Source organism: Mesorhizobium sp. B2-4-14 (genome assembly GCF_006442155.1).
Classification (GTDB): Bacteria; Pseudomonadota; Alphaproteobacteria; order Rhizobiales; family Rhizobiaceae; genus Mesorhizobium.
The window spans coordinates 1-53,829 of sequence record NZ_VFVA01000036.1 but is presented as its reverse complement, the minus strand read 5'-3'; the positions used below and the strand labels follow the sequence as shown (position 1 = coordinate 53,829).

Here is a 53,829-nt window from a genome sequence, read left to right as displayed (position 1 = left end):
GGCCTGGGGGCCTCAGATCCCTGATCGCCAACGGCAAAGATTGGCTCCCACATGACGACATCCATTGCACATAGTTGTATAGGTGACTTAGATATCTTTCACTTGCCCTGCAACTGTCAAGACGGGTGAGCGTCGCCTCCGAGAGCACTAACTAGCGACCAAAGGACATGCGCGCGGCAAGACTGAAGCGAGAGCCCGGATGCAGGAAGCGTGCGCTGGATGCAATCATACCGCGCGACCATGTGCGGCGGCGCAGCAGAAGCAAGGGCTCTCCCTGCTTCATTTCGAGCAACTCACAGTTGAACTCGTCAACCAGGACGGCCTGGATGATATGCTCGACCTCCTCCAGGGGAGCAACGGCCATCAGATGAACATAGGGCGTTATTTTTGTGAAGTCTTGCTCCAGATAGTCCGGAGAAAACTGCGGGTTTACGTATCTGTCTTCAATCTGCAGCGGCCTTCCATTCTCTCTATGAACCAACAGCGAATGAAATACCGTGGTGCCTGGCACCACATTCAGTTCCGTCGCGATATTAAGGTCGCTATCGACCTCCTCCATCTTGATGACATCAGTCGTATGGCGATTGCCGCGCGCTTCGATCTCGGACTGTATGTTGCGCAATTCCATGAGCGTGGATTGACCCTGGCGGGCGGCGACGAAAGTGCCGGCACCCTGTCGGCGCACAAGAATGCCTTCGGCGGAGAGATCTCGCATGGCAATATGGATTGTCATGCGGGAGGCGCCCAACTGCTCTGAAAGACGCGATTCAGACGGGATTCGATAGCCTTCCTGCCATTCCCCCGAATTAACTTTCTCCAAAACATGGTTGCGCACCCGCTGCCCCAGCGAAACTCCGATCTCGCCATTGCCGTGGGTCAATTCCTTCTCGGTCCTAGTCGTCGTCTTGCTCATGTCGCCACTTGCCGATGCGTTTGAGATCGAATGTGTCCACATATTAGTACAAGTTGGTCATCTGTGTCAGAATAAAACGGCGTCCCGCTACGATCGCGCTTGACAAGGCTGATTCTGGAAAGTTGTATATATTACTATAGGTGTCTTGCCTCTGACGTGCGGCCGGAGTGAAGGATTCGATGGAAAGATCGATAGGCAAACTTTGTCTTCGCCTGCGGCACAAGGGCAAACGCCTGGAACCAGAGAGCTTGAGGCCGGGAACATCGTGCGCCTACCGAAGAGTGAGGCGTTAGCGACGGTCAGCCGGCTTCACCGGTCAAAAACTGCGAGCTTCAAGACAGCATCAACAGGGGAGATAAACGCATGCGCAATGAACATTCTAGTCGAGCTCGGTTCGCCTCGAGCATCGCGGCGGCTTTGTTTTTGGCTGGATCGATACTTGCGGGCTCGGCTCACGCCGAAAGCGCTATCTCAACCAAAATGGATCCGAAGCTCAACGCCATGCTCCCGGCCAAGCTGAAAGACGCCGGAACGATCAGGGTCGCCAGCAACGTCGAATATCCACCATTCGAATATTACGACACGGACAACACCACCATCATCGGTCTCGACAAGGATCTGGCGGAAGCAATCGGCCAGAAGCTCGGGGTCAAGCTGGAATTCGAGAATATGAGCTTCGACGCCATTATTCCCGCGCTTGCGGCCAAGCGCTACGACATGGCGATGTCGGCGATGACCGACACCGACGAACGTCGCAAGAAGGTCGATTTCGTCGACTATTTCACCTCCGGTGGAGGCTTCCTGGTCAAGAAGGGCAATCCCAAGAACGTCCACAGCCTCGCCGATATCTGCGGCGTCACCGCCGCCATCGACAAGGGCACCACGGAAATCGAGGATGCCAAGAAGGCTTCCGAGGATTGCGTGAAGGCCGGCAAGGCGGAAGTCAACGCCAAGGTCCTGCCCGGCACCAGCAAGATCGTCCTGGCGTTGCAGTCGGGCCGGGCCGATGTTGCCATGATAGACACCTCCGCGGGCGCCTATATTTCGCAACAGCACAAGGGCGCCTTCGAGGTGCCAGGCACTTCCTATGCGCCGCGGCCCTACGGGCTGGTGTTGCCGAAGGAGTCCGACGAGCTGACCAAGGCATTGCAGGCCACCGTGCAGGCGCTGATCGATGAAGGCACCTACGGCAAGATCCTGGCGAAATGGGGCCAGGAGGTCGGTGCCATCAAGCAGGCCACGATAAACGACGGCAAGTAAGGAGCCACCCGACAGCCAAATCCTGGGAGTTCGCCATGTCCATCAAGGAGACCGGTTCTACGGAAATGAGCGGCGATCCCACGATCGACCTGGCAATCAGGCCGGCCCGGCACCCTTGGCGCTGGGTGGCCGTCGCCTTCGTAGCGCTGCTTGCGGCCATGACGGTGCACACGTTCTTCACCAATCCCCGCTTCGAATGGTCCGTGGTGGGGCAATACTTTACCTCCGACACGATCCTGCTGGGAGTGCGGCGCACGCTCGAGCTCACGGCCATCGCCATGGTGATGGGCGTCGTGCTCGGCGTGATGCTCGCCGTCATGCGGCTATCGCCCAACCCGGTCCTGTCGGGCTCCTCATGGCTGTTCGTGTGGTTCTTCCGTGGCTCGCCGCTGCTGGTGCAACTACTGTTGTGGTACAACCTCTCGGCGCTGTTTCCGAACATTTCGCTCGGCATTCCTTTCTTCGGTCCGGACTTCGTCCAGCTTGATGCCAACGCGCTCATCACCCCCTATATCGCGGCCATCCTTGGCCTCGGCTTGAACGAGGCCGCCTACAGCGCTGAGATCATCCGGGCGGGCATCATCTCCATCGACCATGGCCAGACTGAAGCGGCCCAGTCGATCGGCATGTCGCGTTGGCGGCTCTTGCGGCGTGTTGTGCTGCCGCAGGCGATGCGCGTCATCATCCCGCCGCTCGGCAACGACACCATCAACATGCTCAAGATGTCGGCGCTGGTCAGCATCATCGCGGTGCCGGAACTGCTCTTCGCGGCGCAGACAATCTATACGCGCACGTTCGAGACGATCCCCCTGCTGATGGTCGCGGTGATCTGGTACCTGATCATCGTCTCGGTGCTCAGCGTCATCCAATATTACATAGAGCGTCACTACGCCCGCGGCAGCAGCCGCAACCTCCCTGCCACGCCCTGGCAAAGCATCGGCTCCTTTCTCGGGCTATTACGCGCCCGTCCGCTCGCGGCCAGCGAGAAAAGGAGGCCGTCATGACCTTTCAGACAAGGCCACAGAGCAAGCTGATGGTGCAGGCGACAGGGGTAAGAAAATCCTTCGGCTCTCTAGAGGTTCTCAAGGGGATAAACCTGTCCGTTTCGAACGGTCAAGTGACATGTCTGCTCGGTCAGTCCGGTTCGGGTAAAAGCACCTTTCTGCGTTGCATCAACCACCTCGAGCGTATCGACCATGGCCGCATCCGAGTGGACGGCGAACTGATCGGCTATAGGGAGCACAATGGCTACCTGCAGGAAATGCACGAGCATGAGATAGTGCGCCAACGCATCCACATCGGCATGGTGTTTCAGCACTTCAACCTGTTCCCGCACATGACTGTTCTCCAAAACATCATGGAGGGACCAGTCGGAGTGAAGCGGCAAGCACGCGAGGAAGTGAAAGAACATGCGCATGCCATCCTGAAGCGGGTCGGTCTTGTTGAAAAGGCCAACGCTTATCCCCGCCAGCTTTCGGGCGGTCAGCAGCAACGCGTGGCGATCGCGCGCGCCCTCGCCATGCAGCCCAAACTCATCCTCTTCGACGAGCCGACCAGCGCACTAGATCCGGAACTGGTATCGGACGTGCTCGATGTGATGCGCGATCTGGCGGAGAGCGGCATGACGATGATCGTGGTGACCCACGAGATCGGCTTTGCTCGCGAGGTGGCTGATCGCATCGTCTTCATGGCGGGCGGCGAGATCATCGAGGAAGGAAAGCCAGCGGACGTGCTCGGCAACCCTTCTCATCCTCAGACGCAATCCTTTCTCGCCAAAGTGCTTGCTTAGGTAGAGGCTTGTAGCAGACCTTTGAGCAATTCACTCCGACACCGACCGTGGCACTCAGGATGGTGAGATAGCCATATCGGCTTCGCCACATAATCGGCTTCGAAACACAGAAACTTTCTTCAGGCGATAAGGTTGCTTCGGCCGTTTTGTTAGGATGTCTTGATGGCGCATATGGCGCACGAGCTCGTCCACGAATACGATATTCAAGTGGACGAGGCGCGTCGCGGGTCGTTGACAGTCCCGCCCGGCCGGGCCAGCACCATGGTCTGACGGCGAGATTCCGACTGGCTGCAAACAGGCGTCCCCACAGCTTGCGTCCAGGCAAAGAACAGGAGCAGGAGAGGAATCGCGCAGGTCGAGAATCTTGGTCGCAAGTGCCTTTTGCCGATCCCAGCGTGCTTGCGCTGCCGCAAGATGGTCTCGGTTTCCGCCAGCCCGGCTTCCACGCGGGTCTGTCTGTCGGCCACTTCGATGCCGATCGCTGCCTCGCGGCCAATGATGTCGTTCTCCACCTTGAACGCCTGGCGGCGGCGCAGGATGTCCTCGACCTCGGCCGGCTTGAGATCCGGACGCAGCTGGTCCAGTTGTTTGTGACAGGTTTATGACGCACTATGCGAAGCGACGCTGCGCCGAGGACACTATGCAGGAAACGGAACTGAAGCTCGAGCTTTCGCGGTCGGGAGCGGGATCGCTCCTCAAGAAAAATCCGTTCGGAGCCTCGCCCACCATTCTCCAGCAAAGATCGATCTATTTCGACACTCCGGGACGGGACCTGTCCAAGCGCGGCCTGTCGCTTCGCATTCGCAAATCGGGAAATGAACGGATACAAACCGTCAAGGCCAGCAATGACGCCGCGGCCGGATCGTTCGCACGCGAGGAATGGGAGCGGCCGGTCGCCGACGATATTCCGGTGCTTGACGATCCGCAGATCCGAGGCCTGCTTGCGGAGGCTGGCCCAAGGCTGGCGCCCGTGTTCGAGGTTCATGTCAAACGGCATCGTTGGAATGTGACGGACAGCGGCGCCACAGTCGAAGTCGCCTTGGATCTTGGCAAGGTCGTTGCAGCCGATCGCGAGGCGCCGGTCTGCGAGATCGAGTTGGAAAAGAAGGTAGGCTCGCCGAAGGCGCTGTTTGCGCTCGCCCGGAAAGTCGACCTGATCACGCCGGCGCATCTCGGGGTGCTGAGCAAAGCAGAACGGGGTTATCGTCTGCTTGACTCGGCGCCGGGTGCTGTGAAATCGGCGGCGACCCCGCTCTCGTCCGAGATGAGCGCGGCAACGGCTTTCGCGCGTATCGCCGCAGCCTGTCTCAGACAGTTTCGTCTGAATGAAACGGCGCTGGGCTGGTCCCACGATGCAGAGGCCCTGCACCAGGCTCGTGTGTCGCTGCGACGGCTGCGATCTCTGTTTTCGATCTCCAAGTCCCTGTTCGACGACAGCCGTTTCGACCACCTGCGAGAAGAATTTAAATGGCTTACCTCGGAACTTGGCGATGCGCGCAATATTGACGTGATGATCGACCGCGCTTCGAGCGAGGCTCTTTCAAGCCGTCTTCAAGATGCGCGCGACGACGCCTATGTGGCGGTCGAAGCATCGCTCTCCTCGGCGCGCGCCCGCTCGTTGATGATCGATGCCATCGAGTGGATTTCCATCAGAGACTGGCGAACCCAATCGGACGAGCAGTCGTTAAGCGATTTCGCCTCGAGTGTCTTTGATAAATTTTGGAAAAAGGTGGCGAAGGGCGGCAACAACCTCATTGATGCCGATGACGAGACCCGCCACAAAGTGCGCATTGCCGCAAAGAAACTGCGCTACGCGGCGGAGTTCTTTGAACCGCTTTACAACAGCAAGGCGGAAGTCAAACGCCATCGACGATTCATCGAGGCGATGAAGAGCCTGCAGGATCAGCTCGGCAACCTCAACGATATTGCCACCGCCCCCGATTTGCTGGCAGCGCTGGAGCTTTCGGACGTGGCCGGTGCGAAGGATCTCTTCAGCGCCGAGGAGAAATCCAAGCTTCTCGAGGATGCCGCGGAAGCACACGACACCTTTGTCAACACTAGGCGCTTCTGGCGTTGAGGCAGCATGCAGAGCGACGAAGCTGCAGCACCGGCTAGCCCGGACAACATGCTAGTTGGCGGATGTCAGCCAACCCACATCCTATGACCTCGTATGGTCTGGCGAACCTATGAGCGAAGCAGCTAGGGTTCGGAACGAAAGCGACCGTCGCGCCGCCTAGCACCGCACCTAAGTCACTGCGCTCGACAACATCAGAACGATGCCGACCGCTATCATTAGCAGGCCTGGCCAGTTGCGCGAAAAGCCGAGAAACCCGAACCCACGCCGTCGCGGCTCGAGAGTTGGGCCAGGCGTTGCCAGCCTTGAGGCCGACCGGTCGGCTGGAGTGCCGAGCGGTGCCAAATTGCTGAGCCGACCGTATGAGAGTGCCGCGCCTGCCATGTAGACAATGCCAGCGACGATGAGTAGCGCACCGATGAGAATGACAGTCAATTTTCATCCTCCTCTGTTTAGCTTTCCAAGCCTGGCCCGCATATGAATGAAAACGGTCGTGACGGCTGTCAGTTCCGGCAAGAGCGCCCTATCAGCTTGGACGTGTCGCCTGAATCGAACGGAACGGGCCCGGTGAACGCCGGAGGTCTGCCGTGGGGAACAAAGCTAGGCTGATCATTGAAGCCGTGTCGGAGGAACCATTGGCCGAGGCGGATTACTACGCCAGAAAGTGCGGCATCCCTCTTGAAGACGCGTTGGGGACCATTGAAGGTGCCTACAGTTCCAAGCCTGACAAGAGCAAGAAACCAAAGCGCGGTAAGCGCAGCAGGCACTGATCAGGGCCGGCCGTCCTTTTTGGGCAATCAGTAGTGCGCGACGCACCTGCTAAGCAGTTGTTACCGCTGTGCCCCAAGAAGCAGCCGACCAATGATCGGTCGTAGCCTCAAGGAGCAGACGCCAGCCCTGACCCGTTCGTGTCATCTGCGATCAGGCAAGTCCGTCCCTATCCGCAGACGCTCCATATAGGCTCGATAGGCAAAGCTGCGGTCACGCTTCTTGCCGGTCGTTTCGACGAGAATGCCAGCTTCAGCCAGCACTTCGATCGCGCGGGTTGCCGTTGACCTACTTGCATCAATCATCTTCGCCGCCCCCGCGTCTCTCACAATGCTGCTGTCAGTGCCAGAAATTTCGAACATGAACCTGTTTTCCGTAAAATGTCCGATTTCCGGCCCATTTCAGATCAAAACGCATATCTAAACTGAATGCAGTCGCTTTGTTAGCTGGGGTTCCGCTGCGCCTTCCGATCAAGAATATGATTGCGAAAGCAGTTCTGCGTTTCTTTGAAGGACCTGAAGCCAAGACGCGAAACGAGGCGAGACAGGGTTGTCGTTGAGACGTTGCACCGGCGTGCGATCGAGGCCGACTTCTCGAAGGCGACGTAGTCCGGCTCTGCAAACATCATGCGGGCGACAGTTTCCAATTTCGTCGGAAGGATGAGCTCCCGCTTGGCAATCAGCATTTTGAGTTCATCGAGCGTTGGCGCCCTGGTGTTGCGAACCACGACTTGTCCGGCATCCGCTCGTGATGAAATGGGTAGCTCCAAAGGCATTGTTTCACCGTTCTGCTGCTTGCATGAAGCTGTCGAACTCGGCATCCCCAATCGAAACGGTATGTTCGTAACCGGGGTACCGGCCGGAATCGACGTCGGCCTTGTATTCCCTGAAGGCCGCAACGCGCTCGTCCTGGATCTTTTGCAGCTCCGGGCTGAGGTTTCGGTATACCTTTCCGTGTCGCGGCTTGTGGTTCTTGCCGTAGCCGCAGACATCTTCGGTGAACAGGTACTGCGCATCCGCATATTTGCCGGCACCCATACCGAGCATGACCAGCGATGAGTTTTCGGTCAGGAATTTCGCAACGCGGTCGGGCACGACTTCCAACTCCGCCCCGAAGACGCCGATCTCCTCCAGTCTCTTCGTATGTCGCCAGAGGCGGAGCGCTTCGTCCGCCGTCTTGCCGACCGCTCGCCAACCCGTCCAGGTGATGTAGGAAGGGATCAGGCCGATATGGCCGACGACAGGGAGGTGGTTGTCGCAAAGCGCCTTCTGGATATCGTAGGACGCGGCACAGTAGAAGGCGTCGCCTCCGATGCCGGCAAAGTGGAAGGCCGCACGCAGATAATCCTCCGCCGTCGCGAGCGGACGGCCGGCAAAACTGCCCCAGCCGCCATAAGGCAGACCGACCTGCACGAAACAGTTGCCGGCTGCATCCCGCATTTCCTGATCGAAATACCGGCCTTCGATCGAAAGCATGTGAATGCCCGCTGCCGCTGCTGCCGCGGCTTCGTCGGGCGTGCTGACGAAGAGCATGGAGATCTTCTTTCCATTCCGCTTCATCTTTCGGATGTCCTCGACATGAGGACGGTTGTGATACATGCCCATGGTCAGCCTCCCCTATAGTTCATCGCTCACCGTGAACGCCCGCCGGAAAGCGTCCAGCGCCGCCTCGGGATCGTGTTGGGCAAACGCTTCCAGACCCACTGGCCCGCGGTACCCCATGTCGAACAGGGCTCTTGCGATGTAGGGCCAGTTCATCTCGCCCGTTCCCGGCTCGCAACGACCCGGGTTGTCGGCCACCTGCACCTCGCCGATGAACGGCAGGCACTTCTCGCACCAGCGCACGATGTCGCCTTCGCCGATCTGCGTGTGATAGAGGTCGAGATTGATCCGCAGTTGGGGTCTGTTGATCGACGACACCAATGCCAGCACCGATGCCGTCGAGCCAAACGGGCAGCCAGGGTGGTCGAGCAGGTTCAGATTTTCGAGCGTGAAGACGACACCTTCGGCCTCGGCCATGTCGCAGATGCGGTTCAACGTGTCCCGCGCCTTCAGCCACATCGGACCGGTCTCGACGTCGGTCTTGACGATGGGAATGCCACCCTCGCCGAGCCCGGTGCCGTGCAGGTTCAACCGGGCAATGCCGAGGCGCTTTCCAACCCTTGCGGTCTCGAGCACCGATTTCAGGAGAATGTCGGCGCCCTCTTCGTCGGCGAGCCGTCCTTCGAGATAGCCGTTCATGATCGTGAAGGTTGCGCCTGTCTTCTCGAGCGCCGCGAGGTCATGGTCCGGCCAATTCCACAATCCGACGCCGAAACCCATTTCATGCAGCCGCGCGACGCGCCAAGCCATCGGACGATCGCGCCAAAGCATTTCGGCGCAGGCAGCCAGTTGGAACGGTTGGCTCATGACAGTTCAAACCTCGACCATAACGCGGCCGTTCTCGACCTTCGTCTTGTAAATCCTGAGGTTCTCGCAGGCCGGTGGCGTCTCTACCTCGCCGGTCGTGAAATCGAAAACGGAAGCGTGCTTGGGGCACTCCACCGTGTTGCCCATGACCAGGCCGTCGGCAAGGTGGATCGCCTCGTGCGTGCACAGTCCGTCAGTGCAGTAATATTCATCGGCGTCGTTGCGGAAGATTGCGAAGGCCCGGCCGCCATTGTCGAAGCGCCTGGCTTCCTCGGCTTCGATGTCATCGGCGGCGCATGCGTCGACCCAGGGCATTGAGTGTCTCCTCAGATATCTTGTGGTTTGAAGTCCGCGGGGGCTGATGGCATCACGCCCTGGAGCAGCGCGACGGACTTCTCCAGCCCCTCGAGCGAATTGAGAAGTACGTCCTCGTGCTCGATGGAAAGCCAGCCGTCATAGCCAGCCATCTTGAGCCGATAGCAGAACTGCCGCCACCACTCCTGGCCATGGCCGAACCCAAGCGTGATGTAGCTCCAGGAGCGGGCCGGAATGTCCATGAGGCTGCCATTCTCAAGCAGCGAGGTCGTGGCCTGAACGGGCCGGTTGAGCATCGTATCCTTGGCGTGAACATGGTACACGGCCTCGCCCAGCGCCTCGGCGGCGGCGAGTGGGTCGGCGCCCATCCAGAACAGGTGCGAGGGGTCGAGATTGGCGCCCACGACAGGCCCGACCGCTTCTCGCAATTTCAGAAGCAAAGGCACGTTGTATACGCACTGATTGCCGTGCAGTTCGAGTGCGATGCGCTCGACACCGTTTTCCTTCGCCAGCGCCACGATCTCGGACCAGAACGGGATTAGCCTGTCTTCCCATTGATATTTGAGAATGGTCTGCGTTTCCGGCGGCCACGAGGAGACGACCCAGTTTGGCAGGCTGTCGCTGGCGCTGCCGGCCGGCAGACCGCTCATCGTGCAGACGGTGCGGATGCCCATTTCGCCGGCGACGCGGATCGTGTCTTTCAATCCCTCGCCCTGGGACGGATCGGTCGGATGCAGCGGATTGCCGTTCGCGTTCAGGCTGATGATCTCCAGCCCGCGTTCCTCGAACGCGCCGGCGAACCGCTTCTGGGCTTCCCTGTCGCCCAGCATGGACGACAGCCGGAAATGCGGGGCGGTCGACCAGCCACAGGTGTTCACCTCGATGCCGGATACCCCCATGCGCCGGGCATGATCGAGCACGGCGTCGAACGGCAGGTTGCCGAGACTGTCTGAAACGAAACCCAGCTTCACGCGTAGAACTCCGGCTTTGCAATCATCTGGATGGGTGTGTGACGGGCCTCCCTCAGCGCCACCACGCCAGCCTCGGCGACGACGGCGGCGCAATAGCCGTCCCAGCAATCCGAGGCGGTCGCGGGGAACTCGCCAGTCATCACGAAGCGAAGGAAGTCGCGGTTCTGGCGGCGATAGGCGTCGTAATAGCGGGTCCGCCAGTCTGCGTCGTAGCTTGTGCTTTGGGTGAGCTCGGACTCGGTGCGGGTGTACGCAACATTATTCGTCGCAACGGCTCCCCGCTCGCCGATCAGCTCGGCACGGACGTCATAGCCATAGGCTGCGTTGTTGTTGATCTCGATGTTGACGAGCTGGCCGTCCACCGTTTCCAGCACCATCACGACGGGCGCGACCCGCGCGTCCGAGCGTCTCGGCTGGAATGCGGAAATAGAGGCATATTCCGTCCCCAGCACGTAACGCACGACGTCGAATTCATGCGGGGCGGAATTGGTGATAGCCATCGCACCGGTGAAATCGGCTGCAGGCGTTTCAACATTGCGGTGGAAATTATGCATCACCAGCGCCCGGCCGAGGTGGCCATCATCCAGAGCCCGCTTCATCTCCTGGTAGGAACGATCGTAACGCCGCATGAAGCCGAGCTGGACGAACTTCGCCCCCGCCTTCTGTTCGGCTTCCATCACCGCGACGCAGTCAGCCGAGGCTTGTGACAGGGGCTTTTCGCACAGCACCCGCTTGCCGGCGGCGATGCAGGCCATCGCAAGCGGCGCATGCGTGAAATCGGGACTCGCAATGATGACGGCGTCGACGTCTTGCCGCGCGATGGCGTCCTTGGGGTCGGTCGCAATGTCGAAGGCCCCGCACGCATCGGCGACGCGGCGAGCGCGCTGCTCATCCATGTCGCAAACCAATTGAAGGGTTGCGCCGGGCAGTTCCTCCGCGACTATCTTGGCATGATCCGCGCCCATCAAGCCGGCGCCGATCACTGCAATACGAACTGTCATTTCTGTCCTGTTTTTTGCTTTCGAGTTTACGGGGCCGCGACAAGCGACGAGATGAAGCCGAGCCGGACTGGATAGCCTCCCGAGCAAGTCTAGTAAGCGGCTGGGACCTCCAGCACCTGCGGGGACGGCGGATGCCCCTCATGGGTCTCCATGTAACCCTCAACCTGCGCTTCGAGGTCAGCCATGGTCTCGCCGCCAGCCATCAGATCTGTGATCTCCTCGCGGGACTTTTCGCCCTTGCGGAAATCGGCGGCGATGGCGCCACGGATCAGCACTGCGAAATGATCACCGACGGCCATGGCGTGCATGACCTGGTGAGTTATGAAGACCACCGCCAGGCCGCGCCTCTTGGCCTCGTTGACGATACGCAGCACGTGCGAGGCCTGCTTGACGCCGAGCGCAGCGGTCGGCTCATCCAGGATCAGCACACGCGCTCCAAAATACACGGCGCGGGCAATGGCGAGCGACTGGCGCTCGCCGCCCGACAGGCCCCCAACCAAGCGGTCACCGTCATCAATACGGGTGATGCCGAAATCCCGCACCGCTTTCACCGCGATTTCGTTGGCGCGCTTGCGGTCGTAGATCCTGAACGGTCCCCAACCTTTGGTCGGCTCGACCCCAACAAAGAAAGACCGCCCGATGCTCATCAGCGGGAACGTGCCGCCGAACTGGTGCACCGTGGCAATACCCCGCCCCTGCGCGTCACTCGGTCCGACGAAAGTTACTGGCTGACCGTCCATCAGTATCTGCCCGCTGGTGGGCTTATGGACACCAGCCAAGGTCTTGATGAGGGTCGACTTGCCGGCGCCGTTGTCGCCGAGCAGACAAAGCACCTCGCCCGCACGCACCTTGAGCGAAATATCGTGCAGGACGTCGATTGGGCCGAAGGATTTGTTGACGTTCTTCAGTTCGAGAATGGCAGGTTTGTCGTTCATGGCGTGCTCAGCCCTTCCTATCGCGCCCGGTGGGATTGATGCTGCCGACTAGCCAGGCTGTTCATCGAAGCCCTATCCTTGGCCAACCATGTGACCGCGGGCTTGGACTGCTCTAACAACTCATTTCTCATGGATTTGCTGGCTCCCGCGGCAGGCTTCGCTTGCTCCGCGGCCTGAAGTACAGAGCCAGGTCACGGAACGACTGGTTCATCAGCACGGCTATCAGGAGCATCACGCCGATGATCAGGTTCGACCAGTTTCGGTCGATCTGCGTAAAGTAGATGCCCTGGCTGACAATGGCGAAGGTGATGGTGCCAACGAAAATGCCGAGGACGGACCCGAAGCCACCGGTCAGCAGGACGCCGCCCACCACCACGGAGACGATGGCGTTGAAGATGAAGTTCATGCCGCCGGAGACTTGGGCGGAATTGAACAGGATCGCCTGGCAGATGCCAACGAACGTTGCACTGACAGCGGACAACACAAAAAGCGCAATGGTCAAGCGATCAGTCGGAATGCCAGCATTACGGGCGCTGATGCGGTCGCCGCCCATTGCAAAGAGCCAGTTGCCGTAGCGGGTTTTGTGCAGAACGAATCCTATGATAGCGGCGAATGCTAGCCACCAGACGATGATGACTTGGTGACTGCCGCCGATCAGCTGGCCGAACAGGAATTTGGCCCAGTCCGGCGCGGTTACCGCAACGCTGGCATTGCCGGTCAGAAGTACCGACCCGCTGAGCACCACCCCTTGCATGGCGACCAGCGTGGCCAGGGTAATGATAAGCGAGGGCACGGAGGTACGTATCGTCAGCAGGCCGTTGACCAGGCCGACCGCCACGCCTATCGCCAGCGCTCCTGCTATTCCGACCGATATGGGCAGCCCGTAATAGCCAGTGAGGATGGCAGTGGTCATCGAACCCGCCGGGATCAGTGCGCCGATGGAGATGTCGAGCTCGCCTGAGATCATCAACAGGCCGACGGGAATGGCGACAATGCCGAGATTGGCCGCGAAATTGACCCAACTCGCCGCGCCAACGAGTGTGCCCAGATTGGCGCCGCCGAACAAAACGAAGAACAGCACCACGCCGATGAGACTGAGGATCGACCCGGCTTCCGGACGCCGCAACAAGGATCTGATTGCGTCCATCATGACCGCCCTCCCTTCTTCGACGAATAGCTGAGCGCGAGTTGCCGGAAGGTGTCGTTGGTCAGCACCGCAATCAGGAGGAGCACGCCGATGATGACGCTTCCAACATTGGGGTCCAAACTCGTGAAGTAGATGCCCTGGTTCACGATCGAGAAGGTGAGAGTGCCGAACACGATGCCAACGACCGAGCCGAAGCCACCGGTGAGCAAAACGCCGCCGATGACCACGCACATGATGGAATTGAAGATGAAGGACTGGCCCGCCAGAACCTGCGCACTCTGATAGACCATCACCTCGCTGACGCCGACGAAAGCGGCGCTGAAGCCGGACAGCATGAAAAGGCCGATGCTCAGGCGCTTGGTTGGGACGCCGACATTGCGCGCGCTCTCCTTGTCGCCGCCGAGCGCATAGATCCAGTTGCCTATCGGCGAGATGTGCAACAGCCAGAACAGGCCAACCACGAACACCACCCACCACAGGATCGTGACCTGGAACATGCCACCGAGATAATCACCTAGGATTTCCTTGGTGAACGGATCCGGCACAAGCGAGACCCCGGTGCTGCCAGCGATCTTGACGGTGAGACCCAGCGTCAGACCCATCGTGCCGAACATGGTGCCGATGGTGATTATCAGGGATGGGATGGACGTTCTCGTGACGAGCAGGCCGTTGAGGAGGCCGACGGCGAGACCGAGTCCGAGCGCGGCCGTTATGCCAAGCCAGTCGGGGAGCCCATAATGACCGGAGATGATGGCAGCGGTCAGCGATGCCGCCGGGATCACGGCGCCGACCGAGATATCTAATTCGCCAGCGATCATCAGCAACCCTATCGGCAGCGCGATGATGCCGATCTCGGAAGCGATGTTCAACCAACTCGCCGCGCCGGCTGCTGACATAAAGCCGCTTCCGCCGAACACGCCAAAGAAAAGAAGAACAGCGATCATGCCGAGAAACGACCCCGACTCTGGTCGTCGCGCCAGGCGGCCGAGTGCCAGTCCGGACTGCGGGCGGTCAATCGCCGGCGTTGATGTGGACGTCACGGGATGTGCCATTAGGGTAATCCGCGAGCTTACGGCCAGCCTTGATGTCGCCGCCGCAGAGAGAGAAAAAAGGGCCGCCGCCGCAAACGCGAAAGCGGCCCAGGCGGGAGGATTATCGCGTCCCGGCCTTCACGCCAGCGATGGTGGCGTCGACATTTGCCTTGTCGATGATGCCTGGTCCCGTAAGGATCTCGCGGGTGGGCACCGACAAACCATAGTTGACGTGGCCATTCAGGATCGCAACGGCCAGGTATCCCTGCAGGTAGCCTTGCTGATCGATCGCGCAGGCCTGCTTGCCATCCTTGATGTTGTTCAGGATGGTTTCGTCAAAGTTCATGCCGCAGAGTTGCACTTTCCCGACCTTGCCGGCCTGCGTAAGACCGTTCATGGCGGAGTTGGCGTCGACGTTGCCGATCGTAAAGACAGCGTTCACATCCTGGTGCTGCAGCAGATAGGCTTTCACCGCCTGCGCGACGGCCGTGGCCGAGCCGAAGGATGTAGCAGGCAATGGCAGGACGTCGGCTTCGCCGCCGCCGTTCTTCATCCCCTCCTTGAAGCCGCCGCAGAAGGCCTCGATATTGGCGGCGCCTGGCAGCGTGTTGATGCAGACGCCCTTCTTGTTGCCGCCCTTGGCAAGGTACTCGCCAGCCGCGACACCGCCCTTGTAATCGTCCGAGCCGACATAGTTCATGGCGCCAAGACGATCGGCCGCTTTCAGCCCGCCGGCATTGTAGATGAGCAGCGGAATGCCCGCATCCCTGACAGCCTTGAACGCAGGGTCCATCGCTTCCGGCACCCAGTCCGGGCCGACAATGGCGTCCGCCTTCTGGTCGATGGCTTGGCGGATCAGTTCGGCGGCGTCCACGCCCAGATTGTCGTAGTTCTGCGGCCCGAGCCAAGTGACCTTGCCACCCTGAGCCTCGACCACCTTGCCGGCGTCTTCGGCGCCGCGCTTGACGATCGACCAGAACGGATCGTCGGGCTTGCCGCCGACGACGAAGATGTTGGCGGCAAGCGTCGCGCCGGTGCTGAAGCCGACCAGCACCGCTGTCGACACAAGCATCTTGAAAAGCTTCATAGTTTTTCCTCCCAGATTGCCCCGTAGGGTTTCGACAAAAGTCTTCCTGTTCCAGGCCCGCTCCTCACGGACTCAGCCGAAAACAGCGCTTGGTTTCGCTATTCGGCCGGCATTCCAGACGCTGGATCGCCGCGGCCTTCCTGTCGGCTCCGTACCTTTTCCTTTTTCTTACGAAAGCGGGTCTTCATGACTTCGTCGGCTTCCTTACTGCCGTCGTGCCAAGTGCCGAACAGCTTATCGAGGGGCACAAGCCCGTCGCCGCCGTAATTCACCTCGAAGTATTTGTGGTGCAGGTAATGCACGTAAGAATGGCTATCGAGATTGATCTTGTCGGTGATTTCAAACGTCTCGAAGCCGAGGTGGCCGTTGACCGCGCCGAAGCCCGCTCCATGCAGCGTGAAATAGGCGCAGACCGGGTTGGACGGGATCAACAGGTGCAGCCAGGCTTCGGCATGATAGAGGAAGCCCTCAACCGGATGCATCGACAGCGACGACCACGGGCTCGGATTGATCGAATTGTGGTGGACCGAGTGCACCCATTTGTAGAGCGGAGCCCAATGGATCGCCCGGTGCAGGAAGAAGAAATAGACCTCATGCACGGCAGGCGCGATAAGCACCAGGAACGACAGGTAAAGCCAGTTCGTGGTCCATGGCAGCCAGACCGCCCAGCTGTTGGCATAGACCCACAACATCACGATCTCGACTACCGTCCACAGTGGTATGGTGACGAAAAACGAGCGGGCGAAATTGTCGATGTTCTGGCTTTGAAACCAGAACACGTCGGACGGCGCGTCCGAGGGAAACTTTGGATTGTACTTGAAGCGGTTCTGTTGTTTGCGCTGGACATAGTAGCGCAGCTCGAAGAAGCCGTAGAAAAGAAAAATCCCAGCGGCGTTGAGGCCGTATAGCCAAAGGTAGTTTAGCAGCGAAAGGCTCGCGAGGCTCTGCCAGCTCGGGATCAGCAGGTTGACCCAAATGAGCGACGTGGCGAGGTGGAAGGTATTCCACGGCCAGAAGAATTCAGGAATCCAGGCCAAGACCTTTTTCGCATTGAACGGACGGTGCCAGATCGGTGCCGGCTCTGCCCGGCGATGGGGAGCCCAGCTGCCGCGCTTGTCGCGTGTTCCATACTGAAGGTCATCCATCGTAACAGCGCCTCCTCACCCTGATCCGTCTGGTGACTGCGGGGTTCAGACCCCGCCCTGGGGCTCAGCCGGCCGAGCCCTCGTTCGGCGCAATTCATATCGGAGGGTTGATATTCGGAGAAGGCAGAAATAATATCAAAATTGCATTTGTATCATTTAGTTTCAATCATGATGATACAGAAGAGGAATGGGCGTTCAATGAAGCGGCCGACAATCCACGATCTCGCCACTGCGGCAGGCGTATCAGTCGCGACTGTGAACAGAATTTTGGGTGGCACCGTTTCCGTGCGGCCGAAAACAGTCCAACGCGTCCAAGGTGCTGCAGAAGAAATTGGCTTTTACGGTATCGGGGCGATCGACGATCGTGCTCGTAAAATATCGCCACATTACCGATTGGGTTTCCTGCTCCAGCAGTCGACCCGTGACCTCTACCAGTTGTTCGGGAAGAAGATCGTTACCGCCTGTCGCGAGCGTCGGGACGAGGTCATCGACCCTGTCGTCGACTTCGTCGATATTTTGACGCCGGATACTATTTCGAACCGCCTTATCGCGCTCGGCGAGAAATGCGACGCCGTCGCGGTTGTCGCGGCGGATCACCCGATCATTGGCCAAGCCATCCGTTCCCTGAAGGAGATGGGAAAACCAGTTGTTTCCTACATCACGGATCAGTCGGCGCCTGAAAGGGCGGCCTATGTGGGCACGGACAACTGGAAGCTGGGGCGTACAGCTGCATTTTTGATTGCCCAAACCACCCACGGTCCTGGTCGAATTGCGGTTTTCATTGGCAACCATCGATATCAGTGCCAGGACGTCTCAGACGCCAGCTTCCGTTCGTATTTGCGCGAACACGCTCCACGGCTCACGGTGGAGGAAAGCCGCCCAACCCACGAGGAATCGCATGAGGCTTACCGAATGGTCGCCGAGTTGCTTAAGACAACCGCCGATCTCGTGGGAATTCTGATCGTCGGCGGCGGAATTACCGGTGTCCTTCGTGCATTGAGAGAGGTCCCTTCGGAAAGGCGTTCGGGCATCAGGGTAGTATGCCGCGACATTGGTCCTGAGACTCGCAGGGGATTGTCGGAAGGGTTAATCACTGCAGCTCTCTGTCACCCGCTTGAGGCGACCTCCGCCCTTCTCGTGCAGACCATGATCGATGTCAGCGGACCACAAGCACCGCTCGCAACTCTTCAACGGTCCATACCGTTCGAAATAGTCACGCCGGAGAATATCTGAGGGTGGCTGCTAGGTCACACTCGGACATCTGATTAGGAGTCTGCTTTCAGGTGACATGCGAGCTGAGCTCAACGACCGAGATTGATGCCCCCAAAGCAGCCATGTCATCTTGCTCCGAAACCGGACTGGCGGCTTCTGGCCTGAGAGGTCCATGTCCGGACGTTCAGATCTTAAGGCTTGATATACATAGGGAACAACCGTGCAATGGTTGAATTGTCGACGAAAGCACCGGACTATCCGAGAGTTTGGCTCGCCAGAGCATAGGTCTTCGGCGTAGCCGAGCCGCCGACAGAGAAATCGGCGAGGCGTTTGCCCAGCGACATGGTCAGCACCGTATCGAAGACCGGCATTCCGGCGTTCGAGAGAAAGGCGGCGAACTCGCGGCTGTCCATGTGGGTGTCGACCCGAAGGAAAGACCCCGAATGGTCGGCGACGTGCGGCCGCACGATAGCTATGGCGTCGGTATCGCTTTCGGCCACGACCGGTCCCACCACATAGCCGCGCCCGAACGGCCGGCAGAGCGCGAAGGCGCTCAGCCTGTCGCCCTTGAAAAGCCCATAGCCGGCCGAATGCGCGAAGAGCATTTCAATAAGCCGCGTCCGCTTCACGCCAAAGCCGGCCGCGTCGAGCGCGATCCCTGCCGGAATATCGCTTGCCGCCAAAGCCCGGATGTCGCCGCGCGCGCCCGGCTGACTATCCGTTGTTGGTATGCGGGCTATGCCCTGGTATTGATAGACGGTCTTCTCAGGCTGGAAGTCGAGCGAAAGGTAGAGCCGCCTTGCCGCCCGGGTTGCATTGAGGCGCAGGTCGCGCCCGGCGACCTTCTCGAAGACCCGCTGCATCAGCCATTGCCCCGCACCGAGCGTCTGCAGTCGCGGCGAGGTGATGACCATTCCAACGGTCGCGAAATCGGCGCCATGCGCGAACCACATGGCCGAGCCCAGAACACGGCCGATCTCATCAAGCGCCACGAGCCCTTGCCCCACCTCGCGCAGGAACTGCCAGTCTTCGGCTCGGTGCGGCCATCCCACGGATAGGGAGTGCGCGTGCAACCGGTCGAGTTCGATGCCCTCGATGTCGCCGATGCGCATCAAGAAGGCATCGATTTTGAAACTTCCGGACGGCTTCAATTTCATGCCTCAGAACGATTGCATAACGGGTGACACACAATGGCCGCCCGCCCCTGCCAACGCTAGACAACCAGGTCGATACGATTTGCTCGAAAGGCGCGCGCCAACGCAAGATTCGACTGAAACATTTCCGCTTTCAGCACGCAATCGCGAAAGAAGCCGCACATGCTGTTCCAAGTTGTTGCAGCATACGGTCGACGGTACACATCCGGCGACCCGAAATCCGTTGAGGGCTGGAATGGACGTCTTTGATATCCTCGACCGTCTCGTCGCCTTTCCATCGATCGCTGGCAAACCCAACGGTCGTATCGCCGGCTGGATCGAGACCTATCTCATGGAACATGGGACGCAGGTCACCGTCCTCCCCGGACCGGAAGGCGATCGTTCCAATCTTTTCGCGACGATCGGCCCTGCTGATATCCCCGGCTACGTACTGTCCGGCCACATGGACGTCGTCCCCGCCGCCGAGCCGCAATGGACCTCGGCCCCTTTCGCGCTGCGTCAGCAGGGCGAAAGGCTCTACGGACGTGGCACCACCGACATGAAAGGGTTTCTGGCCGCGGTGCTCGCGGCCGTACCTGCACTGAGGGGACTGCGCCTCGCTAGGCCGATCCATCTCGCCTTCTCCTATGACGAGGAGGTGGGGTGCCGCGGCGTTCCGCATCTGATTGCCCGCCTGCCTACCCTTTGCGCGAAACCGCTCGGCGTCATCGTCGGCGAGCCGAGCGCCATGCGCGCCGTGTGCGCCCACAAGGGCAAGGCAGCCGCCCGCGTGACGATCAACGGGCGCTCCGGCCATTCCTCGCGGCCCGATCTCGGGCTCAACGCTATCCATGCCATGGCCGGGGCGCTGAGCGCGGCCGTGAGCGAAGCCGAGCGGTTGACACATGGTCCGTTCGACCCTGCCTTCGAGCCGCCCTACTGCTCGCTGCAGGCGGGCGTGGTGGCAGGCGGACAGTCAGTCAACATCATTCCCGACACCTGCACTTTGGACCTGGAGGCGCGCGCCATACCCGGCGTCGATCCGGCCAGCCTGCTTGCGCCCGTCAAAGCGCAGGCAGAGGTTCTTACGGCCGACGGCTTCCAGGTCGAATGGACGCCGATCAGCGCCTATCCGGCGCTATCGCTTCCGCGAGACGCGGCGCTGACAACCCTGCTGTGCGAGTTGACCGGCGAAGCGCCGCTCGGGGCCGTCAGCTACGGCACGGAGGCCGGCCTGTACCAAGCCGCCGGCTTGGACGCGATCATCTGCGGCCCAGGCGACATTGGCCGCGCCCACAAGCCGGACGAGTACATCCTTGCGAGCGAACTCGCCGCCTGCCAGCGATTGATCGGGGCGCTGGGCACGCGCTGCGCGTCGTGACGAGGCAACCACGATGACATTCCTGTTCAATTCCGATGCGCGCCGCGGTGCCGTCTTCGCCGAGGCGTTCGCGGGGGAATTACCGGACGTCCCCTTCACGATCGATGCCGCAACAGTCGATCCCGACGCCGTGCGTTACCTGATCAGCTGGACCGTGCCGGACAACCTCGCCCGCTACAGGAACCTGGAAATCCTGTTTTCCATCGGCGCCGGCGTCGACCAGTTTCGCCTCGATGCGGTGCCTCAAAACGTGAAGGTCGTGCGCATGATCGAGGAAGGCATCGCGCGCATGATGCAGGAATATGTGACGCTGGCCGTGCTCGCGCTCCACCGCAACCTGCCGGCCTATCTGGCGCAGCAGCGCGCCGGCCAGTGGAACGAGATCGCGCAACTTCAGGCCCGGTCGCGCCGGGTCGGCGTGCTCGGCCTCGGACAGCTTGGCCAGGCCGTCCTGGACAGGTTGAAGCCCTTCGGATTCCCGCTTGCCGGCTGGAGCCGCTCGCCGCGACGGATCGAGGGCGTTACCTGTAATCATGGCGAGCTCGGGCTGGAACAGATGCTCGCGGCCAGCGACATACTGGTCTGCCTGCTGCCGCTGACCGAGGATACGCGTGGCTTCCTTGATGCGGGCCTGTTTGCGAAGTTGCCCAAGAACGCGGCGCTCGTCCACACCGGCCGGGGGCCACAGCTTGATCACGAGGCGCTTGTCGCCACGCTCGACAGCGGCCACCTGTCGGCCGCAATGATCGACGTGACCGATCCCGAACCGCTGCCCGCGAGCCATCCGTTCTGGTCGCATCCGAAGATCATCCTCACTCCGCATGTCGCCAGTGTCACCCAGCCAGCGACCGCCGCCCGCGCCGTCATCGACAACATCAAGCGTCACCGCGCCGGACTCGACCCCTTCGGGCTCGTCGACCGGTCGCGCGGCTATTGAATTTCCAACACGAAAGGCCGCTCCTTGCTCCTGCTCAAGACCGTCGACACCAATCCAGCTTTTTCACCGCGCGAATCCAAGGCGTTGCCCGAACGGCTGATTGCCGGCAATCCCGCCTTCAAGACCTGGGCACAGGACGTGGCCAGGGACGACCTCGTCCATACCGGCATCTGGGAGGCGACGCCTGGGGAGACGCGCTCGATCAAGGGGGAGACCTTCGAGTTCTGTCACATCCTCTCCGGCATGGTCGAAATCACCCCCGACGGCGGCAAGCCGGTGACCTACCGCGCCGGCGACAGCTTTGTGATGAAGCCTGGCTTCACCGGAGTTTGGAAGACCATCGAAACGGTGCGCAAGATCTACGTAACCGTGGGGTAGAGGGCGTGGGCGACAGGCGCCGACCTGCGCGGAAGATTTTGCCGTCCCCCGCGCCCAGCACGCAACATTCGTCGGCGACGGGCCGCCGAACAGCGCAAGCTGCGTGCTGGCACGCGCTACGCTCCGGTCAATGCAGGAAAGTGGTCGCCCATGAGCCTAAGCTTCGATCCGGATACAGTTCCCTTCCCCGTTGGGCATTTCATTGGCGGAGAGCTGATCGCGGCCGAGGGTGCGATCGAGATGCGCCGACCGTCTGACGGCAAGTCATACACCGCCTGCCCCATTGCCGGCAGCGACATCGTCGCCCGCGCGGTAGAGAGCGCCAAAGCCGCACTGAAGTCCAGCAACTGGGGCGGCATTCGGCCTCGCGAACGCACCAAGGCGCTCCAGGCCTGGGCAGACCTGATCGAGGTGGAAGCCGAAACGCTCGCCAGGATCGAGGCCATGAGCTCGACCCGGCCCGTGGGACAGCTCATCGCCGGCGACATCGCCGTCACCGCCGAGCAGATCCGCTTCTTCGCCGAGTTCGCCGACAAGGAAGGCAGCGAGCTCGTGCCGACCGACGATGCCAGCCTCGGCATGATCATGAGCGAACCCTATGGCGTGGTCGGCGCGATCACACCGTGGAACTTTCCCATTTCCATGGCCGGCTGGAAGCTCGGCCCGGCGCTGGCCGCCGGCAATGCCGTCGTGCTGAAGCCCTCCGAGATGACGCCCTTCTCGGCAGTCTACATGGCGCAGCTCGCCGTCAGAGCAGGCTTGCCGGCCGGGCTCATAAACATCGTGCTCGGCGACGGCCCGACGACCGGCACGGTGCTCACCGGCCATCCAGAGATCGCCAAGGTCAGCTTCACCGGCTCGACCCGCGCCGGCTCGGCCATCATGGAGAATGTCGCGCGCACCGGCGTCAAGCCGATGACGCTGGAGCTCGGCGGCAAAAGCCCGCAGCTCGTCTTTGCGGATGCCGATCTCGACAAGGCGGCGACAGCGATCGCCGGCAGCGTCACCTTCAACGCCGGCCAGGCCTGCGTCGCCGGCACGCGCCTGATTGTCGAGAAGACCGTTGCGGACAGGCTGACGGCCGCGATTCTGGAGCGGATGAAGGCGGTGCGCCCGGGCCCTACCTGGGACGAGGCGACGCACTATTCGCCCATTATCTCAGACAGGCAACGGACACGTGTCGATGGCATCGTGCGGGCCGCCATCGAGGCCGGCGGCGAATGCCTGACCGGCGGCGGGGCGATGGAGAACCCCGGCTATTTCTACGAGCCGACGCTGATTGCCAATGTCGACCAGGCCAATCCGGCGATCGTCGAGGAGATCTTCGGTCCGGTCCTGACCGTCCAGACCTTCGAGACCGAGGACGAGGCGCTGGCGCTCTCCAGCCATCCGACCTACGGCTTGGCTTCCGGCCTGTTCACCGCCGACCTGTCCCGCACGATCCGCATCGCGCGCAAGCTCGAAGCGGGCACCGTCTGGGTCAACCGCTACAGCCGCTCGCGCGACCACATCCTGCCGACCGGCGGCTACAAACGCTCCGGCATCGGCAAGGACCTTGGCCGCGAGGCCTATCTCGCCAATCGCAGGACCAAAAGCGTCCTGGTCAGCCTCTAGAGAGATGCCGATGAAGTCCTATTCGATCGCCCTGATCCCCGGTGACGGCATCGGCAGCGATGTGACCGCCGCCGCGTGGACGGTGCTGGAAACGGTGGCCACGCAGTCCGGCTTTGCGCTAGGGGCAACCGAATTTCCCTGGTCCTGCAAATTCTACAAGGAAACCGGCCGCATGATGCCGGGGGATGGCATTGAGACCCTGCGCGGCTTCGACGCCATCCTGCTCGGCGCGGTCGGCTGGCCGGCGGAGGTGCCGGATTCCGTCTCGCTCCACGGCCTGCTGCTGCCAATTCGCAAGGCATTCGTGCAGTACGCCAACATACGGCCGCACCGCCTGCTTCCCGGCGTCACGGGACCGTTACGGGCGGAAAACTTTGACATCCTATGCATCCGCGAGAACACCGAAGGCGAATATTCCGGCGCCGGCGGGCGCGTGCATCAAGGCACTGCGGACGAGGTCGCCGTAGAGACCTCGATCTTCACCCGCGCCGGCGTGGAGCGCATCCTTCGCTTCGGCTTCGAGCAGGCACGGGCACGGCGGGGCAAGCTTGCCTCCGTCACAAAATCCAATGCGCAGAAATATTCTATGGTGTTCTGGGACGAGATCACGCGAAAGCTCGCCGCGGAATACTCCGACGTCGCCGTGACCAGCTATCATGTCGATGCGCTTGCCGCGCGCATGATCATGGCACCGGAAAGTCTGGACGTGGTCGTCGCGTCCAATCTCTTCGGTGACATCCTGACCGATATCGGCGCAGCGATCCAGGGCGGGCTGGGCTACGCCGCCTCCGCCAACATCAACCCCGACCGCTCGGCGCCATCCATGTTCGAGCCGGTGCACGGCTCCGCGCCTGACATCGCCCATCTCGGCATCGCCAATCCGATCGCCGCCATCTGGTCCGGCGCCATGATGCTCGATCATCTCGGCGAAAAGGCTGCGGGCGGCCGCGTCATGAAGGCGCTCGAGGCGACGACCGCCAGAGGCATCGGCACCATTGCCGGCAAGGACCGGACGGAGGCCATCACGGCCACCGTCATCGCGACACTCACCTGATTGCAAGGTCTTTTCGATGAAAAACTTGAAGGACAAAACTCTCTTCCGCCAGGCAGGCCTGATCGGTGGCGAATGGGTCGGGGCCGGCTCCGGCAGAACGGTCGATGTCGTCGATCCGGCGACGCAGACCGCGATCGGCGCGGTGCCCGACATGGCCGGCTCCGAGACCCGCGCGGCCATTGATGCCGCGGCTTCCGCCTATCGGGATTGGCGGAAAAAGACCAACGCCGAACGCGCTGGCCTCCTGGAAGCCTGGCATAGCCTGATGCTCGCGCATCTGGACGATCTGGCACTGATCCTGACGACGGAACAGGGCAAGCCACTGGATGAGGCCAGGGGCGAGATCCGCTATGGCGCCTCCTTCGTCAAATGGTTCGCCGAGGAAGCGCGCCGGATCAACGGCCACACGATTCCTTCGCCGACGTCCGACCGCCGCATCATCGTGCTGAAGGAGCCGGTCGGGGTGTGCGGCATCATCACGCCGTGGAATTTTCCCAACGCGATGATCACCCGCAAGGTCGCGCCGGCGCTCGCTGCCGGCTGCACCGTGATCGTCAAGCCGTCCGAGTTCACGCCCTATTCGGCGCTGGCGCTCGGCGTGCTCGCCGAACGGGCGGGCATTCCCGCCGGGGTCATCAATATCGTCACCGGCATGCCGGCCGAGATCGGCAACGAGATCATGGCGAACGAGACCGTGCGCAAGATCTCCTTCACCGGCTCGACGCGAGTCGGCTCGCTGCTGATGCGCGGGGCGGCCGACAGCGTGAAGCGGCTCAGCCTGGAGCTCGGCGGCAATGCGCCCTTCATCGTCTTCGACGACGCCGACCTCGACCTCGCCGTCGAGGGCGCGCTCGCCTCGAAGTTCCGCAACGGCGGTCAGACCTGCGTCTGCGCCAACCGCATCCTCGTCCAGGCCGGCGTCTACGAAACTTTCGCCGCGAGGCTTTCCGCCCGCGTCAACGCCATGACAGTCGGGCCGGGCACACAGCCCGGCGTCGCCATCGGGCCGATGATCAACATGGCAGCGGTCGAGAAGATCAACCGGCACGTCGAGGACGCGCTCGCCAAAGGCGCCGCAATTGTCACGACGAGCCCGGCGCTGCCGGAAGGCGCTCAGTATGTCGCGCCGCTGGTGCTGACGGGCGCCACAAAGGATATGCAGCTCGCCGGCGAGGAGACCTTTGGTCCGGTCGCGCCGCTTTTCCGCTTCGAGACGGAAGAGGAGGCAATCGCGCTGGCCAACGGCACGCCCTATGGGCTTGCCTCCTACTTCTACACCGAAAACCTGCAACGCGCCTGGCGTGTCGGCGAGGCACTGGAGTTCGGCATGGTGGGGCTCAACACCGGCTCGGTCTCGATGGAGGTAGCCCCGTTCGGCGGCGTCAAACAATCCGGCCTCGGGCGCGAGGGGGCACAGGCCGGCATCGAGGAATATCTCGAGATGAAGAGCTTCCATATCGGCGGGCTGGGCTGAGGCCCGGCCCGCCGGATTGCTGACTACCGTATCCGGTCGAGCGCCTTGTAGTAGAGCCCGACCATCGGCAGGAACCAGGGCTTGCCCGAGTAGCCTGGAATAGAAGGCCACTCGAGCCCCCTCATCGGATTGCGGTCCTCGCGGCCAAGCATGGCGTCGGCCAGGATCATGCCGAGATAGGTGGAAAGCTGCGCGCCGTGGCCGGAATAGCCCATCGCGTACCAGGCTCCGTCCTGGTAGCCGGCGCGCGGGAAACGGTCCTTGGTCATGTCGACCAGCCCGCCCCAGCAATAGTCGATCTCGACCTTGGCGAGTTGCGGGAAAATCGCCGCGAGGCCTGCCTGCAATATCTGTCCGCTCTTGGCGTCGGAGCGCTGGTCGGATGTCGCCGAAAAGCGTGAACGGCCGCCGAAGATCAGGCGCTTGTCCGGCGAAAGCCGGAAATAGTTGCCGATATTCATCGAGGTCACGCATGTCCGGTTGCCAGGCATGGTCGCTGCGATCTCGGCATCGCTCAACGGTCTGGTGGCGATTATGAAGCTGCCGACGGAGATGATCCTGCGGCGGAAATAGCCGAAATTCGGCGTGGTGTACGCCCCGGTCGCCACCAGCAAATTGTCGGCGCTGATCTGGCCGCGGGAGGTGGTGATCTGATGCCTGTTGCCGGCCTGCTTGCGGTCAGTCACCACTGCGTTCTCGTGGATGACGGCGCCGTGGCGGACGGCGGCCGTGGCGAGGCCGGCCACATAGCGGCCCATATGCATCATGGCGCTCTTCTTCGACAGCATCGCGCCATGGAAGGGAGAGCCGATCTCGGACTTGAGATCGGTCGCCGACAGCAGCGCCGTGTCCGGATCCACCTCGGCATGAATGGCTTCGAAGTTGCGCGCGATCGCTTCGAAATGCTGCGGCTTGGAGGCGAGTTTCAGCTTGCCGGCGCGACGGAAATTGCAATCGATGCCTTCCTCGGCGACCAGCGCCTCGATAGTGTCGATGGAACTGTCCAGCGCGCGGTAAAGTGCGATCGCCCGTTCCTTGCCGAGCTCCGCCTTGGCCGAAAGGTAGCTATGCGCAAGGCCGTTGTTCAGGTGCCCGCCATTGCGCCCCGACGCGCCCCAGCCCACCCGCTCCGCTTCCAGCACTGCCACCTTCGCGCCCGCCTTCGCCAGATGGCGCGCGGCGGCGAGACCGGTGAAGCCGCCGCCGATGATGGCGGCGTCGTAATGCCCCTCGACCGGGCCCTGGGCGCCGCCGGAAAAGACTGGGGCGGTGTCGTGCCAGTAGGAGACCAACTTCATCGGCATCCTGCCTGTCTCAAAGCCCGACCACGCCCGGAAGACCCGAAATATCGGCGATCTCGACATAGCCATAATACGGGTTGGCCGGCTCGTGACCCCGGTTGACCCAGACCTTGTTCTTGATGCCGAGGTCGTGTGCCGACATCAGGTCGTAGCGGAACGAAGACGAACAGTGAAGCACCTCTTCCGGGCCGCAGCCCAGCATGTCGAACATATACTCGAACGCCCTGAAGCGGGGTTTGTAGGCCTGCGCCTGTTCGGCCGTGTAGACGGCATGGAATGGCGCGCCGAGCTTTTCGACATTGGACATGATCTGCGCGTCCATGGCGTTGGAGAGGATGACCAGCGGGATTTCCTTGGCGACCTTCGCCAAGCCGGCCGGGACGTCAGGGTGCGGCCCCCAGGTCGGGACGCGCTCATAGACCATTCTGGCGTCCTCGGCGCTGAAGGCGACGCCGTTGCGCTTGCAGGCGCGTTCGAGCGCGTTGTGGACGACATCGGCATAAGGCTTCCAGTCACCCATGATCTCGTCGAGCCGGTAGGCCGCGAAGTTCTTGATGAACTCCTGCATGCGCGGTTCGTCGAGACGGCTGCCGTAGAGATCGCGCGCCGCTTCCGCCATCTGGAAGAAGGTCAACGTGCCGTAGCAGTCGAAGGTGATGTATCTGGGCCTGAAGGAAGCCATGTCCGTCGATCTCCGGTGGAAGCACATCCGCATTCGGGATGCCTGATCGTATGCCGGCATACGGCGAGTCACCTGACCGAAATGAACCTCCCGAAAGCAGAAAGTTCCGTATCCGCCATCCCGTTTGGCACGCTGTAGCATCTTGCCTGGCGATGGCAGCGCGGTTTCGTGGCGTGGCGCGTTCGCTTCGGACGGCCCGGCACAAGATGCGGCGCGCCCGTCGCGCTACGGCGAAAGATACTGCCAAAGCCGAGGTCTTCAGACGATCTGCTGCGCGCCGATGGCCGAAACTTGGCATCAGACGAAAGGACGCTCAATGCAGCAGGGCGAGATCGAACTCCAGGCCTTCCGGCCCGACCACATCGAGGGCGCGGTGGCGCTTTCCCGCCAGGAGAAATGGCCGCATCGGCAGCAGGACTGGCAGATGGCTCTGCAGCTTTCGAGCGGCGCGGTCGCGCTCGACGACCAGGGCCGCGTCGCCGGAACCATCCTGGTCACGCCCTACGGCAAGGACTGCGCCATGATCAACATGGTGATCGTCGACAGGAACGCGCGGGGCAAGGGGCTCGGGCGCCGTCTCATGGAGCAAGCCTTCACCCTCGCGGGCGAACGTCCGCTGCGGCTCGTCGCGACGACCGACGGCATGCCTCTTTATCAGAAGCTGGGCTTCGTGCCCTCCGGCACCATCATGCAGCATCAGGGCAAGGTCACCAAGCTTGAGGCGCCCGACGGCGTGGACGCAGCAAGCGCCGATAACCTGCCGGAAATCAAGGCGCTGGACCGCGGTGCCTATGGCGCCGACCGTGAAGCCCTGATCGATGCGCTGGCCGAGCGCGGCCAATTCGCCGTGATCCGCCGCAACGGGGCCATCGTGGCCTATGCCGCGATCCGACCGTTCGGACGCGGCGAGGTGATCGGTCCGGTGATCGCGGGAAGTGCTGACGTCGCTAAGGCCCTGATCGCGTTCTTCGCCGCGACCCGCCCCGGCGCCTTCCTGCGTGTCGATACCGACAGCAGGACCGGCATTGCCGGCTGGCTCGAGGAAATCGGCCTCGCCCATGTCGGCGGCGGGGTGGCCATGGACCGTCCGCCCAAGAAAGATTCTGAACAGTCCAGGCCAAAAATTTTCGCCCTCGCCAACCAGGCGCTCGGCTAGTCCGGAGGACAACAATGCTCGCCAATTCCCTGATCGAACTCGACCGCGCCCATCTCATCCATCCGGTCGCCTCCTATCGCGGCCATGAGGCGGTCGGCGTACGCGTGCTGAAATCGGCCAAGGGCGTCACCGTGACCGATGCGTCCGGCCGGCAACTTCTCGACGGTTTCGCGGGGTTGTGGTGCGTCAACGCCGGCTATGGCCACGACAGCATCGTCGAGGCGGCAGCCCGGCAGATGCGCGAGCTTCCCTACGCCACCGCTTATTTCGATCTCGGCTCGGAGCCGGCCATCCGGCTTGCCTCGGAACTGGCCGAGCGCGCCCCAGGCGATCTCAATCACGTCTATTTCACGCTGGGAGGGTCGGACGCGGTCGACAGCACGATCCGTTTCGTCCGCTACTACTGGAATGCGAAGGGCGAGCCGAAGCGCGACCAGTTCATCTCCATCGAGCAGGGCTATCATGGGTCGTCAGTGGTCGGCGCGGGCCTCACTGCCCTGCCCGCCTTTCATGCCGGCTTCGGCATTCCCTTCGAATGGCAGCACAAGATCCCTTCCCCCTATCCCTACCGCAACCCGGTCGGCGAGGACGGCAACGCGATCATCGCCGCATCGCTCGCCGCGCTGAGGGCCAAGATCGAGGAGATCGGGCCGGAGCGGGTCGCCGCCTTCTATGCCGAGCCGATCCAGGGCTCGGGCGGCGTCATCGTCCCGCCGAAAGGCTGGATCAAGGCCATGCGCGAACTCTGCCGGGAGTACGGCGTCCTGTTCATCGCCGATGAGGTGATCACCGGCTTCGGCCGCACCGGGCCCCTGTTTGCCTGCACGGACGAGGACATCGTTCCCGATTTCATGACGACCGCGAAGGGCCTGACCTCGGGCTATGTTCCGATGGGCGCGGTGTTCATGGCCGACCATGTCTACGAGGTCATCGCCGATGGCGCGGGCGCCTCGGCGGTCGGCCACGGCTATACCTATTCCGCCCACCCGGTCAGCGCCGCCGTCGCCCTCGAAGTTTTGAAGCTCTACGAAGACGGTCTTCTGGAGAACGGCATCAAGGCCGGCGCCCGCCTGATGGCTGGCCTGTGGGGCTTGCGCGATCACCCGTTGGTCGGCGATGTGCGCGGTCGCGGCATGCTCGCGGCGATCGAACTGGTCGTCGACAAAGAGAAGAAGACGCCGCTTCCAGCGTCGGCCATGCCGGCGCGGCGGGTCTTCGACAGGGCATGGGACAACGGCCTCATCATCCGTGCGTTTGCGCATGGGGTTATCGGCTATGCACCCCCGCTGTGCTGCACAGACAGCGACATCGACGTGATCGTCGAGCGCACGCGCCGAACGCTCGACCAGACGCTCGAGGACCCGGATGTTCGCCAGGCCCTGCCATGACGAGCAGCGAATATTTCGTGTCTCGAAATATCGCCGGGGCAGATGATTTCGCAATTTTGTGCCGCCCCCTTACGCCTTTTCGGCGAATCCAGCGCGGGGGAAGTGCCAGACTGCTCTTAAGACAAGGCCAGAAGACCCGAATTTCCGGGCCTTTGAAAAGGCCGACGCCCCGGACAGCACGGAATTTTGTTCTGTTCAGCACGATTAATTCGGCCGCGCGCAGAGGAGAGCCAGTCTTGGCCAGGGGCTTCAGCGAATTCAAATATATGACCTTCGACGTTGTCGGCACGCTGATCGACTTCGAAGGCGGCATTACGACCTGCATGGCCGGGATTGCCGCCGAGGCCGGCGTTGCCATCGATGGCGAAGCCGCGCTGGCTCTGTACCGGCAGGCTCGCTACATGCCCGATGCGGGCCTGTTTCCCGACGATCTCGTGCGTGTCTACATGGTTATCGCGCCACAGCTCGGCCTGCCGGCCGAGGAGAAATATGGCGTCCGGCTGCGGGACTCCGCCAGTGCCTGGCGAGGTTTCCCCGACAGCGCGGCGGCATTGGCCGAGCTTGCGAAGTCACACAAGCTGATTGCCATGACCAATGCCCGGCGCTGGGCGCTCGATCATTTCGAAAAGCAGCTCGGATCACCCTTCTTCGCCACCTTCACGGCCGACGACACCGGCACGGAAAAACCCGACCCTGCTTTCTTCCAGACGGTCTTCGATTTCGTGGCCTCTCGCGGCGACAGCAGGGACGACATCCTGCATGTGGCGCAAAGCCAGTATCACGACATCGGCATCTCCCGGGCGCTCGGCATGACCAATTGCTGGATCGAGCGCCGGCACGCCCAGAAGGGCTATGGCGGCACGATCGAGCCCGAGCGCTTCACCGTACCAGACCACCACTTCACCTCGATGGCCTCCCTTGCAGCGGCCGTTCGGGAAAGCCTGAAGGAACGAACCTGAGCCAAAGCTCGGAAAGCCGCAGCAAGACGAGCATCCTGACCAAACAAACAGAAAGGGGAATGAACATGACCGACAAGATCACGAACTGGACCAGCGCAGACAATGCCATGGTCGAAAATGCCATTCGGCGGGGCGCAAGCCGCCGCGAACTTCTCAAGATGCTGTTGGCCGGTGGCGCCGCGGTTGCCGCGGGCAGCCTTGTGCTCGGCCGCGCCACCCAGGCCGTAGCCGCCACGCCGGTCTCCGGCGGAAATTTCAAAGCCGCCGGCTGGTCGTCCTCGACCGCCGATACGCTCGATCCGGCAAAGGCGTCGCTCTCCACCGACTATGTCCGCTGCTGCTCGCTCTACAACCGACTGACTTTCCTCGACAAGGATGGCGTCACGCAGATGGAGCTGGCCGAAAGATTCGACAGCAAGGACGCCAAGACCTGGACCGTGAAGCTGCGCAAGGGCGTCACCTTCCACGACGGCAAGGACCTCACCGCCGACGACGTCGTCTTCTCGCTGAAGCGCCATCTCGACAAGTCGGTCGGTTCCAAGGTCGCCAAGATCGCGGCGCAGATGACCGGCTTCAAGGCGGTCGACAAGTCGACCGTGGAAATCACGCTCGCCGACCCGAATGCCGACCTGCCGACCATCCTGGCGCTGCACCATTTCATGATCGTCGCAGACGGCACCACGGACTTCTCCAAGGGCAATGGCACCGGCGCGTTCGTGCTGCAAACGTTCGAACCTGGCGTGCGTTCGGTGGTCACCAAGAACAAGAACTACTGGAAATCGGGCAAGCCCTACCTGGATTCGTTCGAATTCATCGCCATCAGTGACGACAGCGCCCGCGTCAACGCGCTCTTGTCCGGCGACATCAGCTTCGCCGCCTCGATCAATCCGCGCGCGATGAAGCTCATCAGCGGCCAGCAGGGCTTCGAAGTGTCGAAGACGACCTCGGGCAACTACACGGATCTCAACATTCGGCTCGATATGGACCCCGGCAACAAGGCCGACTTCGTGGCCGGCATGAAATATCTCGTCAACCGCGAGCAGATCGTCAAATCGGCGTTGCGTGGCCTCGGTGAAATCGGCAACGACCAGCCCGTCTCGCCGGCCAATGTCTTCCACAACGCCGACGTCAAGCCGAAGGCTTTCGACCCGGACAAGGCGAAGTTCCACTTCCAGAAGGCAGGCCTGCTCGGCCAGTCCATCCCGGTGGTCGCTTCCGACGCCGCCACCTCGTCGATCGACATGGCTGTGATCATCCAGGCCGCCGGCGCGGATATCGGTATGAAGCTCGACGTCCAGCGCGTCCCGGCCGACGGCTACTGGGACAATTACTGGCTCAAGGCGCCAATCCATTTCGGCAACATCAATCCGCGCCCGACGCCGGACATCCTGTTCTCGCTCCTCTACGCATCCAACGCGCCGTGGAACGAAAGCCAATACAAGTCCGAGAAGTTCGACAAGATGCTCATCGAGGCGCGCGGCCTGCTCGACCAGGCCAAGCGCAAGGAGATCTATGGCCAGATGCAGGCTATGGTCTCCGAGGAGGCCGGCACCATCATCCCGGCCTACATTTCCAACGTGGATGCCCTCTCCAGCAAGGTGAAGGGTTTGGAGGCGAACCCGCTCGGTGGCATGATGGGCTACGCAATGGCGGAATATCTCTGGCTCGAAGCCTGAGGGAAGCCAGCCGGGGGCCAGTCAGCCAGCCCCCGGCATTTCATTGCGCAAGATTGCTTGGCCGAACAACCGCAGGGAGCGCTTCCATGACGTCTGGGGTTCTCAACCTCGTGCTGAAGCGGCTGGGGATTGCGGCCGTCACGCTTCTGATCGTCCTGTTCGCCGTGTTTTTCGCCACCAGCATGCTGCCTGGCGACACCGCGTCGATCCTGCTTGGCCAGGCGGCGACTCCCGAAGCCGTCGCCGGCCTGCGCGAGGCCATGCATCTCAACGATCCGGCGATCCTTCGCTTCCTACGCTGGCTTCTCGGCCTGCTCCACGGCGACCTCGGCACCTCCTATGCCAACCAGATGCCGGTCGCGGCGCTGATCGGCGGTCGCTTCGTCAACACCATGGAGCTTGCCGGCATCACCACCCTGCTCTCGGTGCCCCTGGCGCTGACGTTGGGTATCACCGCCGCCATGCTGCGCGGCTCCCTTTACGACCGCACCGTCACCGTCCTTTCGATCGGCGTCATCTCCGTGCCGGAATTCATGGTCGCGACCCTCGCCGTCCTGCTCTTCGCCGTTTATCTTAAATGGCTGCCGGCGCTGTCCTCGGTCAATGAGGCGCATACTCTGACCGACCTCGTGCGCATCTATGCAATGCCCGTGATTACGCTGACCTTCGTCATCTCCGCCCAGATGATCCGCATGACCCGCGCCGCGGTACTCGAAACGCTCTCCGCGCCTTATGTCGAGATGGCGCTGCTCAAAGGCGCCTCACGCGGCCGCATGGTGCTCAAGCACGCGCTTCCCAACGCGCTCGGGCCGATCGTCAACGCGGTTGCGCTGTCGCTGTCCTACCTGGTCGGCGGCGTCATCATCGTCGAGACAATCTTCAACTATCCCGGCATCGCCAAGCTGATGGTCGATGCCGTCGCCACCCGCGACCTGCCGCTGATCCAGAGCTGCGCGATGATCTTCTGCCTCGGCTATCTCTTCCTCATCACCGCCGCCGATGTCGTCGCCATCATGTCCAACCCGAGGCTCAGATGACGGTTGCGCGCGCCACAACCTCCCGTCGGTCCTTCCTGGGCCACAGCTACAGCCTCGTGGGCATCGTGGCCGCTTTGGTCATCCTGGCTTGGACGCTCGTCGCGATCCTCGCGCCCTACATCATTCCTCATTCGATTGGAGACATCGTCGACGACGATTATTTCGGCCCGATGCGTCAGGGGTTATGGCTCGGCTCGGACTATCTGGGGCGCGACATGCTCTCGCGGGTGCTTATGGGCGCGCGCTACACCGTCGGCATATCGCTCGCCGCCGTCGCCATCGCCTGCTTCTCGGGCGTCGTGCTGGGGATGATCGCGGCCGTCACCGGCGGCTGGCTCGACACCTGCCTCAGCCGCTTCCTTGACGCCTTGAATTCCATTCCCAGCAAACTGTTCGGCCTTGTGGTCGTTGCCGCGGTCGGCTCGTCGATCCAGGCGCTGATCCTGACGCTGGCCGTCATCTATATACCAGGCGCCTACCGCTTCGCGCGGGCGCTCGCCGTCAACATCAACACCATGGATTTCATGACCGTCGCTCGCGTCCGTGGCGAGAGCATCGTCTATCTCATCGGGTCGGAGATCCTGCCCAATATCATCCGCCCGGTGCTCGCCGACTTCGGCCTGCGCTTCGTCTTCATCGTGCTCCTGCTCTCCGGCCTCTCGTTCCTGGGGCTCGGCCTGCAGCCGCCGCTCGCCGACTGGGGCGCGCTGGTGCGCGAGAACATCGGCGGCCTGCCCTTCGCGGCGCCGGCAGTCATCGTGCCTTCGCTGGCGATCGCCAGCCTCACCATCAGCGTCAACCTGCTGATCGACAACCTGCCGCAGAAGATCAGGGACAGGGACGCATGACCAATCTCGTCGAGGTCCGGAACCTGAGGATCGAGGCGACGACCGACGCCGGACGGGTCGTCGAAATCATCAAGGGGGTCAGTCTCGATATCGCCGACGGCGAGATCGTCGCCCTGATCGGCGAGAGCGGCTCCGGCAAGACAACGGTGGCGCTCTCGCTCATGGGGCACGCGCGACCGGGCTGCCGGATCACCGGTGGCGAGATCAATGTGAACGGCAAGAACATGGCCGCACTTTCCGAAAAGCAGCGCGCCAGGTTGCGAGGCACCGACATTGCCTATGTTCCGCAAAGTGCCGCAGCCTCGTTTAATCCCTCGTCGACCATCATGGAGCAGGTGATCGAGGTTACGCGCATCCACAGGCTGATGCCCCCCCAGAAGGCGCGAAAGCGGGCTGTCGAGCTGTTCAGGGCCTTGTCGCTGCCGGATCCGGAAGGGATCGGCGCCCGTTATCCGCACCAGGTTTCAGGTGGGCAATTGCAGCGGCTGTCGGCGGCCATGGCCCTTATCGGCGATCCCAAGCTGGTTATCTTCGACGAGCCGACGACGGCACTCGACGTGACGACGCAGATCGACGTGCTGAAGGCATTCAAGTCGGTCATGCGGGCGGGTGGGATAGCTGGGGTCTATGTTTCCCACGATCTCGCCGTCGTCGCCCAGATCGCCGACCACATCGTCGTGCTGAAGGGCGGCGAAGTGCAGGAGACCGGCAGCACGGTTCAGATTCTTTCGGCTGCCCAGCACGCCTACACGCGCGAACTGCTTGCTGCCTTCGAACCGAAGCCGCGGCAAGCGCATGCGGACGCAGATGCCGGCGCGAAGCCGTTGCTGCGCATCGACAATGTGACTGCCGGCTATGGCGCGCTGCGAGATGACGGACTGCCACTTATCCGGGCCGTCGATACCGTCAGCCTGGTCGTCGAGAAAGGACGCAACCTCGGCGTCATCGGCGAATCCGGCTGCGGAAAATCGACGCTCGCGCGCGTTATCGCGGGCATTCATCCGGCCGCGGCCGGCGACATCATCTTCGACGGCAAGCAACTGGAGCGTGCCGCAGGCAAACGCAGCCAGGACCAGCTGCGCGAGATGCAGATCGTGTTCCAGTATGCCGACACCGCGCTCAATCCAGCCAAGCCGATCGAAGACATCATCTCCCGTCCGCTGGCCTTCTACCACCGGCTCGACCGGCAGGCGCGCTCGAAGCGCGTCGACGAACTGCTTGACATGGTCCGCCTGCCGCGGGCGCTGCGCTACCGTCGCCCGTCGGAGCTCTCGGGCGGCCAGAAGCAGCGGGTGAACTTCGCGCGCGCCCTGGCGGCCGGGCCCAAGCTCATCATCTGCGACGAAATCACCTCGGCGCTCGACACGGTAGTGGCGGCCGCCGTGATCGAACTGCTGAAGGAACTGCAGCGCGAGTTGGGGCTTTCCTACATTTTCATCAGCCACGACCTCTCGGTCGTCGAAGCGATCTGCGACGAGATCATGGTCATGTACAATGGCGAGCGGGTGGAGCAGATTACGCCCGACAAATTGAAGGCGCCCACCCACCCTTATTCGAAGCTTCTGTTCTCCTCAGTGCCGAAGCTCGATCCGACATGGCTCGATGGCCTCGTCCGAGACCCCGAGTTGGTCAGCCAGTACGGCCATCGCTGACTACAAGGGAAAGAGGCGGGGCAGCGGCATATGCGCCGTGACGGTGGGAGACCTCAGCACCGGGAAGCTGAAACACCTGTCAATGCCGATATCCATGTGGTGAGCCGCTCATGAAGCTCGATGTCAATTCGATCGAGTTCCATGAACTGCCCAGGAATAGAGGTGTTGGGAGCCGCCGTCAGGCTCCGCCGTCATCCGTGCCGCGGAACTCTCCCGACGCTATAATTGCGAGCAGAGCCGGTAGGCCTCGTAGATCGACGAGTAGATGTCCCGGCTGGCAACCGCGTCACCAATGCGGTGCAAGACAAACGATCCAGCGGCTTGGGCATTATCAGCTTCCTTTGTCCCCGCTCCGGTCATGAGTGCTATATCGGTGACGCCGTTGTTGGCCGAGCGCGCACGCAATTCCTGGTAGGTATCCTCCATGGGCGCGGTGCCGCGCTCGACAATGAGTTGGGCTGCGGGCACTTCCGTTTCCGCACCGGTGAGTTCGTGCCGGAACGTGGCGGCGATTCCGTTGCCCTGGCGTGCTGCCTTGACCAGGCGCACGTCGCTGATGACGCGGATGCCGCGTTCCGCGGCGCGTTTGCGAAAACTCACCCTGTCCGGATAAGGCGTCTCGATCGCCAGGGTGTCGTCCGCTATCGCCAGGCTGACCAAGCGCCCCAGACGGGCAAGATGCAGAGCACAGGAAATTGCGGCCTGGCGTCCGGTCTCATCGTAGATGAGCACATCGTCCTTCGCCGGCACCACCCCGGTCAAAACGTCCCAGACGCTGTGGCAATGTTCGGCGCCCTCCAGCCACTCCATGTCGGGAACGCCGCCGGTGGCGATGATGACCGCGTCCGGTTTATCGGCGAGGACCACTTCTGCGTCCGCATAGGTGTTGAGACGAACTTCCACACCAAGGCGAGCGAGTTCGCCGGTACGCCAGTCGACTATGCCGATGAGATCCTTGCGCTCGGAGGCGGAGGCGGCGACGAGCACCTGTCCGCCAAGCCGTGCTCCGGCTTCAAGCAGGGTCACTTTGTGTCCGCGCTCGGCGGCGACCCGTGCCGCTTCCATCCCACCCGGGCCACCGCCGACCACGACCACCCGTTTCGGCGTTTCTGCACGGTCGATGATGTGGTTGATGATCGTCTCATGGCCGCTGGCCGGGTTGTGGATGCACTGCACCTTCTTGTACAGGCAATAGGATGCGCCGACACACGGGCGGATGCGTTCTTCTTCTCCGCGCATCACCTTGTTGACGATATGGGGGTCGGCAATATGCGCTCGGGTCATGCCAACCAGGTCGACAAGGTTTTCGCGGATGGCATGTCGAGCCGTGGCTACATCCCGGATTGCTGCAGCGTGGATGACGGGCAGTTTGGTTTCCCGCTTGAACCTGCCGACCTGAGGCAAAAACGGGGCGCTCGGGCTAAACATGCCGGGCATGTTCTGCTCGGCCAAAGATAATTCGGTGTCCATGCGGCCGAAGATGCAGTTGAAGAAGTCGATGTGGCCTTCCCGCTCGAATAGCCGAGCGAAATCAAGGCATTCCTCGAAATCCGGTCCGTCTTCGGCCGCCTCGTCGATTACGAAGCGGATACCCACGGCGAAGTCGTCGCCGACTGCGCGGCGGATCGTCTCGTGAACGATCAAGCCGAAGCGGGCACGGTTTTCCAGCGAGCCGCCGTAGGCGTCCGTGCGCTTATTGGTTCTGCGCGACAGGAATTGTCCGATCAGATGGCCGCCGGTAACGGTTTCGATGCCATCCAGACCTCCGTCGCGGCAGCGCTTGGCGGCGCTGGCGTAATCCTCGATGATCCTGTCGATGTCGGCGCCGTCCATCTCCTTCGGGAAGTTGCGGTTTCGCGGCTCGCGAATGCGTGACGGTGCCACCGGCGCGAGCCAGTTCCCGGCATAGGCGGTGGCGCGCCGCCCAAGATGTGAGACCTGGCACATGACGGCGGCGCCATGCCGATGGATTCGCTGCGACATTAACTGGAGATGAGGGACGATGCGATCGGTCGAAAGGTCCAGCTGACCGCCGCCCCAACTGGAGTCGGGCGAGGTCATGGCCGAGCCGCCCGCCATGGTCATCGCCAGGCCGCCGCGCGCCTTTTCCTCATGGTAGCGCTGATAGCGCTCGAGTGGCAGGCCGCCATCATCCAGCATTGAGGCGTGACTGGTGCTGACGACACGGTTGCGCAGCGTCAGACCCTTGAGCCGAAACGGTTGAAGCAAAGGATCGTCGGATGTGCCGGCTGCTGGAGATGCCGCTGTGTTCACGTCGTGCCCCCTCCCATTCATGAAGGTTATAGTCCGTCATTTGTGAGGCCGGAGAAAGCTTGAAAATTGTTAGGGTGGCTATACGGTGGGCGTATGGCCGGTTTCGCAAAACTCATCCCTTCCGCGCGCGGATTGCTCGTTTTCGAAGCTGCTGTCCGCTCCGGCAGTTTCACCGCCGCCGCGCGCGAATTCAATGTCACGCAACCATCGGTCAGCCGCAGCATCGCCCAGCTCGAGGCCGATTTTGGGGTCGCGCTTTTCACGCGCAGTCCAGCGGGATTGGCCCCGACCGCAGAAGGGCGTGCGCTCTATTCGGCCGTGCGGGAGGGATTTGACGGCATCGAGGAGGTGATCCGGAGAATGAAGCAGAGCGGTGCCGCAAAGCCGGTGGTTACTCTCTCCCTTTCGAGTTCTCTGGCAACATATTGGTTCCTTCCCAGGTTAGGAGCTTTCAACACGAGGTTTCCTGATGTGGACCTGAGGTTCGAACTGATCGCGGGCGTTCTGAGAGGCCCCGCCGAGAATGTCGACCTTGCCACGAGGATCCTGTCGGACGACGACACCCACTATCACCGCTGGGCGTTCTCGCCGGAAATCATTGTTCCGGTATGCAGCCCATCCTATTTGTCAGCCCACGGTCTGTTGATGCATGCCGGGACTGGTGAGGGCCATGTCCTGCTGCATCTCACGGACGCCAAGGAGCAGTGGCTGGACGCCTGGGGCAACGTGGCCAACCGCACGACCAGCAGGGCAAAGTGGCTCGAATTCTCGGACTACGCGGTCGTGCTTCAGGCCGCGATGAATGGGGAAGGCGTGGCGCTCGGCTGGCTCAGCAACGTCTCAAGGGCGTTGCTTCAGGGAACCCTTGTCCCAGCTTCGGACCGGCAGATCAACACGGGCCGGATCCACCAGCTGATTGCACCGCGCTCACGGCCGGTACGACCGATCGTTTCTGACATCCGCGCCTGGATGATCGCCGAGATGCAAGCCGAATTGAAAGCACTGCACCCGATTTGCGGACTGACATCTTGTAGCGAGGCGACCAATGCAGTGCGGCACGGCAGCCGCTGACTACATCGGAAACAGGCTGGGCAGCGGCATGTGCGCCTTGACGATGGGAGACTTCAGCACCACGAAGCTGAAATACTTGTCGATACCGATATCCATATCGGTCAGCCGCTCCATGATCGTCTGGTACTCGCCGATGCCGGCGGTCACGAATTTAATCAGGTAGTCGTAGCCGCCCGAGACGAGATGGCATTCGATGACCTGGTCGATCTTCTCCACCACGGCGAGAAAGCGGGCGAAGTCCACCTGGCGATGGTTCCTCAGGGTGACCTCAGTGAACACGGTCAGCATCTGGCCGAGTTTGCCGATATTGATCTGCGCGGAATAGCCTTCGATATAGCCTTCCGACTGGAGTTTCTTGACCCGCATGAGGCACGGGCTCGGCGACAGATGCACCAACTCGGCCAGCTCTACATTGGTGACGCGGCCGTTCTTCTGCAGTTCGTGCAGAATCTTGATGTCGATCCGATCCAGTTTCATGGCCGTCTCCGAACAACGCAAGCCACAGCACAAAATGCTGCCGTGCCAACAACCATCGACACTACCACAGCCCGTATGCCTGTCCATCCGAACGAACACTGCTTTGAAACGCAGGGACTTCCGATTTCCACGGGCTCGTCGGAATAAAATTCTGCTTCGCCTTCAACTGCAGCAGCGGCTGCCTGCGCAACGCGATAGATTGGAACGTCAAATGAGAGAGGATCATGCGCGCGCCGCTGCAGCAAATCGAGACATCCGGCGAACTGCCGCAATCCGCGGACGCGGTGGTAATCGGCGGCGGTATTGTTGGCGTCTTTGCGGCTTATTACCTGGCGGGGCGCGGCATGAAGGTTGCGCTCATCGAAAAGGGGCGCATCGGCGCCGAGCAGTCCTCCCGGAACTGGGGATGGTGCCGCCAGCAGAATCGCGACGCCCGCGAACTGCCGATGGCGACACGAAGCCTCGATCTGTGGGAGCGTTTTGCGGCAAACACCGGGGAGGACACCGGCTTTCGCCGCTGCGGCCTGCTCTACCTCAGCAATGACAAGGCGGAACTGGCCGGGTGGGCGCGCTGGCGCGACTTTGCCAGAACGGCTGGCGTCACGACGCACATGCTCGACGGCGCCGAGGCCAGCGGGCGGGGCGGCGCCACAGGCCGGACGTGGAAGGGCGGCGTCTTCTCGCCGACCGACGGCACCGCCGATCCGTCGCAAGCCGCGCCCGCGGTCGCTCGTGCCATCCTGAAGCTCGCAGGCACAGTGCACCAGAATTGCGCCGCACGCGGCATCGAGACCGAGGGCGGACGCCTGAGCGCCGTGGTCACCGAAAAAGGGACGATCCGCACGAAGGTGGCGGTCCTGGCCGGCGGCGCCTGGGCCTCCTCCTTTTGCCATCAGTTCGGCTTCCGCTTCCCGCAGGCCTCGGTCCGCTCCTCCATCCTGTCCGTGTCGCCCGGGGCGGAGGGCCTTCCGGATGCGCTGCACACGGCACGGATCTCGGTTACACGTCGCGGCAACGGCGGCTATACGCTCGCCATAAGCGGTCGCGGACGCGTGGATGTCACGCCGCAGCAACTGCGCTTCTCCTCGCAGTTCGTGCCGATGTTCCTGAAGCGGTGGCGCAGCCTCGCGCCCGGCGGCCTGCAGGGTGTGCGTTCTGGGCACGAAACGCTTCAGCTTTGGCGGCTCGACCAACCGACGCCGATGGAGCGCATGCGCATTCTCGATCCGGCGCCGGACCAGGCGACCATCCGCCTGACCCATGCCCGTGCGCTTGAGTTGCTGCCGGCGCTGCGCAAGACGACGATCAGCGCGGCCTGGGCCGGTTACATCGACAGCACGCCGGACGGCGTGCCCGCCATCGGCGAGATCCCTACCCTTCCGGGTTTCTTCCTGGCTGCCGGATTTTCGGGGCACGGCTTCGGCATCGGGCCTGGCGCTGGACACCTCGTCGCCGATCTGGTGGCCGGGTCGGAACCGACCGTCGATGCGACACCCTACGATCCGCGCCGCTTCGACGCTTCGGCCTGGGGCAAGGTCGCCGACTTCTGAGAGGCGATTCATGCCCGTCCCCAAAGCCGTGGCTTTAGCAATCGCATCAGCTTTCCCGAAGAAAGGCGCCGATCGGCGCTGGTCGGACAGGCGCCTGCCCGCGAAACCGGCCGACGGCGTCGGGCTTGCAACCGGCCTTCGCCGCGACGAGTTCGACGGCGGCCAGTTGGCAGTAACGCCCCTGGCAGCGCCCCATTCCGACGCGCGAAAGCGATTTCACCCTGTTGGCCTCGCCGCCGCCGGCATCCGCGCTCTCGCGCACGGCGCCCGCGCTCACATTCTCGCAGCGGCAGACGATCGCGTCCTCGGGCAGTGCCCGCACCATCTCGGACGGCCAGGGAAACGCGCAAGCCAGACCGCGGGCAAAGCGCTCGAGCCGCGCAAGCTTGTGCAGATCGGCCTTGGCGGACGGCGCCGGACGTCCGAGATCGGCAAGGCACGCGGCCGCGGCAAGGCACCCAGCAATCTCCGCGCCGTCCGCCCCGAGGAGACGGACCCCATCGCCGGCTAGATAGACCCCATTGCCGGCCCGACCCATCCCATCGATCTTTGGCAGCCATTGCCGCCACTGTTCGTCATAGGTGAAGGCGCATCCTGCCAGGTCGGCGAGATGCGTCTCGGCCCGCAAATGCCAGCCAATGCCCACCATGTCGCATGAAGTTGCGCGCTGCCTTCCGCCAGCGTCGCGCCAGCGCACCGCCGCCACGCCCGACCCGTCGGTCTCGATCCGTTCGAGCGTCACGCCCGCATGATAACGGCCACCAAGCCGCGCCCGCATAACCAAGCCGCGCAACGCGACGACTGGCCGAGCGGCAAGCTCCCACAGCCCTCGTAGTTGCTGGCGCCAGGGAGAGGTGTCGAGCACCGCCGGCACATGGGCGCCGGCCTTGACGAGTTGGGCGCCAACCAGGGTCAGCAAAGGCCCGGATCCCATCAGGACGATCCGTCGCCCGAGTGCCACGCCCTGTGCCTTCAGCGCGATCTGCGCCGCGCCGAGGCTGTAGACGCCGGCGCTCTGCCAGCCGGGGACGGGAGCGACGCGGTCGGATGCGCCAGTGGCAAGGATCAGACGGTCATAGAAAATCACCTGGACGCCGCTCTCCCCCAGAACATGCAGACGACCCTCGTGCACGGCAATGACCGAGTTTCCCGCGCAATGGGTAAGCCGCCCCTCTGCGGACAGCTGATCGAAGAGCGAATGCAGCGCGCGCGCCTTCTGCGCCTCCGACCCGTAGAGCTGCTGCGGGGGGCGGGTAAACCCGGCAGGCGGGCGACGATAGATCTGCCCGCCCGCGCGCTGCCCCTCGTCGATCACGATCGGATGGAGGCCAGCATCAACCAGCGTCGCCGCAGCCCTTATACCCGCGGGGCCTGCACCCACGATCACGATCCGCGGCGAGGCAAGATCGCTCACGGCCAGTTCTCCGGCGGCGTCGTGCGCAGCCGCATGCCCTCGGCAATCAGGGTTGTGCACGCGCGCAGACGCGGTCCCTCCTCTTGCCAAACCCAGCAGTCCTGGCAGGCGCCCATCAGGCAGAAACCGGCGCGCGGCTCCGATCCGAACTCGGAATTCCGCAAGGCGTGTCCTGATGCCAGCATGGCGGTCAGCACGGTGTCGCCCGCGAGCGTGCCGCGCATCTCACCGGCGAGAAGGAAATGCACCTCTGCCCGGTCGCGCTCCGCCAGCCGGACGATGCGGCCGGGCGTGATCATTCCGCGGCCTCTCGCACCGGGCGAGGACGCGGCAGTTCGGGGAAGCGTTCGCAGACCGCATCGAAGGCCGCCTGAACGCCCTCCGGCCCGGCGCGTCCCTTCATGCGCCGGAAGATTTCTGTCTTGGCGAAGAAACGCCAATGGATCGGCAAGGCATCCAACAGAGCGTGGAGCCGATCATAGGAGGCCGGCGTCCACTGTGCTTCGTAGCCGTCGCGCTCCGGACCGAAATGGAAATGGCCGGCAGGGGGCCCGTGCCGTGCGCGCTGCTGCGTCGTCGCCTGCTCGTCGACCTCGCCGCCGCGCAGGACGACGCCGTAATCGCGCTCGGCCGCTGCCGCCGAGACATAGCCGCGCCGCACGTCCTGCGCCACCTGCCACGGCTCGCGCTGATACGGATCGCCACGCCCACCGCCCCCAGCGGAGCGTATCTCGAGCATGTCCCCTGGCTGCAGGACCGCCGTGTCGATATTGCCCAGCCGCCGCTCGTGCTCAGTCCCGGGATTGACGATCATGTCCGACAGGCCGGCCGCCCTGCCGCCCAGTACGCCCCAGGGACGGAAAACGCTGCGGTCGCGGTTGCGTGCTGTAATCCTGGAGTCGGGGGCGAAGACGCGGAAGGCCATTTCGGTCGCCAGGCCGCCGCGCCAGTGGCCCGCACCGCCGCTGTCCCTGGCGAGCCCGTATTTCACGAATTCGACCGGGGTTTCGGTTTCGGTGATCTCGATCGGCGTGTTCTTGAGATAGGCGGCATCCGCGCCCGATCCGTTGGTCCCATCGCGATGCGGCATCGCGCCGCCGCCACCCACCACGGGGTTCACCGCCGCGATAACGGTCCGGCTGGTGCGCTCATTCGTGGTCATGACGTTGACGATGCAGTTGTTGCCGGCAGGTGCTGCGGGCAGCCGCTCTGGCACGACCTGCGAGAAAGCGCCGAAGATAACCGAGCGTAGCCGGGCGCAGGTAAGCGAGCGCATGCCGACGGCGGCGGGATGGACCGGATTGAGCACCGAACCCAGGGGCGTGATGCAAGTAAACGGCCGGGTGAGACCCGTGTTGAGCAGGATCTTCGGGTTCAGCGTGTAGAGCACATAGTAGACGCCTACCAGCAGCATGGTGTGGCGCGGGTCGCCACCCGAGGGCACGTTGAGCGAGGAGCCGAGCTGCGGATCGGAGCCGGTGAAGTCGAGCACCGCCTCGTCGCCCCTGATCGTCAGCGTCAGCTTCAGCCGGCAAGGATTGGCTTCGACCGAATCCTCGTCGGCATAGTCGGCGAACTCCCATGTGCCGTCGGGCATGGAGCGGAGCACGTCACGCGCCTGCGCCTCCGCGTGATCGAGAAGCGCGGCGACGCCTTCGACGAAGCCGGCCCTGCTGAACTTCTTCACCATCGCCTGGATCTTGCGCTCGCCGGTGTTGAGTGCGCCGACCAGCGCCTTGATGTCGCCGATGTTGAGGTCGGGCTTGCGCACATTGGTGCTCATGATGCGCAGGATGGTTTCGTCGAAGACGCCCTCCTTCACCAGCTTCATGGGCGGAAAGCGGATGCCTTCCTGGTGGATTTCGGTCAGCGCCCGGCTGAGCGAGGCCGGCACCGCCCCGCCCATGTCGGTGTTGTGGATGTGTCCGCCGGTCCAGGCGACGATCTCCCCGTCGACGAAGACCGGCTTCCACAGATGCGTATCGGGCGCATGCGTGGCGACGTGGCCGGAATAGGGATCGTTGGTGAAGGCAACATCTCCCGGCCGGTAGTCGCTGACCATCGCGATCGCGCGGTGGTACGAAAGCCCCGGATACCAGGTGGCACCGAGTTCCATCGGCACAGCGAAGGTCGCGCCCGTGGTGTCCATCAGCATCACCGTGAAGTCCTGCGTCTCCTTGACGAAGGCGGAGTGCGCGGTGCGGTGGAGCGTGTGGGCCATGTTTTCGGCCGCCGCGCGGGCATGGTTCGCCAGAACCTGCAGGTTTGTGCGGTCAAACATGGCGTCACTCCGGGAAGGTCAGCAGAAGGTTGAGATGGCGGTCGACCCGTGCCTGCGCTCCCGCGGGGATTGCAAACGTTGTATCTTCCTGAACGACCACGGCAGGCCCATGGAACGTGCTGCCAGGCACGAGGGTCTGCCGGTCGTGAAGGTCGACGGTCTCGACGCCGAGGCCCGTATAGACCGCGAGCCGTCGTGCCGGATTGGCCGGGGCGTCGACCGCATCGGTTTGCGGGAAGGAAAGTTTCGGCCCCGCGCCTATGGCGGACAGCCGGATGTTCACAAGCTCAATGTCGCCGTCCGGATCGTGAAAATCGTAGAGCTGCTGATGGGTGAGGTGAAAAGCCTGCGCGATGGCGGCCATATCGCCATCCGCCAGCCATTGCGGCGAAAGGACGACTTCGATCTCATAGCTCTGCCCGACATAGCGCATGTCGCAGAAGAGATTGAGTTCCGCGGCCGCATTATGCCCCTGCGCTGCGAGCCAATGACGGCCCTCGCCCGCAAGCGCGTCGAAGGCCTCGCGAATTGCCGGCAGCGACGCGTCCGATAACGGGCTGAAGACGGTCCGGATGAAATCTCCGCGCAGATCCGCCACCAGCCCACCCAGGGCCGACACCACGCCGGGGCGGCGCGGCGCCATGACGCGTTTCATACCAAGTTCGCGGGCAAGGAAGGCGCCGAGCATCGGGCCGCCGCCGCCGAACGGCATGAGCGTGAATTCGCGCAGGTCCACGCCGGCGCGCGAGGCGAGTTTCTCGACCTCGACGAACATTTCCGACACCGCGATGTCCAGGATCGCCTGCGCGGTCTGCTCCACCGGGCGGCCGAGCCGGGCGGCAAGGTCACCGACCGTGCGATACGCCAGCCGGGGATCGATGCGAAGCTGTCCATAGGCCATCTCGCTGTGACCGAGCCAACCGCACACCACCATGGCGTCCGTCACTGTCGCCCGCTCGCCGCCCCGGCCATAGCATGCCGGCCCAGGTGTCGATCCAGCCGATTCCGGCCCGACGCGCAGTACACCCTGGGCGTCGACACCGGCGATAGAGCCGCCGCCGATGCCGATCGAGCTCACCGACACGGAGGGGATATGGAGCGGGAATTCGCCGATCAGCTCGCCGGTGCCGAATTGCGCCTTGCCGCCGATGATGAGCGCGAAGTCGGCCGAGGTCCCGCCGATGTCCAGGGTAAGAACCTTGTCCTCGCCAGCCTGGCGCGCCAGCCACGAGGCGCCGATCACTCCTGAGGCCGTCCCCGACAAGAGCATGTTCACGCAGGCGCGCTTGCCTTCCGCAGCGTTCATCAGCCCGCCGTTCGACTTCGTCAGCATCGGGCGCGCCGGTACACCGCGGCTCTTCAGCCGCTCTTCCAGCGCCGTCAGATAGCCCGAGACGCGCGGATGGACATAGCCATTGAGAATGGCGGTCGAGCTGCGCTCGTATTCGCGGATGACAGGCCAGACCTCGGCGGAGGTGAAGACGAACAGGTCGGGCGCAAGGCGCGTGATCGCCGCCTTGACGGCAGCTTCCTGCGCAGCATTGCGCCAAGCATGAAGGAAGGAGATGATGATCCCTTGCGCGCCGTTCAATTTCGCCGCAGTGACCGCGCTTTCCACCGCCGCCATGTCCGGCGCTCTGGTCTCGCTCCCGTCGGCGCGCATGCGAGCTGGAATGCCGAAGACCATGTCACGCGAGATCAGCGGATCCGGCCGCGAGCAGAACAGTGAATACATGTCCGGCATGCGAAGCCGCGCCAGTTCGATGACATCCTCGAAGCCGGCATTGGTGAACAGCGCGAGCGGCGCGCCCCTGCGCTGGATGATCGTGTTGATGCCGACGGTCGTGCCGTGTACGAAGCGCGTCATGCGGACTGGATCGAAGCCTTCGCGCTCGGCCAGAAGGGCAAGACCCGTCATCAGTTCGGCGCCGGGATCCTCTGGCGTCGTCAGCACCTTCAGCGAAGCGACGCGTCCGGAGTTTACTTCGAGCGCGCAGAAATCGATGAATGTTCCGCCAATGTCGACGCCGACCTTCCAGTCAGCCTCTTTCAGCGCCTCATTCGCCGCGATCGTACCGTCCATGATGCGTCCCTTCCTGTCCGCCGACCAAGACTGGCACGAGCGGACGGTCAGGGTCCAAGATGGATGACGAGCAAAGATATAAGCCTTGCTTATGCATTGGCACGATGTTCGCCGAGGATGACCGAACAGGCCGCACGGATTTCGTCGCGCATCATCTCGTCGGCCCGCGACAGCCCCCGTGTGCGCGAGGTGAGCAACGCGATCGGAAATTCCGGCCCTTCGACCAGCGGCCTGACGGCAAGCCCGGCAAACTGGTGCCATGGCAGCAGCGCGTCGACCAAGGCGATGCCGAGACCGGCCTGGACGAAGCCGACCGCGGAAATGGAGACGTCGATCTCGAGCGATGGCGAGAGCGTGACGCCCTGCGCGCGGCCGGCGTGGGCCAGTTCGTCAGCGGGACGGGTATTTCCGCGATAGGATATCAACTCCTCTCCGACGAGATCAGCGAGTATCAGCTCGGTTTTCCTGGTCAACGCATGCCCGGCGGGCAGCAGGCAAGCGAAGCCTACGCTTCCGATCACTTCGGCCTCGATGTCGGGAGGCAGGCGGTCGTCCATGGCCACGCCGAGGCTGGCATCGCCGGCGCGCAGCATGTCGACGATCGCGGCGATCGGCGCCATATGGGAGCGCAGCAGAATATCGGGATGCTGCGCCCGGAATTTGGTAAATGCGCGCGGCAATATCGCCATCGCCGGCGGCGGCGAGGCCGCGACCCTCACCAAGCCGGTCCGACCGAGACGCAGGTCGGTGGTCTTGCGGCGCAAACCCTCCAGTCCCGCCGACAGCCTTTCGGCATCGGCGAATATCTCGAGCGCCTCCGGGGTCGGCCGCAGCCGGCCCTTGACGCGCTCGAACAGCGTGAAGCCGAGCTCGTCCTCAGTGTGGAGCAAGATTTGGCTGAGCGCAGGCTGGGAGATGTTCAGCATCCGCGCCGCAGCGGTCACGGTGCCCGCCCGCATGACTGAGATAAACACTTCGAGCTGCCGCGCCCGCATTGCCACTCCATAGGTAAAACTTATGGCTCTTGTCCAAACCCATCTTTGACGCAATGCCGCCGGGCGGACAAGATCGGCATGTTCAAGGATATCCGCTCTGGGCTAAATCAGGATGAAGTTTGGCTGAATCGTCATCCTGATTTAGCTCTTCGTTGGAGCAGATCTTTTCCGAAACCGGTTCCCACTTTCGGAATCATGCTCTGAGAAACGACTATGGATGTGATCGTGCTAGGCGGCGGATTGATGGGGACGGCTTCGGCCTATTTTCTTGCCGGGCGCGGCGCGCGCGTGACGTTGATCGAGCGCAATCGGATCGGCACGGGGGCAACCGTCGCTTCCTTCGGCAATATCCGGCGCACCGGGCGCCATCTGTCCCAGCTTCCGCTGGCCCACCGCTCGCTCAGTCTGTGGGGCGAGGCCGAGAAAATGCTCGGCCGCGACGTGGAATTCCGCGCCACCGGCCATGTCCGGCTGATCTTCGATGAAGGCGGTCTCGCCGACATGCGCGCCTATGCTCAAGCCGCGCGGCCCTGGGGGCTTGAACTGGAAGAACTTGGACAGAGTGAGATTCGCGCCCGATTTCCCGGCCTCGGTCCCGACGCGATCGCGGCCTCGTTCTCGCCCCGCGACGGCAGCGGCAATCCGCGGCTGATCGCGCCGGCCTTCGCCGAAGCCGCGCGCAAGCTGGGCGCGGAAATTGTTGAGGGAGCTGAAGTCCAGACGATCAAGCATACGGATTCCGGCTTCCTTGTCGCCACTGGAAAGGGCACATTCGACGCCGAATGCCTGCTCAATACCGCCGGCGCATGGGGCGCGCGCATCGCCGCGCAGTTCGGTGAGGAGGTGCCGCTCGACGCCCGTGGCCCGCAGATGGGCGTGACCGAGCCGCTGCCGCATCGGATCTTGCCGGTGGTGGGCATCTGGACGCGCGACAAGGACCATGGCGCCTATCTGCGCCAGGTCGAGCGGGGCAACATCGTCTTCGGCGGCGCGGCCGAAAGGGTGCCGGTGGACCTCGATCCTGGCCATGCGGCCGCCGATCCGATGCGACTTCCGGTGCAGTTGCGTGCTGTCGCGCGGCTGCTGCCGGCAATCACGCGGGTTGCAGTCATCCGCACCTGGTCCGGATGCGAAGGCTATGTGCGGGACATGCTGCCGGTCATGGGACGCTCGGCAACGACGCCAGGGTTGTTTCACGCTTTCGGCTTCAGCGGACACGGCTTCCAGCTCGGCCCCGGCGTTGGTGACGCCATGGCCCAACTGATCGTGACCGACCGTTGCGAGATACCGATCGACGATTTCAGGATCAATCGCTTCAGCCGCGCAGCCTAATGAAGCGAACCGACCAGGGTTGGCCTCCCCGAAGCAATTAGCAATGGTCTTTTTTAGGAAACACCAGAGCTTACCGCAACGGGCGATATGAGGCGCGCAAAGCCGCCATTCGCTAGAAGATAAAGGCGATCGGCGAGTGGCGGACCGGCTTCTTGAATCGACTTTGGCGAACTATCCCGTAAGCCATTGATAAATAACGATAATGGTGGGCCCGGAGGACGTGTTCAAACTTTTGATTTAATTGAGTTTTTCGTGGGCCGTTTTCAAAACTCCTCCCGCACTACTCCGCATGGTTCTGCACGGCATCGTACAGTCAAATCTAGTCGAGATCGCGCCGACAACTTGTCCCCGTGCAGCCAGCAATGATTTGCGCCGGATCAAATTCCGCCTGGATGCCGTATGGTACAAACTAGTCCCTTCGACGAATTGACAGGTCGATGGCGGACTTGGGAAACACTCAAGGCATATCGTGAGCAAGGCCAACCGGACAGGCAAAAGGGAAAGTTGCGAAGGCGGGAGAACGGCGTGAACGGGCAATCAGCCGGCCATCATGAAGACCGCGTCCAGACAGCAGTCAATTCCGACGCGGCGGCGAAATCGGCATTGGTCGCATCGTGGCAGCGATCATCGAAGCTGCATCGGCTCGATCCGGGCGAGCGCAAATCGCCCAAGCGTCTGACGGATGCCGAGTTCAGAAAGGCCAAGCAGAACGTCGAACCGCTGCAGATGGCGGCGCAGTCCAGCCTCGACAGGCTCTATCTTGCGGTGGGCGGGGTTGGCTGCTGCGTGCTGCTGGCCGACCGCGATGGGGTGCCGGTGGATCGCCGCGGCGCTGATTGCGACGATGAGACCTTCAAGAGTTGGGGGCTTTGGCTAGGCTCGATCTGGAGCGAGGAGAGCGAAGGCACCAATGGCATCGGAACCTGCCTAGCCGAGCGTCGTGCGCTGACGATCCATCGCGATCAGCATTTCTATGCGCGCAACACGTTACTGAGCTGCACGACAGCACCGGTCTACGATCACGAAGGCAATTTGGCAGCGGCGCTCGACATTTCGTCCTGTCGCGCCGATCTCACCGAGGCATTCACGAACCTGATCTCGATCGCCGTCGCGGACGCCGCGCGGCGCATCGAGGCTGAGAACTTCCGTCGAGCATTCCCGCGGGCTCGCGTGCTTCTCCTTCCGGAAGCGAATAGTGGGCTGGGCGGGTTGATCGCGATCGATTCCGACGATCTCGTTGTGGGAGCGACGCGCTCGGCGCGGATCGCATTGGGCATTTCCCAGGAATCGCTGGCACGAAGCTTGGCCGCAATGGACGTGTTGAGTGGCGCCGAAGGAATGGAAGGCAGCCTCGACCGGGCCGAGCGCGCTGCTCTTCAGAGAGCCCTCGCTCATACCTCGGGCAACATTTCAGCAGCCGCCGAGGCGCTCGGAATTAGCCGCGCGACACTGCATCGCAAGCTGAAGCGCTTCGAATTGAGGCGCGCGCACTGAGCTTGCCGACACAACTGTCTCAGTTCTGCGACACTCGCACGCAAGACCAGGTTTCAGCGGCCTGACAATCAGCCCACACACAAGCATATGTCCTCCACGCGCCGCATCCCGCGGCGTCTGCTTTGGGAGGAAGATGTGAACAAGGTTGAATTCTCACGCTCGGTCAAGGCGCCCTTCAACAGGCGCTATGGCAATTTTATTGGCGGCAAATGGGTCGAGCCACGCTCCGGCCACTATTTCGAAAACTTCTCGCCGGTAAATGGTCAGTTGCTATGCGAAGTCGCGCGCTCGGACGCTCAGGACATTGAGGCCGCCCTCGACGCGGCGCACGCGGCCAAGGACGCCTGGGCGCGCACCAGCGTGGCCGAGCGGTCGCTCATCCTCAACCGCATCGCCGATCGCATGGAGGAGAACCTCGATCTGCTGGCGTGCGCCGAAACTTGGGATAACGGCAAGCCGATCCGCGAAACCACCGCGGCCGACCTGCCGCTTGCCATTGACCATTTCCGCTATTTCGCCGGCGCCCTGCGCGGCCAGGAAGGCAGCCTTTCCCAGATCGACGACGACACCGTTGCCTACCACTTCCATGAGCCGCTCGGCGTGGTTGGTCAGATCATCCCGTGGAACTTTCCGCTGCTGATGGCATGCTGGAAGCTTGCCCCCGCGCTTGCGGCCGGCAATTGCGTCGTGCTGAAGCCTGCCGAGCAGACGCCAGCCGCCATCTTGCTCTGGGCCGATCTTGTCGGCGACCTGCTGCCGGCGGGCGTGCTCAACATCGTCAACGGCTTCGGCCTCGAGGCCGGCAAGCCGCTCGCGTCCTCGCCGCGTATTGCCAAGATCGCGTTTACCGGCGAGACCACGACGGGCAGGCTTATCATGCAGTATGCCAGCCAGAACCTCATTCCCGTCACGCTCGAACTGGGCGGGAAGTCGCCCAACATCTTCTTCAAGGATGTCGTCGCCGAGGACGACGATTTCTTCGACAAGGCGATCGAGGGCTTCGTCATGTTCGCGCTGAACCAGGGCGAGGTCTGTACCTGCCCGAGCCGCGCCCTCATCCATGAATCGATCTATGACAGGTTCATGGAGCGTGCTCTCAAGCGCGTCGAGGCGATCGTGCAGGGCGATCCGCTCGACCCGGCCACGATGATAGGGGCGCAGGCCTCGTCCGAGCAGTTGGAAAAGATCCTGTCCTACATCGACATCGGCCGCCAGGAAGGCGCCGAGGTGCTGGCAGGCGGCGCGCGCAATGTCCTGCCTGGCGATCTGGCGGGCGGCTATTACGTCAAGCCTACCGTGTTCAAGGGCCACAACAAGATGCGCATCTTCCAGGAGGAGATCTTTGGGCCGGTGGTCTCGGTGACGACCTTCAAGGACGACGATAACGCGCTGTCGATCGCCAACGACACGCTCTACGGCCTCGGCGCCGGCATCTGGACGCGCGACGGCAACCGGGCCTACCGCTTCGGCCGGGCGATCCAGGCGGGCCGCGTCTGGACCAATTGCTACCACGCCTATCCGGCGCACGCTGCGTTCGGTGGCTACAAGCAGTCCGGCATCGGCCGCGAGACGCACAAGATGATGCTCGACCACTATCAGCAGACCAAGAACATGCTGGTCAGCTACAGCCCGAAGAAGCTCGGCTTCTTCTGATAGCCTCCGAGATACACTGAACAGAGGGCGCGGCTTGCCGCGCCCTCTCGCCAAACATCAGGGACGAGATCGTGGACAAGATGTCGCTGGGCAAAGTGTCCGCCACGCCGGAGGCCGAGGCGCTGCTTGCCGAGATCATCGCCGATCACGGCCCGGTGCTGTTTCACCAGTCCGGCGGCTGCTGTGACGGGTCTTCGCCGATGTGCTATCCGCGCGGCGATTTCATCATCGGCGACAATGATGTCAGGCTGGGCGAAATCGGCGACACGCCGGTCTATATCAGCGCCTCACAGTATCAGGCATGGAAACACACCGATCTCATCATCGACGTCGTGCCCGGTCGCGGCGGAATGTTCTCGCTCGACAACGGGCGGGAGAAGCGGTTCCTGACGCGGTCGATGATTTGTAATGTTGAGCCAGGAGCCAGCTGATCTGCCGGCCTGCGGGTTTTTCCGGAGCGCCGGCCCCTGAGGCGACAT

The 53,829-nt window shown here is 62.6% G+C and carries 47 protein-coding genes and 2 pseudogenes; 24 read left to right on the top strand and 25 right to left on the bottom strand.

The window, feature by feature from the left end; all coding sequences use genetic code 11:
- Positions 1-151 precede the first annotated feature (151 nt).
- Positions 152-913 (bottom strand): histidine utilization repressor, encoded by a 762-nt coding sequence (gene hutC / locus FJ938_RS24465; RefSeq protein ID WP_140610897.1) that lies wholly within the window; start codon positions 911-913, stop codon positions 152-154.
- A gap of 501 nt (positions 914-1,414) precedes the next feature.
- On the opposite strand from hutC, the gene FJ938_RS24460 reads away from it, so the two are divergent.
- Genes FJ938_RS24460 through FJ938_RS24450 form a run of 3 tightly spaced genes read left to right on the top strand, consistent with a single transcriptional unit; the run spans position 1,415 to position 3,962 of the window.
- Positions 1,415-2,173 (top strand): ABC transporter substrate-binding protein, encoded by a 759-nt coding sequence (locus tag FJ938_RS24460; protein ID WP_181169171.1) that lies wholly within the window; start codon positions 1,415-1,417, stop codon positions 2,171-2,173.
- A gap of 35 nt (positions 2,174-2,208) precedes the next feature.
- A complete protein-coding gene (locus FJ938_RS24455; RefSeq protein WP_140698268.1) occupies positions 2,209-3,177 on the top strand; it encodes an amino acid ABC transporter permease in 969 nt (322 codons plus the stop codon).
- Positions 3,174-3,962 (top strand): amino acid ABC transporter ATP-binding protein, encoded by a 789-nt coding sequence (locus FJ938_RS24450; RefSeq protein ID WP_281409107.1) that lies wholly within the window; start codon positions 3,174-3,176, stop codon positions 3,960-3,962. The genes FJ938_RS24455 and FJ938_RS24450 overlap by 4 nt, the downstream gene beginning before the upstream one ends.
- A 348-nt stretch (positions 3,963-4,310) precedes the next feature.
- Here the strand turns inward: FJ938_RS24450 and FJ938_RS30110 are convergent.
- Positions 4,311-4,519 (bottom strand): annotated as a pseudogene (locus tag FJ938_RS30110) (hypothetical protein); the annotation flags it as partial.
- Positions 4,520-4,563: 44 nt separating this feature from the next.
- Between FJ938_RS30110 and FJ938_RS24440 the strand changes: the two are divergent.
- Entirely contained in the window at positions 4,564-6,039 is a 1,476-nt protein-coding gene (locus FJ938_RS24440) for an inorganic triphosphatase (protein WP_348642292.1), read from the top strand.
- Positions 6,040-6,947: 908 nt separating this feature from the next.
- On the opposite strand, the gene FJ938_RS24430 is transcribed toward FJ938_RS24440, so the two are convergent.
- From FJ938_RS24430 to FJ938_RS24375, 12 genes are all read right to left on the bottom strand, one after another.
- Entirely contained in the window at positions 6,948-7,166 is a 219-nt protein-coding gene (locus tag FJ938_RS24430; protein ID WP_246673495.1) for a hypothetical protein, read from the bottom strand.
- 80 nt (positions 7,167-7,246) lie between these two features.
- The gene (locus FJ938_RS24425; protein ID WP_140698262.1) at positions 7,247-7,489 is read right to left on the bottom strand and encodes a MurR/RpiR family transcriptional regulator; all 243 of its coding nucleotides are present in this window, start codon (positions 7,487-7,489) and stop codon (positions 7,247-7,249) included.
- A gap of 94 nt (positions 7,490-7,583) precedes the next feature.
- The gene (locus FJ938_RS24420; protein ID WP_246673493.1) at positions 7,584-8,363 is read right to left on the bottom strand and encodes a 3-methyl-2-oxobutanoate hydroxymethyltransferase; all 780 of its coding nucleotides are present in this window, start codon (positions 8,361-8,363) and stop codon (positions 7,584-7,586) included.
- Between the two features lie 57 nt (positions 8,364-8,420).
- Positions 8,421-9,212 carry a TIM barrel protein gene (locus FJ938_RS24415; protein ID WP_140698257.1) on the bottom strand — a complete coding sequence of 264 codons (792 nt, stop codon included), beginning with the start codon at positions 9,210-9,212 and terminating at the stop codon, positions 8,421-8,423.
- Between the two features lie 6 nt (positions 9,213-9,218).
- Positions 9,219-9,527, bottom strand: a complete 309-nt coding sequence (locus tag FJ938_RS24410; RefSeq protein WP_140610892.1) for a MocE family 2Fe-2S type ferredoxin — start codon at positions 9,525-9,527, stop codon at positions 9,219-9,221.
- Positions 9,528-9,538: 11 nt separating this feature from the next.
- Positions 9,539-10,498, bottom strand: coding sequence for a sugar phosphate isomerase/epimerase (locus FJ938_RS24405; protein WP_140698254.1), 960 nt, complete (start codon positions 10,496-10,498; stop codon positions 9,539-9,541).
- Positions 10,495-11,499, bottom strand: a complete 1,005-nt coding sequence (locus tag FJ938_RS24400; protein ID WP_140698251.1) for a Gfo/Idh/MocA family oxidoreductase — start codon at positions 11,497-11,499, stop codon at positions 10,495-10,497. Before FJ938_RS24400 ends, FJ938_RS24405 begins: the two co-directional genes overlap by 4 nt.
- 89 nt (positions 11,500-11,588) lie before the next feature.
- On the bottom strand, positions 11,589-12,434 hold the full coding sequence (locus FJ938_RS24395; protein ID WP_140698248.1) for an ATP-binding cassette domain-containing protein: 846 nt from the start codon (positions 12,432-12,434) through the stop codon (positions 11,589-11,591).
- Positions 12,435-12,561: 127 nt separating this feature from the next.
- On the bottom strand, positions 12,562-13,581 hold the full coding sequence (locus FJ938_RS24390) for an ABC transporter permease (RefSeq protein ID WP_140698291.1): 1,020 nt from the start codon (positions 13,579-13,581) through the stop codon (positions 12,562-12,564).
- On the bottom strand, positions 13,581-14,525 hold the full coding sequence (locus FJ938_RS24385) for an ABC transporter permease (protein WP_246673497.1): 945 nt from the start codon (positions 14,523-14,525) through the stop codon (positions 13,581-13,583). Before FJ938_RS24385 ends, FJ938_RS24390 begins: the two co-directional genes overlap by 1 nt.
- A gap of 208 nt (positions 14,526-14,733) precedes the next feature.
- Positions 14,734-15,684, bottom strand: coding sequence for a sugar ABC transporter substrate-binding protein (locus FJ938_RS24380; protein ID WP_140698288.1), 951 nt, complete (start codon positions 15,682-15,684; stop codon positions 14,734-14,736).
- Positions 15,685-15,797: 113 nt separating this feature from the next.
- Positions 15,798-16,844, bottom strand: coding sequence for a sterol desaturase family protein (locus FJ938_RS24375; RefSeq protein ID WP_140698242.1), 1,047 nt, complete (start codon positions 16,842-16,844; stop codon positions 15,798-15,800).
- A gap of 198 nt (positions 16,845-17,042) precedes the next feature.
- Here FJ938_RS24375 and FJ938_RS24370 point away from each other — a divergent pair, with 198 nt between their 5' ends.
- Entirely contained in the window at positions 17,043-18,077 is a 1,035-nt protein-coding gene (locus FJ938_RS24370; RefSeq protein WP_140698239.1) for a LacI family DNA-binding transcriptional regulator, read from the top strand.
- Between the two features lie 233 nt (positions 18,078-18,310).
- Here the strand turns inward: FJ938_RS24370 and FJ938_RS24365 are convergent, their stop codons facing one another.
- Positions 18,311-19,213, bottom strand: coding sequence for a GNAT family N-acetyltransferase (locus FJ938_RS24365; protein ID WP_140698235.1), 903 nt, complete (start codon positions 19,211-19,213; stop codon positions 18,311-18,313).
- Positions 19,214-19,445: 232 nt separating this feature from the next.
- On the opposite strand from FJ938_RS24365, the gene argE reads away from it, so the two are divergent.
- From argE to FJ938_RS24335, 6 genes are all read left to right on the top strand, one after another.
- Complete coding sequence (argE, locus tag FJ938_RS24360; RefSeq protein ID WP_140698232.1) at positions 19,446-20,570, top strand: acetylornithine deacetylase; 1,125 nt, start codon at positions 19,446-19,448, stop codon at positions 20,568-20,570.
- A 13-nt stretch (positions 20,571-20,583) separates the two neighbouring features.
- Complete coding sequence (locus FJ938_RS24355) at positions 20,584-21,507, top strand: glyoxylate/hydroxypyruvate reductase A (RefSeq protein WP_140698228.1); 924 nt, start codon at positions 20,584-20,586, stop codon at positions 21,505-21,507.
- Positions 21,508-21,531: 24 nt separating this feature from the next.
- Entirely contained in the window at positions 21,532-21,885 is a 354-nt protein-coding gene (locus tag FJ938_RS24350) for a cupin domain-containing protein (RefSeq protein WP_140610883.1), read from the top strand.
- Between the two features lie 150 nt (positions 21,886-22,035).
- Positions 22,036-23,499 carry an aldehyde dehydrogenase gene (locus FJ938_RS24345; protein WP_140610882.1) on the top strand — a complete coding sequence of 488 codons (1,464 nt, stop codon included), beginning with the start codon at positions 22,036-22,038 and terminating at the stop codon, positions 23,497-23,499.
- A 10-nt stretch (positions 23,500-23,509) separates the two neighbouring features.
- Complete coding sequence (locus tag FJ938_RS24340; RefSeq protein ID WP_140698225.1) at positions 23,510-24,553, top strand: tartrate dehydrogenase; 1,044 nt, start codon at positions 23,510-23,512, stop codon at positions 24,551-24,553.
- Between the two features lie 16 nt (positions 24,554-24,569).
- Positions 24,570-26,027, top strand: coding sequence for an NAD-dependent succinate-semialdehyde dehydrogenase (locus tag FJ938_RS24335; protein ID WP_140698222.1), 1,458 nt, complete (start codon positions 24,570-24,572; stop codon positions 26,025-26,027).
- Between the two features lie 23 nt (positions 26,028-26,050).
- On the opposite strand, the gene FJ938_RS24330 is transcribed toward FJ938_RS24335, so the two are convergent.
- Positions 26,051-27,325, bottom strand: coding sequence for an FAD-binding oxidoreductase (locus FJ938_RS24330; RefSeq protein WP_140698285.1), 1,275 nt, complete (start codon positions 27,323-27,325; stop codon positions 26,051-26,053).
- Between the two features lie 16 nt (positions 27,326-27,341).
- Positions 27,342-28,010 carry a haloacid dehalogenase type II gene (locus tag FJ938_RS24325; RefSeq protein ID WP_140698220.1) on the bottom strand — a complete coding sequence of 223 codons (669 nt, stop codon included), beginning with the start codon at positions 28,008-28,010 and terminating at the stop codon, positions 27,342-27,344.
- Positions 28,011-28,326: 316 nt separating this feature from the next.
- On the opposite strand from FJ938_RS24325, the gene FJ938_RS24320 reads away from it, so the two are divergent.
- The 7 genes from FJ938_RS24320 (at position 28,327) to FJ938_RS24290 (ending at position 36,726) form a co-directional block, all read left to right on the top strand.
- Entirely contained in the window at positions 28,327-29,166 is an 840-nt protein-coding gene (locus FJ938_RS24320) for a GNAT family N-acetyltransferase (RefSeq protein ID WP_140698216.1), read from the top strand.
- 14 nt (positions 29,167-29,180) lie between these two features.
- The gene (locus tag FJ938_RS24315) at positions 29,181-30,554 is read left to right on the top strand and encodes an aspartate aminotransferase family protein (protein ID WP_140698213.1); all 1,374 of its coding nucleotides are present in this window, start codon (positions 29,181-29,183) and stop codon (positions 30,552-30,554) included.
- Between the two features lie 236 nt (positions 30,555-30,790).
- Positions 30,791-31,513 (top strand): HAD-IA family hydrolase, encoded by a 723-nt coding sequence (locus FJ938_RS24310; protein ID WP_140698210.1) that lies wholly within the window; start codon positions 30,791-30,793, stop codon positions 31,511-31,513.
- Between the two features lie 65 nt (positions 31,514-31,578).
- On the top strand, positions 31,579-33,189 hold the full coding sequence (locus FJ938_RS24305) for an ABC transporter substrate-binding protein (RefSeq protein WP_140698207.1): 1,611 nt from the start codon (positions 31,579-31,581) through the stop codon (positions 33,187-33,189).
- An 86-nt stretch (positions 33,190-33,275) separates the two neighbouring features.
- Positions 33,276-34,226: an ABC transporter permease gene (locus FJ938_RS24300; RefSeq protein ID WP_140698204.1), complete on the top strand. Its 951-nt coding sequence runs from the start codon at positions 33,276-33,278 to the stop codon at positions 34,224-34,226.
- Positions 34,223-35,074, top strand: a complete 852-nt coding sequence (locus FJ938_RS24295; protein ID WP_140698201.1) for an ABC transporter permease — start codon at positions 34,223-34,225, stop codon at positions 35,072-35,074. Before FJ938_RS24300 ends, FJ938_RS24295 begins: the two co-directional genes overlap by 4 nt.
- A complete protein-coding gene (locus FJ938_RS24290) occupies positions 35,071-36,726 on the top strand; it encodes an ABC transporter ATP-binding protein (RefSeq protein WP_140698198.1) in 1,656 nt (551 codons plus the stop codon). Before FJ938_RS24295 ends, FJ938_RS24290 begins: the two co-directional genes overlap by 4 nt.
- Here FJ938_RS24290 and FJ938_RS30105 read toward each other — a convergent pair.
- Positions 36,727-36,822, bottom strand: a pseudogene (locus FJ938_RS30105) (Lrp/AsnC family transcriptional regulator); the annotation flags it as partial.
- A gap of 123 nt (positions 36,823-36,945) precedes the next feature.
- Complete coding sequence (locus tag FJ938_RS24280) at positions 36,946-39,021, bottom strand: NADH:flavin oxidoreductase (protein ID WP_140698195.1); 2,076 nt, start codon at positions 39,019-39,021, stop codon at positions 36,946-36,948.
- A gap of 72 nt (positions 39,022-39,093) precedes the next feature.
- On the opposite strand from FJ938_RS24280, the gene FJ938_RS24275 reads away from it, so the two are divergent.
- Positions 39,094-40,071, top strand: a complete 978-nt coding sequence (locus tag FJ938_RS24275; protein WP_140698192.1) for a LysR substrate-binding domain-containing protein — start codon at positions 39,094-39,096, stop codon at positions 40,069-40,071.
- Here FJ938_RS24275 and FJ938_RS24270 read toward each other — a convergent pair whose 3' ends face one another.
- Positions 40,072-40,548, bottom strand: a complete 477-nt coding sequence (locus tag FJ938_RS24270) for an Lrp/AsnC family transcriptional regulator (RefSeq protein ID WP_140610868.1) — start codon at positions 40,546-40,548, stop codon at positions 40,072-40,074.
- 224 nt (positions 40,549-40,772) lie between these two features.
- On the opposite strand from FJ938_RS24270, the gene FJ938_RS24265 reads away from it, so the two are divergent.
- Complete coding sequence (locus FJ938_RS24265; RefSeq protein ID WP_140698190.1) at positions 40,773-42,098, top strand: FAD-binding oxidoreductase; 1,326 nt, start codon at positions 40,773-40,775, stop codon at positions 42,096-42,098.
- Between the two features lie 46 nt (positions 42,099-42,144).
- On the opposite strand, the gene FJ938_RS24260 is transcribed toward FJ938_RS24265, so the two are convergent.
- The 5 genes from FJ938_RS24260 to FJ938_RS24240 form a co-directional block, all read right to left on the bottom strand.
- On the bottom strand, positions 42,145-43,512 hold the full coding sequence (locus FJ938_RS24260) for an FAD/NAD(P)-binding oxidoreductase (protein ID WP_140698187.1): 1,368 nt from the start codon (positions 43,510-43,512) through the stop codon (positions 42,145-42,147).
- Positions 43,509-43,811: a (2Fe-2S)-binding protein gene (locus tag FJ938_RS24255; RefSeq protein ID WP_140698185.1), complete on the bottom strand. Its 303-nt coding sequence runs from the start codon at positions 43,809-43,811 to the stop codon at positions 43,509-43,511. Before FJ938_RS24255 ends, FJ938_RS24260 begins: the two co-directional genes overlap by 4 nt.
- On the bottom strand, positions 43,808-45,793 hold the full coding sequence (locus tag FJ938_RS24250) for a hydantoinase B/oxoprolinase family protein (RefSeq protein ID WP_140698182.1): 1,986 nt from the start codon (positions 45,791-45,793) through the stop codon (positions 43,808-43,810). The genes FJ938_RS24255 and FJ938_RS24250 overlap by 4 nt, the downstream gene beginning before the upstream one ends.
- 4 nt (positions 45,794-45,797) lie before the next feature.
- A complete protein-coding gene (locus tag FJ938_RS24245) occupies positions 45,798-47,876 on the bottom strand; it encodes a hydantoinase/oxoprolinase family protein (protein WP_140698180.1) in 2,079 nt (692 codons plus the stop codon).
- A gap of 89 nt (positions 47,877-47,965) precedes the next feature.
- A complete protein-coding gene (locus FJ938_RS24240; RefSeq protein ID WP_140698178.1) occupies positions 47,966-48,871 on the bottom strand; it encodes a LysR family transcriptional regulator in 906 nt (301 codons plus the stop codon).
- A gap of 213 nt (positions 48,872-49,084) precedes the next feature.
- Between FJ938_RS24240 and FJ938_RS24235 the strand changes: the two genes are divergently transcribed.
- The 4 genes from FJ938_RS24235 to FJ938_RS24220 all read left to right on the top strand — a co-directional run bounded on the left by FJ938_RS24235 (position 49,085) and on the right by FJ938_RS24220 (position 53,781).
- Entirely contained in the window at positions 49,085-50,203 is a 1,119-nt protein-coding gene (locus FJ938_RS24235) for an FAD-binding oxidoreductase (protein ID WP_140698176.1), read from the top strand.
- Between the two features lie 525 nt (positions 50,204-50,728).
- Positions 50,729-51,697, top strand: coding sequence for a helix-turn-helix domain-containing protein (locus FJ938_RS24230; RefSeq protein ID WP_140698175.1), 969 nt, complete (start codon positions 50,729-50,731; stop codon positions 51,695-51,697).
- Between the two features lie 135 nt (positions 51,698-51,832).
- Complete coding sequence (adh, locus tag FJ938_RS24225) at positions 51,833-53,350, top strand: aldehyde dehydrogenase (protein ID WP_140698173.1); 1,518 nt, start codon at positions 51,833-51,835, stop codon at positions 53,348-53,350.
- An 80-nt stretch (positions 53,351-53,430) separates the two neighbouring features.
- On the top strand, positions 53,431-53,781 hold the full coding sequence (locus tag FJ938_RS24220) for a DUF779 domain-containing protein (protein ID WP_140698283.1): 351 nt from the start codon (positions 53,431-53,433) through the stop codon (positions 53,779-53,781).
- The last annotated feature ends 48 nt before the right edge of the window (positions 53,782-53,829 follow it).

Bases quoted from the DNA above. Each gene is read 5' to 3' on its own strand.
- hutC (WP_140610897.1), bottom strand. From the start codon at position 913: ATGAGCAAGACGACGACTAGGACCGAGAAGGAATTGACCCACGGCAAT.
- FJ938_RS24460 (WP_181169171.1), top strand. From the start codon at position 1,415: ATGCTCCCGGCCAAGCTGAAAGACGCCGGAACGATCAGGGTCGCCAGC.
- FJ938_RS24455 (WP_140698268.1), top strand. From the start codon at position 2,209: ATGTCCATCAAGGAGACCGGTTCTACGGAAATGAGCGGCGATCCCACG.
- FJ938_RS24450 (WP_281409107.1), top strand. From the start codon at position 3,174: ATGACCTTTCAGACAAGGCCACAGAGCAAGCTGATGGTGCAGGCGACA.
- FJ938_RS24440 (WP_348642292.1), top strand. From the start codon at position 4,564: ATGACGCACTATGCGAAGCGACGCTGCGCCGAGGACACTATGCAGGAA.
- FJ938_RS24430 (WP_246673495.1), bottom strand. From the start codon at position 7,166: ATGTTCGAAATTTCTGGCACTGACAGCAGCATTGTGAGAGACGCGGGG.
- FJ938_RS24425 (WP_140698262.1), bottom strand. From the start codon at position 7,489: ATGCTGATTGCCAAGCGGGAGCTCATCCTTCCGACGAAATTGGAAACT.
- FJ938_RS24420 (WP_246673493.1), bottom strand. From the start codon at position 8,363: ATGAAGCGGAATGGAAAGAAGATCTCCATGCTCTTCGTCAGCACGCCC.
- FJ938_RS24415 (WP_140698257.1), bottom strand. From the start codon at position 9,212: ATGAGCCAACCGTTCCAACTGGCTGCCTGCGCCGAAATGCTTTGGCGC.
- FJ938_RS24410 (WP_140610892.1), bottom strand. From the start codon at position 9,527: ATGCCCTGGGTCGACGCATGCGCCGCCGATGACATCGAAGCCGAGGAA.
- FJ938_RS24400 (WP_140698251.1), bottom strand. From the start codon at position 11,499: ATGACAGTTCGTATTGCAGTGATCGGCGCCGGCTTGATGGGCGCGGAT.
- FJ938_RS24395 (WP_140698248.1), bottom strand. From the start codon at position 12,434: ATGAACGACAAACCTGCCATTCTCGAACTGAAGAACGTCAACAAATCC.
- FJ938_RS24390 (WP_140698291.1), bottom strand. From the start codon at position 13,581: ATGGACGCAATCAGATCCTTGTTGCGGCGTCCGGAAGCCGGGTCGATC.
- FJ938_RS24385 (WP_246673497.1), bottom strand. From the start codon at position 14,525: ATGATCGCTGTTCTTCTTTTCTTTGGCGTGTTCGGCGGAAGCGGCTTT.
- FJ938_RS24380 (WP_140698288.1), bottom strand. From the start codon at position 15,684: ATGCTTGTGTCGACAGCGGTGCTGGTCGGCTTCAGCACCGGCGCGACG.
- FJ938_RS24375 (WP_140698242.1), bottom strand. From the start codon at position 16,844: ATGGATGACCTTCAGTATGGAACACGCGACAAGCGCGGCAGCTGGGCT.
- FJ938_RS24370 (WP_140698239.1), top strand. From the start codon at position 17,043: ATGAAGCGGCCGACAATCCACGATCTCGCCACTGCGGCAGGCGTATCA.
- FJ938_RS24365 (WP_140698235.1), bottom strand. From the start codon at position 19,213: ATGAAATTGAAGCCGTCCGGAAGTTTCAAAATCGATGCCTTCTTGATG.
- argE (WP_140698232.1), top strand. From the start codon at position 19,446: ATGGACGTCTTTGATATCCTCGACCGTCTCGTCGCCTTTCCATCGATC.
- FJ938_RS24355 (WP_140698228.1), top strand. From the start codon at position 20,584: ATGACATTCCTGTTCAATTCCGATGCGCGCCGCGGTGCCGTCTTCGCC.
- FJ938_RS24345 (WP_140610882.1), top strand. From the start codon at position 22,036: ATGAGCCTAAGCTTCGATCCGGATACAGTTCCCTTCCCCGTTGGGCAT.
- FJ938_RS24340 (WP_140698225.1), top strand. From the start codon at position 23,510: ATGAAGTCCTATTCGATCGCCCTGATCCCCGGTGACGGCATCGGCAGC.
- FJ938_RS24335 (WP_140698222.1), top strand. From the start codon at position 24,570: ATGAAAAACTTGAAGGACAAAACTCTCTTCCGCCAGGCAGGCCTGATC.
- FJ938_RS24330 (WP_140698285.1), bottom strand. From the start codon at position 27,325: ATGAAGTTGGTCTCCTACTGGCACGACACCGCCCCAGTCTTTTCCGGC.
- FJ938_RS24325 (WP_140698220.1), bottom strand. From the start codon at position 28,010: ATGGCTTCCTTCAGGCCCAGATACATCACCTTCGACTGCTACGGCACG.
- FJ938_RS24320 (WP_140698216.1), top strand. From the start codon at position 28,327: ATGCAGCAGGGCGAGATCGAACTCCAGGCCTTCCGGCCCGACCACATC.
- FJ938_RS24315 (WP_140698213.1), top strand. From the start codon at position 29,181: ATGCTCGCCAATTCCCTGATCGAACTCGACCGCGCCCATCTCATCCAT.
- FJ938_RS24305 (WP_140698207.1), top strand. From the start codon at position 31,579: ATGACCGACAAGATCACGAACTGGACCAGCGCAGACAATGCCATGGTC.
- FJ938_RS24300 (WP_140698204.1), top strand. From the start codon at position 33,276: ATGACGTCTGGGGTTCTCAACCTCGTGCTGAAGCGGCTGGGGATTGCG.
- FJ938_RS24295 (WP_140698201.1), top strand. From the start codon at position 34,223: ATGACGGTTGCGCGCGCCACAACCTCCCGTCGGTCCTTCCTGGGCCAC.
- FJ938_RS24290 (WP_140698198.1), top strand. From the start codon at position 35,071: ATGACCAATCTCGTCGAGGTCCGGAACCTGAGGATCGAGGCGACGACC.
- FJ938_RS24280 (WP_140698195.1), bottom strand. From the start codon at position 39,021: ATGAATGGGAGGGGGCACGACGTGAACACAGCGGCATCTCCAGCAGCC.
- FJ938_RS24275 (WP_140698192.1), top strand. From the start codon at position 39,094: ATGGCCGGTTTCGCAAAACTCATCCCTTCCGCGCGCGGATTGCTCGTT.
- FJ938_RS24270 (WP_140610868.1), bottom strand. From the start codon at position 40,548: ATGAAACTGGATCGGATCGACATCAAGATTCTGCACGAACTGCAGAAG.
- FJ938_RS24265 (WP_140698190.1), top strand. From the start codon at position 40,773: ATGCGCGCGCCGCTGCAGCAAATCGAGACATCCGGCGAACTGCCGCAA.
- FJ938_RS24255 (WP_140698185.1), bottom strand. From the start codon at position 43,811: ATGATCACGCCCGGCCGCATCGTCCGGCTGGCGGAGCGCGACCGGGCA.
- FJ938_RS24250 (WP_140698182.1), bottom strand. From the start codon at position 45,793: ATGTTTGACCGCACAAACCTGCAGGTTCTGGCGAACCATGCCCGCGCG.
- FJ938_RS24245 (WP_140698180.1), bottom strand. From the start codon at position 47,876: ATGGACGGTACGATCGCGGCGAATGAGGCGCTGAAAGAGGCTGACTGG.
- FJ938_RS24240 (WP_140698178.1), bottom strand. From the start codon at position 48,871: ATGCGGGCGCGGCAGCTCGAAGTGTTTATCTCAGTCATGCGGGCGGGC.
- FJ938_RS24235 (WP_140698176.1), top strand. From the start codon at position 49,085: ATGGATGTGATCGTGCTAGGCGGCGGATTGATGGGGACGGCTTCGGCC.
- FJ938_RS24220 (WP_140698283.1), top strand. From the start codon at position 53,431: ATGTCGCTGGGCAAAGTGTCCGCCACGCCGGAGGCCGAGGCGCTGCTT.